This is a genomic window from Caballeronia arvi, assembly GCF_001544695.2.
GTDB classification, from domain to species: Bacteria; Pseudomonadota; Gammaproteobacteria; order Burkholderiales; family Burkholderiaceae; genus Caballeronia; species Caballeronia arvi.
Genome location: NZ_FCOM02000056.1, coordinates 1 through 51,067, shown reverse-complemented (window position 1 = coordinate 51,067; position 51,067 = coordinate 1). Strand labels below are relative to the sequence as shown.

Genomic DNA, 51,067 nt, shown 5'->3' with positions numbered 1-51,067 from the left:
AGAGCCGTCGGGCAGTGCCAGGGAAAGCGATTCTGAGTCGTCCATCGTATTCAGGTCGTGTCGTTGTGGCCTTTGCGCCGATTCTGCATCAATGAGGCATCGGGGAGCGTTCGTGGCGGCCTCCGGCAAGGCATTGCGCAGGTGGAGTTTGCCGGCCCATCCATGGAGCGTGCGCCCATCGTGAACGGCGCCGCAGTCGCGATGTGTCGGTTGACGACCGCAAGCTCGGCCGCAGCGTGATCCGCGCTTTGAGACATTTGCGTAATAGCACGCCTGCATCATTGTCAGCGAGTTGTCACGACACTGCAATCAGCGTCAAAAGAAGTTCTCGAAGGGGAGTTCATTTATCTGGCTCTCTGGAAGAGGATGCCCGGCTGCAAAAAGTGCTGGGTTCGGCCGATTTCTGACCTTCGGCTATGGCGTGCAGACGTCACTCCAACGGCTGGTGTACTCTGGAACCAACCGATGTTCAATGCTCGGATATCAGCCCGCGGGAACCATTTAAGCGCTAGCGATGACGAAGTCTTAGCACGTTCTTCAAGGCCAAGCGACAGGCGCTCGAAAGGAGCGCGCAGCGTTGATCGACGTTGTTATTTGTTTTGAAGGACAACCGGAGAGAGAAAACGCACCTCCTTGTCGGCGACGAGGTCTCTGGTGGCCTCGTCATAGACGGCTCGATACGGTTTATGCGGCTGCTCATTGAGCCATTCCTGCATAGAGCCGTTCCATACCTCGAATAAGACCATCTCGTCCGCCGCTCCCGGGTCCTCACTCAGCACGGCGTTGACGAAAGTCGGCTCCTTGCCCATCGTTTTGATGAGCTCGGCAAGATGCGGTACGAAGTGAGTCTTGGTTCCGGGATGCAGCTTGAAACGAACATAGAGTGAGAGCACTCGGTCTTTCCTTCACTGTTTCAGGGCACGGTATGTCAAGAGGAGCACTAATACAGCAACCGCGAACGCAGCTAAGCCGGTGACGCGGTGTAGCCGCACTGGCAGAACGGCCGCGCAGACAAAGACGCGGCCGTTCAACTACAGAGTTTCTGCCACAGCAGATTAGTTCTCGAACTGGCTAATCGTCGCGTTGTACGCGCGTGCAGCCATTTCTTCGAGCGGGAGATTGCGCTCGACTTCGGACAGGATTTCAACGCCCCACGGACCTTCCCAACCGGTAGCCTGAATCGCTTTGATGAAGCCCTTGACGTCGAGGACGCCTTCGCCCGGGAGGCGACGCTTGTGACAGGTGTCCATCCAAAGAGGTTCGATGACATAGCGGTCTGCGTCATCGAGCTCAATGCCCTTGATGAACTCGGGCTTGATGGTGGCGATTTCCTTGAAGTCGATGTTGCCGCGGCTCAAGTGCCAAATGTCGAGCAGCAGACCAGCATTGGCCTTGTTCGCACCTTCGACGATGGCCCTGCCCGTTTCAATCGTGCGGACATTGCTGAACGGCATGATTTCGAGCATGACCTGCGTACCGCGCTTTTCGGCGTCATCGGCCAGCTTGCCGAACTCGTCCACCATGAGCGAGACGTTCGCGGTGTCTTCGCCAATACCGGGGCCGACCTTCACGATACGTGCGCGTAGCTCCTCGGCGGCCTTCAGGTAGTAGTAGCGCTGGCTATCGGAGGTGCGGCGACGCTCGCCCGTTTGATACCAGTCGACCAGGAACTCGAACTCGACATGCTTCATTCCATTGGCTTCGAGGATGCGGCGCATTTCCGGGAAGCCAATCTTGTCGGCGGTGGCGTAGATGTCTGAGTGAATCAGGCCGATGCCGTCCCAGCCAGCCTTCGCGGCCGCTTCGACTCGGTCCTTGAAGCTGAAGGGACTGATTTCCGTCGGACCGAACGGATAAACATCGCCCGAGAGAGTGAAATAAGCGGCGACAAGTTCGACTTTGGACTTGGACATGTGAGACCTCTTGAATGTGACGACGGGCTGTGCGACGCCGGTCGTGGGGAGTTGATGTCCTCAACTATCACGTAGAAGCCACAGCAGATAAACAGCCCTCAAATCGTCTTTCCGTAGAGTGAAAGGACACAATCGCGAAATGTGCGGCGTCGTCGTCGCCTTGGCGCAGCCGCGTAAGGCTCATCGCTCGATTCGTCAAGCGTTCGGTGGCAATCACTACGAGCCCGTCTCCATTTTTCCAGTGAGCGGAAATAACTTTTCGTTCTGTCGCATTTTTCTTTTTGATACCAGGCCTTACTGTGCCTCCACGAAAACATCAACACCCGGCTCCGCCACCACATGGGCCTATTGGAGACACAGCATGAACTTCCGTAAATCCATCATCTCTTGTTTCGCCCTCGCAGCCATCGCGAGCGTCGTTGGTAGCAGCGCCCATGCGGCGGACCAGCCCCGTGTCGCGTTGCTCATGCCGACGCAGAGCGTTGAATACTGGGCGCTTTATGCGAAGGGCTTCGAGAAGGAAGCTGCCGCTCAGGGCATCAAGCTCGACGTGAAGGTAAGCAACTACGACGCAAACGAACAAGCCACTGTGGTCGACCAGACGCTTGCTCAGAAGCCCGATGTCATCGTTCTTATCCCTGTGGACTCGAGCGCCATGGTCCCGTCGATTCGCAAGATTGACCAAGCCAAGATTCCGCTGGTCGTCTCGAACTCGATGCCCGACCAGAAGTATTCCAAGTACTGGAAGGTCTTCACGGGCCCCAACGACATCAGCAATGGCGAAGTCGCCGCGAAGACCATGATTCAGGGCTTCAAGGAAAAAGGATATGGCGACAAAGGCAAAGTCATCGTCATCAACGGACCGATGGGTACGCCGCCTCAAGTTCAGCGCTATCAAGGCTTCGTGGACGGCCTCAAGAAGAATGCGCCTGGAATCGAAGTCGTCGGTTCGCAACCGGCCGACTGGGACGCGGTGAAGGCAGAAGCCGCGGCGTCGGCGCTCTTCACTCAATTTAAGGACGTGAAAGGCGTCTACACGGAAAACGACTCGCAACTTCGCGGCGTTGTGACTGCCGCACAGCGCCTTGGGCTCGACCCGTCGAAGCTCGTAATCATCGGCCACGGCTGCGACTCCGGTGCGGTGGAAGCCATCGCCGCCGGAAAGGCATACGCCACGGTCGAGCAGTCCCCGTTTGACGACGGCGCCTACGCTGCGCGGGCTGCCAAAGACCTCGCGGCGGGCAAGGCACCGCAAGCCATCCAGTATCTGCCGAATCCTGCTGCGACCAAGTCGACGCTCAACGTCTGCTACTCGCAGAAGAAGTAACGAGCACTATAGGGATTACCGTCGCACAGGCGGCGGGACGTTTTTCGCGGCCTTTCGGGGTCGCTTTCGTTTTACGAACGGAGACAACGATGAGACGAGAGATTGGCGTAGCTGTGATTGGCACGGGGTTCATGGGAAAGGCGCACGCGCTGGCATACCGAGCCGTGCCCAACGCCTTTCCGAATTCACTGAGGCCGCGAATGGTGGCAGTGGCCGATGTGAACGAGGCAGGTGCTCAGCAAGCTGCTGAGCACTTCGGATTCGAGCGTGCCACGACCGACTGGCGCACGTTGCTGGACGACCCGAGCGTTCAGGTTGTCTCAATCACGACGCCATGCAGCCTACATCGGGAAATGGCTCTCGCGGCCATCGCCGCCGGCAAACACGTACATTGCGAAAAGCCAATTGCTCCGTCTGCCGCCGACGCCTTCGAGATGATGAAGGCTGCGGAGGCTGCGAGAGTCGTTACGCAGGTTGGCTACAACTACATAAAAAACCCTGTGCTCAAGCTGGCGCGGGAGATGATTGCAGCTGGTGAACTGGGTGAAATAACAAGCTTTCGAGGCGTCCACGCTGAAGACTACATGGCCGACCCGGACATTCCATATGGGTGGCGAGTTGACCCTCAGAACGGGGCTGGCGCGCTGGCTGAAATCGGTAACCATATCGTCGGCATGTCCCGATTCCTGCTCGGGACTGTCACCCAGGTCAACGCACAACTCGAGACCGTCAACAAAACTCGTCCGGTGGCGCCAGGATCGTCCGAGCGGCGTGAAGTCAAGGTCGACGACATCGCCCGACTGATGGTGACGTTTGAGCGGGGATGCTCAGGGTCTATCGAGGCGAATTGGGCGGCGACCGGCCGCAAGATGCAGCTCGAGTTCGAGGTCTACGGAACGAAAGGCGCGCTGTGCTTCTCGCAAGAGCGCTCCAATGAGCTTCAGTACTTCAAAGCCGGGGGCGACCCTCGGACATCGGGGTTCGCCCGTATCGAAGCGGGCCCGGCTCATCCTCCCTACGAAAACTTCACTGTGGCCGGCGGGCACCAGCTTGGCTTCAATGACTTGAAGACCATCGAGATGGCGGAGTTCATCGCAGCTATCGAGCACGGCACCCCCGCGTTCCCGGATTTCCGAGAGGCTTGGGAAATCCAACGCATCGTCGACGCGGCGATTCGGTCGTCGGCGCAGGGACAGCGAATCACGCTCTAAGACAGCCACACGGGCTAAGGTTACGCGCGGTTGGTCGGGCATCACGCCCCGACCTCCGTGCGTGTTTGTTTGCAAGCTGTCGACAGCACGGATATTTCCTTGCACCGGAAATATCATTTCGCCGCAGCGCATTTTTCTTTTCCAGGCGAACTAATAATCTGTGACTCAACGATAACGAAGCCGCTGACGCGAGTTTCTGCTGGAGACGACCTGCATTCCTGCGCACGCAGCAATTTCCTGGGAATTCGTCTTCTCAAAGACGACCAACAGCAGCGTCGCTGACGCCGCAGCGCCTCCTGGCTCGTTCCGAGCCTTGGAAAGCAAACTGGCCAGCATCGACGCAGGACATCGTTATTCGAGATGTATGCCGTCACCCACACACGACCAGCTACGCGCAGGAGGTGGGCGACTGTGACAGGCATCAGCCCTTGACAGTGGATGACCAAAGAGTCTCCGCGTTTGGAGGAAGACAATGCTGCAAGACGCGAATCCCGGCGCCGAGCCGGTAGCTGCTCAGAGTCTGCTCTGCGCTCGCAATCTCACAAAACATTATGGTGGCGTCAAAGCGCTGACAGGCGTCAGCCTCGAATTGGCGCCCGGTGAGATTCATGCGCTCTGTGGAGAGAACGGCGCAGGCAAAAGCACGTTCATCAAGATTCTCGGCGGGCTCGTTCAGCCTGACGACGGCGAAATCACCGTCGACGGCCACAATCTGAAACTAGGGAGTCGCACTGACCCGCGACTTATCTCCATCGTTCACCAAGAGCTCGCAATTGTCCCGACGCTCTCGGTGCTCGACAACATTCTTCTCGGCGGCGCGGACCAGAGCGAAATCTACCGACGCGGTCAGTATCGCGACTCTGTCCGCGAGCATCTCGACTCGGTCGGGTTGTCACACGTCAAGCTCGACGCCTCGGCGTCCCGGCTCAGCCTTGCCGAATGCCAGCTCGTAGAAATCGCACGGGGCATGTCGCGACAGGCGAAGGTGCTCCTCCTCGACGAGCCGACTGCCACTTTGTCGGATGCGGAGATTGTTCGAGTCTTTGACGTCGCGCGCAAGCTGCGCGACCAAGGCACGGCAATGATATTCGTGAGCCACCGCCTCGATGAGGTCTTTGCACTGACCGACCGGGTGACAGTTTTCCGCAATGGCCAGCACGTCCTGACGCAACGTACCTCCGACATGACGACCGCTGAAGTGGTCAAGGCGATGATTGGGCGCGAACTTGTGCATAGCAAGGTCAAGCCGCCCGAGAGCCGCGCTGATGTCGCGCCGCGACTGTCGGTGTCTGACCTGACGGTCGCAGATAAGGTCAAAGACCTGTCGGTCGATGTAGCGCCCGGTGAGATTCTCGCGGTCGTCGGTCAGCTCGGCTCTGGGGCTGAAGTCCTCGTCGAGGCGCTCGCCGGGCTTCGCGGCGACATCTCCAACTCAGTCAAGGTCGATGGACAGCCCATCAAGCTCGACAGCATCCGCAGTTCCTTGAAGGCAGGCATCTCATACGTTGCGGAGGACCGTGCAGATAAGGGCGTGTTTCTGGATGCGCCGATTGCTATCAACATCACGGCCTCCGTCATGGCGAAGTTCAGCAAGGCCGGAATCATGCGACGTGCCGGTGAGCAGGAGGAGGCTCGACGCCTCGCGTCGATGTTCGCCATCGACCCGAAGCGCCTTCCTCATGACGTGTCGACGCTCAGCGGTGGCAATCAGCAGAAGGTGTCGCTCGCGAAAGCCGTCGCGCTCGCGCCTCGCCTGTTGCTGTTGAACGAGCCCACCCGAGGCGTTGACATTGGCGCTCGCGCGGAAATCTATTCGACGCTTCGCAAGATGGCGGACGACGGCTTGGCGATTGTCTTCTACTCGACAGACCTCGAAGAAATTCTGGAACTCGCAGACACGGTTCTCACCGTCTTCCGTGGTCGGATGGTTCGCCATAAACCTCGATTTGAAATTGATGGTGACACGCTGCTCCACGACATCGTCGCGGGCGATAGCGACGCATCTCACGGACATGTCTCTTTCCGAAACCAACCTGCGGAGGTGGGTAATGCATAAGACCGCTATGGAGCCCACTGCACAAGTGTCGCCAACTGCGTTGCGACGGTGGGCATCTGCACTTTTTGGAACGACGAGCATTCATGCCGCGTCGATTCGAATCGCGACGCTCGTCCTCATCGTCGTCGCTGCGGCCATCGTGCCGCACTTCACGGAGTTCGGGAACCTGCAGTCGCTGATGTATTCGGTAGCGGCAGTCGGTATCGGCGCTATCGGTATGGCGCTCGTCACACTCAGCGGAAACCTGTTCATGCTGTCGATGGGCGCGACGGCAGCGGTCTCGACCGTCATGTTTGCCGCGCTCATTCATTTGGGTTTGGGTGCGACGCTGCTGCTTGTCGTATTGAGCGGCCTGCTGATGGGTGCCGTTCAGGGCGGAATCATCGCTCTAGGGAAAGCGAACCCCATCATCACGACAATTGCCACCTCGTCAATCATCATCGGTGCAGGGGTCATCTACACCGGCGGCTTGACTGTTATCGGGAAAGGCGACGCCACCTGGCTCGGTCAAGGCAAGCTGTTCGGCTGGCTGCCGACTCAAATCCTCGTGCTGGCTATCTTCGCGGCAATCGCGAGCTTCATTCTCCAGAAGTCGCGTATCGGACGGGAAATCCGGTTGCTTGGAATGCGAGCCGAAGTTGCGCGTATCGCAGGGCTGAGAACGATGGCTGCGACGCTCGTTTGTTACGCGTTCGCTGGCGCAGCTGCGGCACTTGCCGGCTCTCTGATTGCCTCATCTTCGGCACAAGGCAATCTCACGTACGGCATCGACCTCGACTTCAACGCGATTGCGGCCGTGCTGGTTGGTGGCATTTCGATTCGTGGTGGTCGTGGACAGATATCGGATGCGGTCACTGGCGCCATCTTCCTTGCTGTCATCAGCAACATCCTGTTGGTCAGCGGCGTGAGCTACGAGTACCAACTGGTCGCAAAAGGCATCGTGGTTCTCGCAGCGGTGGTGTTCGGCGCGTTGCTCGCCCGGCTCGGTTCGGGACGGAAATAACAGGAGACTCGGAAATGGACCACTCTCAACGGCTTCTCAATCTCGCGATTCGGCTCGTGCTGCTCGTCGGCATGCCGGTGATCTTCGGCCTCAGCGTCAATCACTACTTCTCACAGGCCAACTTGTACGCGATTTTCCAGGCGTTTGCCTTCCTTGGAATCATCGCCCTCGGTCTTTCGGTGACGATGGTTGCTGGCGAATTTGACCTGAGCGTCGCGGCAATCTCGACGGTGGCCGGGCTCATCACTGTGAAGTTTGGCGGCGATAGTTCGATGCTCGGCATCCTGTATGCGGTCATCTTCGGTGTAGTTGTCGGTGTCGCGAATGCGGCGCTTTTGCCATGGCTCGGCGTCTCCTCGTTGGTGACAACTGTTGGCTCGATGATGTTCTTGACCGGCGTGGGGTATTGGCTCGCAGGGGGGCGTGTCTTGAGTTACGGCAATCTCGACGTCAGCGACTTTCTTGACCAAAGCGTGGCAGGCATCTTCTCACCGCGAAGTCTCATCACAATCGCCTGCTTTGTCGTGGTTTCGCTGTTCCTCCGCTTTACCACGCTCGGTCGTGACATTTACGCATCCGGCGGTCATCGTAAGGCGGCGATTCAGAGTGGTGCACGGGTTGGAAAGGCTCTGACGGTCGGCTTTGTCATCTCCGGTGGGCTGTCGGCTCTGGGCGGAGGCCTGCTCTCGCTGAGCCTCGCGACCGCCTCCGCGACGATGGGCAGCAACATCCTGCTCCAGGCGGCCTCGGCGGCCATCGTCGGTGGGGTCGCGCTGGGCGGCGGTATCGGTTCACCACTCGGTGTCGCAATGGGCGTCCTGATTCTCACCATCTTGAACAACGGGCTTGGTTTGTTGAACGCGACGTCAACACAGATTCTCCTCGTCAACGGCCTCTTGCTTTTGATGGTGGTCCTGCTCGACGGCCGCCTGGGCGCAGTCCTGGCCTCCCCAATCGAACGATTCGCGCGAAGAAAGACGGCCACCACCGCGTAACGCTTCCAATGCTCCTGTACGGCCGACGTGCTTTTGGCGCGTCGGCCGCTTTTCATTTCTCCGTTCATAACCAGGCTGTTCGAGAGGCAACGGGGACGGGTGCGAAACACGCACAGGGCAGTTTCCAGTCTGCCGCAGCAACTCAGTCGAAAGCGTTGAGGTGGTTCGCCGTTGCGCAGTGTAAGCGGGAGCAATACTATCGAGTGAATCAGGCACGAGGCGTCTGCGTACCCTTCCGCTAGGCAAATCAGCAGTGAACAACTCGCGATTTCTCGCGGCGTTATCCGCACCGTTCGTAGTGGGCGGTTTACTACACTTCGCCTATCCGCTAGTACAGCCAGCGGATTATCATCATTTTGCCGACACTCGGCTCATTTGTGGCGTGCATAACGGCGCGGATGTTCTTTCCAACCTTGCCATCCTCGCCGCGGGCCTAGTGAATCTGCATTGGTGCTGGCGACATCGCGCCTCTGGCGCTGTTCAAATGCCCGGCATGCTAACGGCCTCGCTAGGGTTCGTGATGGCCGCCGCCGGTTCTGCGGTCTATCACCTCCGTCCGACGGACGCGACGTTGGTATGGGACCGCTTGCCGATGACAGTCATTTTCGCGGGCGTCCTTGCGATGCTTTATACCTCGGTCACGGGACGAAGAGCTCTCTGGTTGCAAATGGCATCGTTGGTCGCGGCAGCCATGCTGACGGCGCTCATCTGGGCTCGGTTCGGAGAACTGTGGCCATACGCGCTTCTTCAGTACGGCGGTCTCGCCGCCGTCGTCGGATTCACTATCTCGCGCAAGGTCGCCAACCCGAGCGGATGGTGGGCCCTCATTTGCTGGTACGGCGTTGCGAAGCTGTTTGAAATGTTCGATGCGTCAATTTGGGTGGCGACGGACCATGTTGTGGCTGGTCACGCGCTTAAGCACATCGCTTGCGCAGCGGCCGGCTTCGCCCTCCTTGGTATCGTCAAACAAAGCAGGTCAAGCGAGTCGAACGTTTCAGCGGGAAGGGTTGCTGCTGAACGACGAGGCCCGGTTCGAGGTCGTTGAGAGGTCGTTGAGAGAAGAGGGTATTGGCCGGCTTCCGCCGGGATACATGCTCGGGGCCGAAATCATATTTCCGCTGGGCGGAAATATCGTCGAACACGATTCGGCGGTAATGCACCGAAGCCCCAAGCGGTGAGCCTCCTTCAAGTTGAAAAGGTCATCCAGCGTTCCTCGAGATTGAGGCTTTTCACGCGCTCAATAAGGAAGTCAGTGAAAACTCTAATTTTTGCCGGCTGGTAGCGCCGGCTCTGATACGCCAAATTGATGGTCAGACGTGGTAACTGCCAGTCCTCGAGCACTGGGACGAGACGACCAGACACGATGTCGTCGTGAATGATGTAGAGAGGCTGAACAACGATGCCCAGTCCCGCACGTCCTGCGGCGACGATGACCTGGCCTTCGTTCGAGTCCAGGGCGCTGGTGATGGCGATATTCCTTTCTTCCTTTCCTCGACGCAGATGGAGCAGGTACGGGTCGACGGCCAAGTTGTAGACGAGCATCTTGTGCTGCTCGAGCTCCTCGGGGTTCTGAGGACGACCGTGCTCGGCGAGATAGGCTGGCGAGGCCGCCATTATCCGTCGCGTCTCAGCGAGCCGCCGAATGGTGATGCCCGAGTCTCCCTCATGCTCCTTCGTGCGAATCGCGATGTCTATTCCGGCTTCGATGAAGTTTTGATACTGGTTCGCCGCGACGATTTGCACGGACAGATTCGGATATCGCTTGAGGAACTCGGGAAGCGCCGGAGCGATGTGCATCATCGCGAACGACACGGAACTGGTGACCCGCAGGACGCCTCTCGGGCTGACGGCCTCTTCGGACGCGATTGAATCGGCTTCAGCAAGCTCAGATATGACTGCCGTGCAGCGACGATGATATTCGCGGCCCGCATCGGTGAGCCACATGCGCCGGGTCGTACGTTCAATCAGCCTGGCGCCGAGCTGCTCCTCCAATGAACTCAAGGTTCTACTGGCTGCGGCATTAGACATGTCGAGCTGCTCAGCAGCTTTCGACAAGCTACCCAGGTCGGCGGTAAGCACAAACAACTGCAATTGCGTCCAGCGGTCCATCGCATCTCTCTCTTCTATTGCTCTTGGAAAAATCGAACGGGATTCTTCCACCCGTTGCGGCCCAATATGCCGCAGAGACTTGAAGAGATAAACCGACTGGAAATCTTCGATTTGTAGAGTCAATTTCTACAATTCGCTGTCTTCGCAGACGGCGAGAGGACGGTCGCGTGACGTTCCACATGCCAACGCCTCTATTCTTCCGGCGAGAGGAAATGTCATTTCACTTGGGGGCATTTTATTTACGCGGACGACCCTTTACCTTTCGTCTTCATACGCCTGAGCGCACAACGGAGACACGCACGATGCGCAACATCAACGAAGACACCATTACCCAAGCCGTCATCGCCTCTTTCGCTGACTGCAAGAATGCGAGACTGAGGACCGTGATGACGAGTCTGGTTCAACATCTCCATGCTTTTGCCCGCGACGTCCAGCTCACCGAGGACGAGTGGTTCAAAGCAATCAAATTTCTCACGGAAGTCGGTCATATCACCGACGACAAGAGACAGGAGTTCATCCTACTGTCCGACACGCTCGGCCTTTCGATGTTGGTCATGTCGCAGAACAACCGGAAGCCATCGAACTGCACGGAAGCCACGGTATTTGGACCGTTCTACGTAGAGGGAGCACCTCTGTACAGCAACGGCGATGACATCTCCAATGGTGCTAAGGGTGCGCCTTGTTATGTGAAGGGCCAGGTGCGCGGTGCGGGCGGCGAAGCAATTGCGAATGCACAAATCGATGTTTGGCAATCGGATGAAGACGGCTTCTATGATGTCCAGAACTTCGACGAGGCGGGCAACGCCATCCATCGCGCTCGGGGCCGACTGAAAGCCGATGCAGAAGGATTCTTCAACTTCCGCTCGATTCTCGCTGAAGCGTATCCGATTCCGCACGATGGACCAGTCGGGCGCATGCTCACGGCCGTCGGTCGTCACCCGTGGCGCCCGGCACATCTGCATTTCATGATTGAAGCGCCGGGCTACGAGACGCTCATCACGCACGTCTTCCGTGACGGTGACCAATACCTCGACTCGGACGTCGTGTTCGGAGTGCGCTCATCGCTTATTTCCGAATGGAAGCGTCATGAACCGGGCGTGGCGCCGGATGGCAGAGAATTCGAAATTCCTTGGTATTCGCTCGAATACGACTTCGTGCTTAACCCGTCGGAGGTACACGCGTGATTCGACATCTCGTTATGTGGCGAGTGGCTGGTGACACACCGGCCGAACGCCTGGCTGCCTCGAACCTAGTCAAGACCAGCTTTGAACGCTTGCGTGGTCGTATTCCCGGGATGCTCCGCCTCGAAGTCGGTCTCGATCACAGCAGAGTTGACTACTCCTGCGACGTTGTTCTTGTCACCGAGTTCGATTCCCAAGAAGCGTTAGAAGCGTATGCATCTCATCCCGAGCACTTGCGCGTGCGCGATGAACTAGGCGGATTGCGCACCGCGCGATTCCAGGTTGATTACCAAGCAGACGCAGGCCTGAGCGCTGAGCGTACAGGGGAGTACCTTCATGCAAAAGCGTGAGTTTATTTATCAAGCGCGGGCCGGACGGGTCGTGTTCGGCCCGGGCAGCTTGCAGCATCTTGAACGCGAGGTGCTGGAACTGAAGTCGGAGCGCGCGCTTATTTTGTGTAGCCCCGAGCAGAAGGAGACTGGCGAGGCCGTTGCTGCACGACTTGGACAGCGTTCGGCTGGGGTGTTCGACCGGGCTGTCATGCATGTGCCACTCGAATTGGCGAAGGAAGCTCGTGCGTTGGCAAAGGAGCTAAAAGCCGATTGCGCGATTGCGGTCGGGGGCGGGTCGACGATTGGGTTGGGTAAGGCAATCGCATTGGAGTCGGACCTGCCGATTCTCGCCGTACCGACGACATACGCAGGCAGCGAAATGACGCCCATCTATGGCATCACCGACGCGGGCCTGAAGAAGACAGGTACCGACCTTCGTGTGTTGCCAAAGACCGTGATTTACGATGCTGACCTGACAATGTCACTTCCTGTTGCGTTGTCGGTCACGAGCGGAATCAACGCCATCGCACATGCTGCAGAAGCGCTCTATTCACGTGACGCGAATCCTGTGACGAGTCTGATGGCGGAAGAAGGCATCGCCGCGCTCGCACGTTCATTGCCCGCTATCGTCGCCGACTCACGCAACGTCGAAGCTCGTGCCGACGCGCAGTACGGGGCATGGCTTTGCGGAACAGTCCTTGGCAGTGTCGGCATGGCGCTTCACCATAAGCTGTGCCATACGCTCGGCGGAAGTTTCAATCTTCCGCACGCGCAAACGCACACCATCGTTCTGCCGCACGCACTGGCCTACAACCGCGAGGCCGCACCCGACGCGATGCATCGCATTGCGCGTGCACTCGGTACAGATGATGCGGCGTTGGGCGTCTATGAACTTGCCAAACTCTGCGGTGCCCCTCTCGGCCTCAAGGATATCGGGATGTCCGCCGAGGATGTTTCGAAGGCTGCTGATATTGCGAGTTCGAATCCGTACTGGAATCCGCGACCGATTGAGCGCGAGCCGTTGCTCGCGCTTTTGCGTGACGCCTTCGACGGCGTCGCGCCGCGCGCGGCGACCGCCTGACGTCGGAAACGCGCGAGCTTTCGATTCATTTGCTCGAACGGAAGAAAAGGAGACAGCAATGCATTTCACCGTCTACTGCCTTGACCATCGCGGGATGGTCGAGCGTCGTCTCGAGAACTATGACGCCCACAAGGCCTATCTGCAGACCGCCCCAGTCAAGACGCTGATTTCTGGTCCGCTGACGAAATCGGACGGCCAAACGATGATTGGCAGCTTCTTCCTCTATGAAGCTGACGATATCGAAGAAATCGAGAAGTTCGTCGAGAGCGACCCATTCAACAAGGCGGGCATCTGGGACGAGGTCGACATCAGGCCATTCATCAAACGCGTCGATAACCGCTAAATCCGCAAGCTCGCGCCATTCTTCGAACGCCTCGCAAAAGCGAGGCGGTGGGGCAGCGCGCGTCTGGAAAGATGCAGAACGCGTCATAGGGAGACAAGCAATCGCTCCGGACGCACTTAAGAATACGCAACATTAGATTGGAGACATCATGGAGACAGGCCTCGACGGAAAGATTGTGCTCATCACGGGTGCCGCGCAAGGCATCGGTCGTGCAACGGCTCTGGGCTTCGCGCGCGAAGGCGCTCGGCTTTGTCTTATCGACATCGACGCGAACGCGCTCAAGGAAGCCGAATCTGAACTGCGCACGCTTGGCACGAATGTGACGATTGCGCAGGCGGACCTGTCCACGGCCGACGGTGTAAAGAGCGGCATCGACGCAGCCTTGAAGTCCTATAACGGCCAGGTCGACATTCTGGTCAACAACGTCGGCTCCGGGAAGGTCCGCACGTTCGAGGAGCTCTCGGACGAGGAATGGGACTTCACGTTGAATCTCAATTTTATGAGCTATGTGCGGACATGCCGCTACTTGTTGCCAGTCTTACGTAATCGCGAGAAGCCGGTAATCATCAACAACGCGTCGGACCTGGCTCGTCAACCTGAACCTGTTCCGATTGACTATTCAGCATCTAAGGCAGCCGTGCTTGCCCTCACGAAAGGCCTCGCGCGAGCGGAAGCTCCGAAGATTCGTGTGAATGCCGTCGCGCCCGGACCGGTCTGGACCCCGTTCTGGACGAAGGAAGGCGGCTTCGCAGACACGATGGGCAAGTTCCACGGAATGTCTCCAAAGGAAGCAGTGGAACACGAGTTGTCTCTGCGTCACTTGCCGCTGAATCGCCTGGGCCAGCCTGACGAAGTGGCTAACGTGATTGTCTTCATGGCATCTGACCTCGCCTCGTTCGTTACTTCGGCGGTTTGGGGTGTCGACGGCGGCAGTATCCGCAGTCTCATCTAAAGCAGCGGAGTAGGGAGTGCTTTCACGACTTCATTGTTCCGAGGACCAAGGTATGTCTACCCATCACGCCGTCGATGCGAACGTATCGCAAAGGGAGCGCGCATTCCTCGTCGAAGCGCTCGAGTTGTTAATGCGAGAGCGCTCGAATGCGCTTCGCATTGCGACCGCAGTCGCAAAGGCGCGAGGTGAGCGTCTCCCTGACGTGCGGGACTTTGGTCTCGACGACATCCTGCGTCTTAGCAGACAACTCGCGGAAGGTGTGCCTGCTGAATCGCAGGAAATCCATATCGCCGGCCCAACGTGCGTCAAAGAAGAACCGGCTGCCCGTCGCCGACGGGCGTCCTGATGTCAAATTAAGAATCGTTAGTCGGACGTTGCTCCGCGAACTGTAGGAGATTGAGATGTTACGTATCGCTGTTCTCGGTGCAGGACGCATCGGAAGGATTCATGCTGCTAATGTGGCCGCCGACCGTCGAGTAAAACTTGTTGCAGTAGCCGACCCATACAAGGAGGCCGTCGAGGCGCTTGCTGCTGACCTTGGGTGCGACGCGTCTCTAGACTGCAAATCAGTCGTTGACCGCGAGGACGTTGACGCCGTCATCGTCGGCACGCCAACTGACACGCATATCGACCTCACGCTGCAGGCGGTTCGACTGGGCAAGCCGGTTCTCTGTGAGAAACCCATCGACCTTGATATCGACCGCGCCCTCGCAGCGGTCGAGGAAATCGAGCGTCTCAATGGACGCGTCATGTTGGCTTTCAACCGGCGTTTTGACCCGGACGCGATGCGGCTCAAGCAGGCTATCGAGGAAGGCGAAGTCGGCGATGTCCGGCAGGTCGTCCTCACGAGCCGTGACCCGGGCCTTGCGCCGCGTGAGTACCTTCGGCACTCAGGCGGAATCTTCCGGGACATGACCATCCACGATTTCGATACCGCTCGCTGGTTGCTGGGAGAGGACCCGGTCGAAGTGATGGCGATGGGTAATCGGCTGGTCGACCCTGGCTTGGAGGAGCTCCCGGACTACGACAGCGTGATGGTGTTGCTTCGTACAGCGTCCGGCAAGCAATGTCATATCAATGGCTCGCGTCAGGCAGTGTATGGCTTTGACCAACGCGTTGAAGTCTTCGGTTCGAAGGGTATGCTGCTGAACGAAAACCATCGCCCATCGAGCCTCCGCCGCTGGACGAGTGAAAGGACCGAGGCGCGCGAGCCCCTGCTCAACTTCTTCCTTGAGCGGCACGCGGACTCGTACAAGGTCGAGCTGGACCGCTTTCTGACGGCGCTCGAAGACAACGCCCCGATGCCGGCAACCCCTCGGGATGGCATTCGCGCCTTGCGAATCGCGAACTGCGCCATCGAGGCAGCGAATAAGGGCTGCGCAGTCAAAATCTAGCCGGCCGGGTCGCGCGGAAAGCGAAGCAGGAAAACTAACTTCGGGTTGACAGTTCGACGACTTTTGCCCTATATGAAGAATAAAACTCTTCAATGGGGCGGGGGCATGGCGCAGGTCGATACGTTTAGCGGAATCGTGATTTTCGTCACGGCCGCGAAATCGCGCAGCTTCACAGATGCCGCCGAACAACTTGGGCTAACGAAGTCCGCAGTCGGAAAGGCAATCGCAAAGCTCGAGGAGCGCCTTGGCGCGCAGCTCTTCCATCGAACCACGCGAAGCATCTCTCTCACGGCGGATGGCGAAGCGTATTTTGCTGCCTGTGCGTCCGCGCTTGATGAGATTTCGACGGCGGAAACCGCGCTCGGCCCGGGACTCCAACGTCCCGTCGGTCGCCTGCGCATCGACATGCCCGCAGCATTTGGGCGACGCATACTCGTTCCAATCTTGCTCGACATCGCGAAAGCCCATCCCGACTTGCAGTTCACGATGACCTTCTCGGACCATTTGATTGACCCGGTAGAAGAAGGTGTCGACCTCGTTATCCGCTTCGGAGAACTCAAAAGCTCGAGTGGTTTGGTCGCCCGTCGGTTGACGCGTCAGCGCATGGTAATCGCAGCGTCACCCGAATATCTTGACCAGCACGGAACGCCAGCGCGACTAGAGGACCTGGCGCAGCAGAAATGTATTGTGGGTTATCGACGCGGGGTGCCGCTGTCGTGGCGCGTCAACCTCGAAGGCGAGTTGCATCGCTTCTCCGCGCCGGGAACCTACCAAATCAGCGACGGCGACTCGATTGTCGAAGCGGCTCTTGCAGGCATGGGGCTGTGTCAGATGCCGATGTCGCTGTTACGACCACACTTGGAATCAAGAACGTTGGTCTCAGTTCTTGATGACGTTTCGACCGAGCTTATCGATGTACATGCAGTCTGGCCGAAGGTAGCTCATTTGAGGCCGAAGGTGCGCCATGTGGTCGACACCTTGGTCGCACTTGCTGAAGACGGTCGACTGGACTGACTTCACGAAAGCGCCGCATTCCCAATTTAATGGATCGACGCACGACGGAGAAACCAAGGTGCTTCTAGTAAAGGCACCGGGCGGATGACCGGTGTCCATCTTGTCGCTCCGGCTTTCGCGGACTCGCATCATCATCATGCTGTGTGTCACAAGGTCCACGTGCATCATCATTGGGAGCGTCATTGCAAGTAAGCGCGTTCAGCTCTTGAACGCCGAAACCCCGTCCGGATTGCGACGGGGTTTTTTGCCCCGTTTCGAGAGGCGCGTCTCTCATCAACCCAACATCAAGCCTTCGGCGCAAGCCATGAATCTTCGGCTTCGATACCGTCCGGTTCGTACGTCCACGTGATCTTCTCGTACGTGAACGCGAGGTCTTCCATGTGGCCCATTTGCTTGTTGTTCGGGTCCAGCGCGTTAGGCGTCCACGACTTCATATTCGTCAGAATCGCGTTCGACAACTTCACGGTGTAGTACTTCTCTTCCGTGCCCTTCGGCGAGATGCGGTAAAACTCCAGCGACACGTCCTTCATCTGCTCGCCCGAGGTCAGCGCCTGAAACAGCTTGGGCGACGACTTGTCGATTTCCTTGGTGATCGTCATCGCGCCATGCACACGCTTGCCGGTAGGCAGACCAGTCTGCGGGCTCTTCGGGATTTCGATGGTGTGATCGACGGCCTGGACGAGAATCTTTCCTTCGTGACCCTGGACTTTGTTCGAGCCTTCGATCTTGCCTTGGTTTTGGCCTTCGAGGGTGAGGTAGCACGGCATCGGCATGATCTGTTCTCCGGTTTGATTGGCGCGTTTCGTTTAGCGCATGGGATGAATTCTGCGAGTGCGCAGTTACGGCCGCGTTTCAGAAAAGCGGATTCAGATTACGAATGAAACATAGGGCGCACGCCGCTTCGACGCCAGCGCGGAGCATCCGCATTTCATCCTCCACACGTGGGGCTTGGGCGATCCTGCTCCGGACCACGCAGAGAAGAAGAGGATCTTCGACCTGAAGCCCGGCATTCTCGCCTGATGCACCGCGGGCGCGGCTGAATCCATGGGACTTAGCTACCTCCCGCGGTTTGCGAATACGCTATCCGTTCTGAGAGTCGCGAAATTGGACGTCAATATGACCGCAGACAGCCCGCCTGCCAAAAATCAAGCAAGGCTATGGCGCGAACCGGCCTTCGCGGGAGCGGAAATGTTACGTACGTTGCCATCGAGATGGGATACCACGACCAAGGACACCTGAGTCGGGAATTCGCCCGCTTCTTTGGTGTGCCTCCAGGAAGGGCGAGACGCTAAATTCGCAATTTTCTACAAAACCTTCCGGACTGAAGACCGCAAACTGTTTGCCGCCGCTCCTTTCCCTGCCTCTCTTGTCACTCTTGTGGTATGGCAGGGTGAGTATCCATGCGGAGACGAACGAGGGCTAGCACGCACCCACAGTGGGCTTTTCTTTGCGTCTTACTGGCCTCCGATTATGCTCGGAGCGCGCCCCTTGGCGAGGCGTGGTTTAGATCATCCCCACTTCGGCCCGCTGATGCCAGCGGGCCTAATTTTTTATCTGCGCTTAGTAGCTCTTGGGCTACTGATGGCGCGGGTGCCGTTCAACGCAGGCGATTAATGCGTTTTCGGACGGTTGTCATTTGCGGTGGCTCACCGGCGTGATCGTGCCGAATAGTCCATTGGCCTCGTTGTTCGGACCTGCCGAGAAGTACACGGTGTCCGAACTCGAATTGCGGCCGCCACCTAGTGTCAGGGTCCACAAGCCATCGATAGCCACAGGATTGCCATACGCATCCTCTAACTGATCGATGAGCGTGCCATCGTCGTCGAAGACATTGATTCGGCCATCGCCGAAATTGCCGATCAAAATCTTTCCGCTGAAGCGGCCGAAATCGAACGACGCGCGCGTGATGCCCCAAGGCGAATTGAGCGTCCCCCGGCTTGCGAAGCGGCGCAGCAGGTGACCGTCCGTGTCGAAAACATCGACGAATCCGTGACCAGTGCCTGCAACATCGTCGTGGTGTTGTTTGTCCTGCTGCGCATACGTGACGAAAAGATCGCCATCGATGTTAGCGATGCCAAAAGGCGCGTATCCGGCCGGAATGTGATGGTCGATGAAGCCGCCATCCGTCGTCGCGGCCATGTACAGGCCGTTGCTCCCGCCGCTCGGCCCAAATACGTCGATTCGTCCCGAGCGAAAGTTGGTCGCAAACAGAAACTGGCCTTTCACGTTCACCCCGAGAGCGAGGCCCTTATAGACGGCGCCGACGCCGGCGGACGGGGTAGATGAGTTATCGACCGCGATCACGGCGTTGTTCGCCGGATTCAACCCGCCCGCCCAGGCCGAAATCGTGCCGTCCTCGGTCGAGAATATGAATGCGGCCGGGATCGTCGTGCCTGGCACAAGAAACGCGGCCGAGGCATTCCATACCATTCCCGTCGGTGCCGCAGGCGCCGGATTCGATGGGTTGTTGTGATTGGCGGAACGACAGGCGCCGGGCGATATGACATTGCCTGGCAGTGGGATCGATACCTGCAGCGTCACCTTCGTACCCTCGCCGTCATATAGCGTGGCACAGCCCGTGGCGTTGTCGTTGATCCAGAAGGGACTGCCTGCAGGACTGAAAGCAATACCCCAGGCGTTCTGCAGCACGCCGTCCATTTTTGGGGCCGCGCCTGCCAGGTTGGACACGAGCGGTGTGACAATGTAAGCATCGTCATGCGCCGCATACCCAATCGTAAGGCCGGCGGCGAGGACAACCGCGGTCGCTGCTTTGAGACATCCAGAGACGTGAGACATAGCACCCTCCTTGGTCGGACTGGTGAGGACCTGCTCTAGAAATCGACGTTGGAGGTAGGTAAACGACGGCTATTCCCTGAAAATTCCCGTTGCACCCAAAAATTCTGTTGTCCAAAAGATCGTCTGCGAAAAGGAGAAGGGCCATCCGAAGTCTTTCGGGACCACATAGGCTCGAGCAGTCGAGTAGGGATGAGGCGGCGCACAGAATTGAGGTATCAAAGCGCGTCCTTGCAGCTCTATCGTTTGTGTTTGGCAAATCGAGTCAGCGCGCCATGCACGCGCAGTTGCGCCAATCCACAAACGTCGTGCGGAATATTTCAAAGTCCGGCCACGTTCTATTCACGAGGTTCTGATACTGGCGAACACGGCGCCCTCATCGCCGATATAGGACGCAGGTCGTGCTTGCGCCTGCCGCCATAAATGGAGCGCTTGACTAACTAGCGCTCGGAGCCGGAAAACGCCTTCATTTTGAGGATGAGAAATGAATATCGACAGAAGCCATGCGGCGTGTTTGCTCGCTGCGATTGCGCTGGTTGCGCCCCTGAGCGGTCACGCGAACGAGATGATTCATGTCAAGCTCACGGACAACTCCATTCAACTCGATACCAATGCGGCGAAGGCGGGGCACGTCACGTTCGAAGTGACGAACGCAGCGGACAGCAATACCGTACATGAATTTGTTGTATTGAGGACAGACACTGACGAAGCACGGCTGCCGGTCCAGAATGATCAGGTCGAGGAAAGCCGGGTCAGGAAGATGGGCGAGGTGGAAGACCTGGGGAAGCATTCGACCAAGCGCCTGTCATTGAAGTTGGCCCCTGGACGCTATGTGCTTATTTGCAACCGTCCGGGACACTATGCGATGGGCATGCATAGGTCCTTCGTCGTTGCGCGCTGAGACAATTTCCATCCTGTGTCTTTTGAGCGGATATCGACGCGTGCAAGGTTACAGTCACGAGCGAAATCGAAAGCTGACAAATTCGCGCAACGGATGATCGCCGGCTTGTCCGGCTTGCAAGAACCCCCGACCGCCGGAAGAGGGCCACAAAGGGCGAGGTCATTAAGGCTGCCTTAAGCATCGGTGACGCAGGCTTCCATGTCCCACGCACGCTATCGTCCGGAGGCATATGGCTCAACCGCATGTTGTCCACTTGTTCTTCGCCCTCGCTGCCGCGTTATCTGCGCTGTGCGCAGGGCTGGGGATTGTGTACACCGTTACGGCCGGTTTCCTAATGCGCCGGTTCTTTTCTCGCCCGATCATCGCGCCTGTTTGCTTCCCCGCAGTCACCATCGCCAAGCCCTTGCACGGTGAGGAATGGCAGTTACTGGAGAACTTGACGAGTTTCGTCGAGCAGGACTATCCGGGACCGGTTCAATATGTCTTTGGCGTCCGCGACCAATGTGATGCGGCGCTCAGCGCGGTCGGCATTCTGCGCGCGCATTACCCCGAGAAAGACATAACCGTCGTGGTGGACGGCAAGATGAACGGGCCCAACCGGAAAATTTCCAACCTTACAAACATACTCGATCGCGCGGAGCACGATGTGCTTTGCTTCGCCGACAGCGACGTCCGCGTCCGGCCAAGCTTCCTTCGCGATATCGTAGGCGCGCTTCAGCAACCCGGCGTCGGGTTGGTCACCAGCGCTTATCGCGGATTGTGCGCGCCCGGGTTCTGGCCTCGGGTCAGTTCCGCCATGACCGACTATCATTTCCTGCCCGGCGTAGTGACCGGACTGTCCATCGGCCGCGCCCGACCCTGCTTCGGCCAGACGATTGCGATGACACGGGCAACGCTGCTGCGCATAGGCGGTCTTGCGCAGTTTGCGCATCATCTCGCAGAGGACTACGCTATTGGCGAAGCCGTGCGCGACAGCGGCTTGGCGGTTGTCGTTCCGCCGTTCATCGTGCATCACGCCTGCGTCGAAACCAGGCTCTTGCAACTGATAGCACACGAGCTGCGGTGGTGCCGCACGATCCGCGCTGCAGATCGGACGGGGCACCTCGGTGCTGTCCTGATGCATCCGTTTCCGCTTGCCTTGCTCTCCGTACTGTTCTCATGGGGCAATCCGCTGGCGTGCGGGCTGGTCGTGTTGACGCTCATTGTCCGCGCGATGTTGATCTGGCAAACGGATCGCGCGACGCGTGAGCGTTGTAGCGGCTTTCCCTGGTTGCCGCTCTGGGATGTCCTTCAATTCGTAATCTACGTCGCGAGCTTTTTCTCGTCCCGCGTGTTATGGCGTGGACAGAGCTTCGATGTCGACGAGGACGGTCTGTTGTCATCGTGTGTTCAACATGACGCAAGCCTGAAATGACCATCGCCTCGACGATGAACCTTCTTCCTGAACGAGCCATGTGCGGATGAAACATCTCGGTTCAGTCGCCGCATTGCTTGGACTGCTGATTGCCGGATGGCTCATCTGGCGCGATGATCCTGTAGCGATCCTGCATCTGCTGGAGTCCGCCGGCGTGGGCCTGGTGCTCGCCGCCCTCGTGCATATCATTTCGATGGTGCCGAACGCATGGGATTGGCGCATGTTGATACGTGATGCGGAGCGCCCCTCCATGGCGACGATGCTTCAACTCGTCTGGATTCGCGAGTCGATCAACGGACTGCTGCCCGTCGCGCGGATCGGCGGCGAGATCGTTTCGTTTCGATTGCTCGGACGTGTCGGCGTGCGCCCGGAGACAGCCGTGGCGAGTCTCGTCGTAGACATGCAGCTCACGGTGATCAGCCAGGTCGTCTTCGCACTGATAGCCCTCGGATACGTGCTTGAGCATACCTCGTCGGATTCCGCGCGTCTGGCGGGAAGGTTGGCGTGGGGTTGTGCGGGACTGCTGCCCGTGCTCTTGCTGTTCGCGCTCGTGCAACATGCCCGGCCCTTCGAACGTGCCGCGCGAACGCTCAACCGGGTCACGAGCGGAAAGGTGTACGCCCTCGTTGGCAAGTCGGCGCGCATCGATCAGTCCATCAAGCTGATCTGGCGGCAGACCGGCGTAGTGGTTCGCTACCTGTTCATCTGGCAAACGCTGCAGTGCCTGGGTTTGGCGCTTGAGATCTGGGTTGCGTTGCGCGTGCTGGGATCGGACGCAAGCTTCGTGACCGCGTTCGTGCTTGAGGCGCTGATTCAGCTCGTGAGCAGTGTGGCCTTCGTCGTGCCGGGCAACATCGGCGTGCAAGAAGGCGGCTTCGTTCTGATCGGTGGCATGCTGGGCATCGATGCCTCCACCTGCCTTGCGCTGGCAGGCGCACGGAGAGTGCGAGACTTACTGTTCTTTGCACCGGGACTCATTTTCTGGCACGTGGCCGAACGCTCGTTTGGTCCACGGCGCTCAACGGCTGTGAAGCCGGGCAGCGCGAATGGAAAGTGAGCGACGTGATAACAGACAGCAGGAAAGGAAGTGAGCCAAAAGTGAACGGAGGCGCGATCAGCAAGCGATTCGTATGGTGCCAAAATCCGCTGTGTCGCATTTAACCGGGTGCCTCCGGAATAAGGACGAATTCGCCGTCGAACGGCTGATTCACGGCTTCCATCCACCTGTGCTGCGACGGCAAAAACGGCCTTTAAGGCCTCCGCGAGACGGACCCATACGACGAGCGGCCCCTGTAATCTCGATGTCAATATCAGGAGGGGCGAAGAGACCAAAGGTTTGCATTTCAACAGTCGGGAGCCGTAGTATTGTTGGGCAACTCACCTTCAATGCGTACTTTCACGCAGGCCAGGGTGACGTCCGTACGGTTATCCCGTGACCAGTACGGCTTCTGAAAGCCTTATTCAATTCGCGGACATCGGCGATGTCTGGCGAGTCCTGCAGACGACTGTTCTCGCGAACAGGTGGTTATCTTTGAGGGCATCTATGAAAACGCTGTTTCTACAAGCACCTTCGTTCGACGGCTTCGATGGTGGAGCGGGCTCACGATTCCAGACGAGGCGCGAGATTCGATCATTCTGGTATCCGACGTGGCTCGCGCAGCCCGCGGCGCTGGTCGATGGCAGCCGTGTCGTGGACGCTCCCGCAGATGGCCTGTCTCTGGATGCGACGCTCGACATAGCTCAGGAATATGACCTGGTCATCATTCATACGAGCTCGCCATCGTTCCCGAGCGACGCGCGATTCGCGGAGCATTTAAAAGGACGCAAGTCCAGCATCCTGATCGGAATGGTCGGCGCAAAGGTAGCGGTAGACCCTCACGGCTCGCTTGCCGCGAGCGATGCGATCGACTTCGTGTGTCGTGAAGAATTCGATTTCACTTGTCGCGACATCGCGCAGGGACTTTCATTCGAATCGATTCTCGGTCTCAGCTATCGTTTGCCCGATGGCGGAATTATGCACAACGAAGCCAGGCCGATCCTGGAAGACATGGACCAGTTGCCGTTCGTTGCGCCCGTCTACAAACGCGACCTTACGAGTGAGAATTACTTCAGCGGCTACCTCAAGCATCCGTACGTTTCTCTCTACACAGGCCGAGGCTGCAAATCGCGATGCACCTTTTGCCTCTGGCCCCACACGGTCGGCGGTCATCGCTATCGCACCCGTTCGGTCGAGAACGTCCTCGAAGAAGTGAAATGGATCAGGGACAACATGCCCGAGGTCAAGGAGATCATGTTCGACGACGATACCTTCACCGATCTGAGGCCGAGGGCCGAGGAAATCGCACGCGGCCTTGGCAAGCTAGGGGTGACGTGGTCGTGCAACGCGAAAGCGAACGTGCCGTATTCAACCCTCAAAGTGATGAAGGAAAACGGATTGCGGCTCCTGCTCGTCGGCTACGAATCCGGCGACGACCAGATTCTTGTGAATGTCAAAAAGGGGCTGCGAACCGATATGGCGCGCCGCTTCAGTGACGATTGCCGCAAGCTCGGTATCAAGATCCACGGCACATTCATTCTTGGGCTTCCCGGCGAAACGCACGAAACAATACAGAAAACGATCCAATATGCACAAGAGATTAATCCCCACACGATCCAGGTATCGCTCGCCGCGCCCTATCCGGGGACAGTCCTGCATAAGCAAGCCGTGGAGAATGGATGGCTCCAGGAAAGCAAGGTCATCACGCTCGTCAATTCCGCCGGCACCCAGCTGTCAACCATCGGTTATCCGCATCTGTCTCGCGAAGAGATTTTTCTTGGCGTTGAGGAGTTCTACAAGCGCTTTTATTTCAGACCGACGAAAATCTGGGAAATCGTCCGAGAGATGCTGGTCAGTTGGGAGATGATGAAACGGCGTCTGCAAGAGGGCGTGGAGTTCTTCAGATTCCTTCGCGACCACAAGGCGTGATACCTAAGGACTGCAACTTGAAATGCACGGTTTCGCGGACCGTCGCGCCGCGCGCGACGATTTGCTGGCCAGACTACGCAGATCGCACGATGCGCCGGAGTTCGATCGCTCTCCGGCGCATTCATCTCCACCTGTTTTTCTTCGAGTCGCTTACTTCGTCGTAAAGACCGAGATGCCGCCGTTCGCAAACTGGGTCGAAGAGCCGGGCTGGAAGGGCACGTAAACCTGGCCGAGCGTGCCGTCCACGGCGACGGAGTGCGCCCCCGCTCCGATCGAGACCTTGTAGAGCAACTGCCGCGTCGTGCCGTCGATCACGCCCATTTGCGGGGTGAATCCCGACGCCGCCGCGGTGCCGCTCGATACATAGTGCCGCGCGGGCAAGAAGTATCGGTTCGAGGCGGAATCGTAAGTCACCTGATCGACGCCGCCGAAAGGCACCGACGCCAGTTGTGCGCCGGTGTTGCGATCGAGAATCAGCGTGATGAGCGGATTGCCGGCCGAAGGATCGCATCCCACGAGAATGTCGCTGTTCGGCCCGAGCGCGAGGCCGGAAGGCGAGCACTTGCCAAGCGGGAACGCCTTGCTGATCTTGAGCGTGCCGGTGCTCACCGAACTCGCCGCGATGACGTCGAGTTCGCCGTCCGGGTTCGCGGTGGTGCCGTCGTTATTGATATAGAAGTTCTTCGTGGTCGAATCATAGGTGCATGCTTCGAGCCCCGAGGATCCGTTGAAGACGAGCTTCGACACGACAGCTTGCGTCGTGGTCGAGAGGATCGTGACGTAGGGCGGCGTCTCACCGGGGCTTGCGAACATCACGAGATGATCGTCCGGGTCGTAGCAGCCTTCATCGACGCGTGAGCCCGAATTGCTGATTGCGATCGTCTTGATCGTCTTAAGCGCATTGGTATCGACGACCTTGACCGAGTCGACATCGCCCACGTAAATCGTATTTGTGCCGGTGATGCCCACGATGCCATCGGGACCGGAAGCGTCTGTCGTCGCGCCGACGCCGGCGAACGGGCCGGAGATCTGAGCGATCAGCGCGTTCGATTTGGTATCGACGACATCGATAGCCTTGTTGTTGCGATCGGCAAGATAGTAACGGCCCGCTTCCGTATAGCCGATATCGAAACTGAACGGAGGGCTCGATGCATTGGGAACGGCGATATTGGTAATCAGATTCGGACTCGATGAAGCAGGACCCGAATCGTCATTACCGCCGCATCCGGAGACGACGACAGTGGCAGTAAGCAGTAACGCGAGCACAGGCATTTTCATGAAGCGACTCCCCTTTGGTGGACCAAACCTCACGGCGTAAGCATGCGCAAGCATCTTTCACAATGCACAACAAATAAATTGATGGTTGCCATATGGAACCGTTGATGAACGTACGAAGACTGAAAGATGCGCGTCGCTGGCGCGGTCCTGTTTCAGTAATCTTGGGAGCCCCTCGAAGGCTTCATGTCGCGAGCCCGCGTGATGCGAAATCGCGAGGGGCCTGAGTCTTCATTCCATTTGCAGGGAGGAGCGCGCGCATTGCGTTGTAAATCAATGGTTGGAGATTCGAAAGTCAATTTCCTCGACCGGAAGTCGCTATCCGGCGTCCGCCAAAGGCAGCCTTGGTAGAAACACCGAGGCCTGACCCGATGGGCGTCTAAAGCTATTCGTCTTCTTAAGCTTGCGCTAAGGTTAGATAGCTTAAAGTTCGGCTAGCCGATAGCTATGATCCAGAAAGTAAATTGGGTCTGCGAAATAAAATGCGGTCACGGGTCCGTTCGACGTGGCTCGGCCACATCGATCTGATTTCTCGGACCCTCTCCCTTGCGGTGCAATCATTCAAGTTAGCGATATTGTCCGCGGCCAGAAGGCGCGCTTTTTCAAAGCGCGTCTGATGCCGTCCGCTCCGGGATCACTGCCATTGAAAGGGATGTCGCGAAGATGCCTTTGACATAGTCGGGAATGTTCACGGTCAGGCGGGTTTGCTTATCGGCGTGGATCAACCCGATTCGGCATCGAATGCGAATAAAGAGGCGTTCGCTCCGACTCAACCGTTACGCGCCTGCGGGAAGGTCCGTCGAGACGTCGTTGAACGTTTGTTCCAGCGGCCCGCCGTTCATCGTCCTATGGCTATCGGACACATTCCATGCAGGGACGAAATGGCAATCAATGACATGAATTGGCAGGCCCCTGGTCTAGCAGGCTGTTGAAATATCCCTTTGCGAACGCGCGCTCGCTTATTCGGAAGAGCTAACGCGATGCAGTGTTCCGAATGAATTGACGCCTACTTTCCGTGATTCGGATGCTGACGATGCCGTTTTCCTTCTCGCTTACTCTTTCAAGCTGCCTGAGCAGCAAGAGTTCGCATGCGGGTCAAGTTGTACGCGGCCTGAGGGCACGGAACTGAGCGTCGCAGCCAGAACGATGAAGGCGCCGCCGCTGACGCTCGCCGCGCCCTTGGACGTGAGCAGCAGGACGAGAAGCAGCGTGAGTTGATGGCCGATACTGAGCGTACTGTCCGTCGCCTGTGCGATGAAGATAGCCAGCACGGTCATGTTGATGCAACTGCCGTCGAGGTTGAACGAATATCCGGCGGGCACGACCAGACCGACGACGGACTTCTCGCAGCCGAGCTTCTCGAGCTTCGCCATGAGACGAGGCAGTGCAGACTCCGACGAAGAAGTGCCGAGCACGAGAAGCAACTCTTCGCGGATATAGCGCAGAAAGGCGATCAGACTGAAACCCGCGAGCCTGCATACTGCGCCGAATATGACGAACACGAAGACGAGCCCGGTCAGGTAGTAGGTCAGGAGAAGCTGCCCGTACGAACTCAGCGAGACCACGCCGTACTTGCCGATCGTGAAGGCAATCGCGCCGAACGCACCGATCGGCGATACATACATCACGATGCGGACCATGTTGAAGAAGGTGTTCGCGCCGGCATCGATCACGGAAAGCAAGGGCTTGCCGCGTTCGCCGAGCATCTGCAGCGCGAACGCGAAGATGATCGAGATGAACAGCACCTGCAGGATGTCGCCTTCCGCGAATGCGCCGAAGACCGTCGTCGGAATGATGTGCGACAGGAAGCCGACAACGCTCTGATCGTGTGCGGCCTTGGTGTAGGCAGCGATCGACGACACGTCGAGCGTGCGCGGGTCGATGTGCATCCCGCCGCCCGGCTTCATGATGTTCACCGCGATCAGGCCGATGGCGAGCGCCAGCGTCGTCATCGCCTCGAAGTAGATCAGCGATTTCATGCCGACGCGTCCCACCGACTTGATGTCGTTCATGCTGGCGATGCCATGTACCACCGTGCAGAAGATCAGCGGCGCGATCATCAGCTTGATGAGCTTCAGGAAGTTGTCTCCCAGCGGCTTCATCGCCTCGCCGACGGCGGGATAGAAGTGCCCCAGCAGGATGCCAAGGATCACCGCGATCAGGACCTGGAGGTACAGATGGTGAAACCATCGCTTGCGCGGGCGCGGGATGGCTTGCGTCTCGAGGGACGCTTCTGTTGCGATGCTCATGGCTTGTCTCCTGCAATGTTCGGATTTGGGGTCGGCTTATATGCCGTTCACCACGTCAGTTAATGTCGAAAGCACGTTGTTCCGGCCGACCTTCGCTGGCGGCGCCCGGCATCGCGTGCAGATCGAGACGACGGCCCGCCTTGAGCAACTGACTCGGCACATCGTGTCCGATCAGGCCCGGCAGCAGCGCCGACGCCGACAACAACGCGGAAAGATCGACGCCCGTGTCGTAGCCGTCGAGTTCGAGCATGTGAACGAGCTCTTCCGTGCACACGTTGCCGGTCGCGCCCGGCGCATACGGACAGCCGCCGAGCCCGCCGAGCGATGCATCGAAACGGTCGATGCCCGCATCGAGCGCGGCCAGCGTGTTCGCGAGAGCCATGCCGCGCGTGTTGTGGAAGTGCAGTGTCAATTCGAGCGCGGGAAAGCGCTTGCGTGCCGCCGCGCACAACGCGCCGACCTGCGACGGAAACGCCATGCCGGTCGTATCGCAGAGCGTGACGCCGTGTACGCCGAGATCGGCGAACCGCTGCATCCAGCCGAGCACGGCCTCCTGCGCGATGTCGCCTTCCATCGGGCAGCCCATCGCGGTGGACAGCGACACGTTGATGGCGACGCTCGTCTGCTTTACGACGCCGATGACATCGCGCAATTGCGCGAATGACTGCTCGCGGCTCATGCGCAGATTCGTGCGGTTGTGGCTTTCGCTCACTGACATCACCAGATTGACTTCATCGACGCCGCACGACAGCGCGCGTTCCGCGCCGCGAATATTCGGCACCAGCACGGTATAGACGATGCCTTTGCGCCGCGCGATGCCGTGCATCACCGCCTCCGCATCGCGCAGGGCGGGAATCGCTTTCGGCGATGTGAACGAGGTCACTTCGATCTTCGCGTAGCCGCACGCGCTCAGGTCGTCGATGAGCGCGATCTTCGCGTCGGTCTCGACGAATTGCGCTTCGTTCTGGAAGCCGTCGCGGGTCGCGACCTCCTGGATATGAACACGTTTGCCAGTCATGGCGCGTTCCTCTCAGATGATGCCGCGCGCACGCCATGCGTCGCGGGTCTCGGAATCGATGCCGATGCGTTCGAGCACCGCATCCGTGTGCTGGCCGAGCGTCGGCGCGGGTGTGTCGATGGTGCCGGGCGTCGCGCTCAGCTTCGGAACGATGCCGGGCACTTGCACGGGCGTGCCGTCGTGCAGATGCGCATCGAGGATCATGTCGCGCGCGCGATAGTGCGGGTCGCTCGCGATATCGGCGACGTCGTAGATCTTGCCGGCGGGAATGCGCGCTTCGTTGAGCGCGGCGAGTACGTCGTCGAGCGGATGGCAATTCGCCCACTCGGCGATGGCTGCATCGATACCCCCGACCTGTTTCACGCGGCCGTCGTTCTGTGCGAGGGCGGGATCGTCTGCGAGATCGCCACGGCCGATCAGATCCATCAGGCGGCGGAAGATGCTGTCGCCGTTGCCCGCGATCAGCGCGTATCTGCCGTCCGCGCAGCGATACGCGTTCGATGGCGCGATGCCCGGCAGGCTGCTGCCCGCAGGCTGACGCACCGCGCCGAATGCGGAGAACTCGGGCAACAGGCTTTCCATCATGTTGAAGACGGACTCGTACAGCGCGACATCGATCATCTGTCCTGCGCCGCCGTGCTGATCGCGATGACGCAGTGCGAGCAGAATGCCGATCACGCCATGCAGCGCCGAAAGCGAATCGCCGATGGACACGCCCACGCGCACCGGCGTGCGGCCGGGTTCGCCGCTCAAATGCCGCAAGCCGCCCATTGCTTCGGCGACGACACCGAAGCCGGGCCGGTCGCGATACGGTCCCGTCTGCCCATAGCCCGAGACGCGCAACATCACGAGACCGGGATTGAGCGTGTGCACTTCGTCCCAGCCGAGGCCCCACGCTTCGAGCGTGCCGGGGCGGAAGTTTTCGATGAGCACATCGCTCTGTGCGATGAGCTTTCGGGCGACGTCCTGTCCTTCGGGCGAGCGCAGATCGAGCGTCAGCGATTCCTTGTTGCGCGACTGCGCCGCCCACCACACCGACGTGCCTTCGTGCAGCAGCCGCCATTTGCGCAGCGGATCGCCCGCGCCCGGCGGTTCGATCTTGATGACCTGCGCGCCGAATTCGGCGAGCATCTTTCCAGCGAAGGGACCGGCGATCAGCTGTCCCATTTCGAGCACGCGTATGCCTGCGAGCGGCTTCGTCACGGTTGTCTCCTGTGAAGCGTCGTTGTGTCGATGCTTCACTGTGAAACAAACCAGGCGCGCTGAAAATCGATGAATTTTCAATGACCCTTTCCGTTTTGGAAAGGTGCCGAAAACCTGATCAGGCTTGCGTTTGTGCCGACATGAAGTCGAACAGACGGGTGGCTTCGGGCGAGAGCGCATCGCGCGAGCGGGTGCCGATCCAGAGCGTACGGTCCGCCCAGTCGTCGACGAGGCGAACGGGACGAAGGCCCGCCGCAAGAATCTCGGTGCGCACCGCCGCTTCCGGCAACACGCCGATGCCGAGCCCTTGCTCGATCATTCTGCAGATGCCGTCGAAACTGCTGACCTGAATGCGAACCTTGAGTGTGCGTTCGGCGCTGAACGCCGCATCGAGCAGGCGCGCGAGCAGCGAGCTTCCTTCATTGAGACCAACATATTCGTGATCGAGCGTGTCGACGAAGGCGACTTCTTCGTGCGACGCCAGCGGATGATCGTTCGGCACCAACAGCACGAGTCTGTCCTGCCGATACACCGCCCGGTCGATGTTCGGCGCGGGCACGTTGTCCGCGAAGATTCCGATATCCGCATCGCCGTTCGTGACGGCCGCGACGATATCGCCGCTCAGGCGCTCTTCGAGTGATATCTTGACGCTCGGGTTATCGGCGAGAAAGACACGCACATCGCGCGGAAGAAATTGCACGATCGCCGATGTGTTCGCCCACATGCGGACATGGCCGCGCACGCCGACGGCGTAGTCGCTCATCTCGTTGGCCATGCGGTTCACGCGCTCGACGACCTGGCGCGCGTGCGCGAGCAGCCCTTTGCCGGCCGCGGTCAGTTCGACGCCGCGCGGCTGACGCAGCAGCAGCGTGCAACCGGTGCTGCGTTCGAGATCGGCGATGCGCTTGCTCACCGCCGACAGCGTCAGGCTGGTGCGATCGGCGGCGCGCGTCAGACTGCCGGTTTCCGCGACGACGATGAAAAGGCGCAGCGAATGCAGGTCGTAATGAAAGTAGCTCGTCATGATGTGATTTCACGGGAAGCGGGCCGTGCCGCCACTCTAACGGAAACGTACTCAGGCGTGCCGCGCTGCCTCTGAATGCCGGCTCGACACCTGCAGCAGGACGCCGACGATCTGCATCGGCTCTGTGCCCCATGCTCTCGCTTCACATCGCCGTTGCTCGATGAGCAGAAAGCAGAGGTCGAGCGCGTGCTTGCGCAAGTGAAAAGTGATCCCGGTCGGAGAGGCTGTCGCTTCATTGTGCGCGTGAAGAGCGAATGTCGATCGGCGCCGTCATGTTGTGCAGTCGCGGTGGGGGTGTCAAAGCGCGCATGTCAAAGCCGGCCTGAAGCAGCGATCCCTTTTTCGACGCAATGCAACTAATCGTCTTCGCTTTGCATCCCATTCCCAATCTCCGCCAACAACCCGCTACCAAAGCGGAAGGACGCGGGGCAAAATGCAATCAGCCTTTAGCGAAGTCGGCCGCAACCTGTGACCTGCGCTGCCTCCCGCGCAGCCCTTGAACCGTACTTTTGGCTCGCGCCGAATGCGGACGACGCTCGGACGTTTGGATGGGCGGCGAAGCATCCATGAAGTCAATGAGGCATTTGTGAGGGTTACCAGTCTATCCGATGCTTTTCATCGGTCTCTCGATGGCGTCGGTCATCCTGCATTGGCGTGCTTCACGCTGGTCCCCTTGCCGACGACTCTTCGAGCACGACTCCCGGGCAATTCCATTTCGGGTGCGAAACAAATTCTCGGATGGCGGCATCGAGACAGTTCAGTGCGGCGAGAGGTTGTTGCTGCCTGGCCCGATAGCGAGCGATAGAAAGAGTGCTGTGCAACATCATGCCGAATCCGAGCTCATATTCCGTGATGTCAGCAAGTCGGCCGATGTCTGCTTCCAAACGGCGCCACAAGAACTCGCGTTCGGCCGATGCACGTCGCCTCAAAACGTCACTGCGGCCGCGCAGGTGATACGGATTCATAGCCGCCTCCCATCGTGCTCCGACACTGCCAGGTCAACGAGGTGCTCGCCTCCGCTACTTGGCCAAGCGAAGCCCAGCAAATAGGACTGTCTATCACTTTCGCAGACACCGGTGCCCGAGATTGTGCGGAAGGACACTCAGAAAACCCTCGACATGAAGACAAAAAGTCGACGAGCCACTGAAAAAGCTCGCGTCGCTCATGCCATCGCGTGCAATGCTGAAGCGCACCATTCAGTGCGGTCTCCATCCGCCTGCGGACTACTGGTCGGTCGGGCCGGCTGCCGATCTCCGCTCTGCTGGCCCCGTCCGCCTTCTTTTCCTGACGATCTTGATGGATCAAGCGCTGCTGGACGTGTTGCTGACCGATTATTTGGGCGGCTTCAGGCTTGCTGTAGGAACTGCTTCGGGTGCGGCTACGGACCGCCAGACTATCACTCGCTTACAATGTATCTGTCGTTCTGTTCAGCGGATTCGCTCCTTGCTGATTGCGTTCATCGTCCGAACGATCCGGACGAAGTAGCGCCAGCGTTTTATCGGGCAGCTGCCGTACCTGCCTCTATAGGCCGCAACCCACTAAGCGGCTCGTGATAGCGCGCCACCCTTTTGGACGCCGACCACGGACAGGGAAGGACCTCTGCTCAGTTAGCGAATGTCGGCAAGTAGCTACTTGCCGGGGAGGGGACGCAAGGGCGTGGCCGAACCGCGACAGAGGCGTTGCCGAAATCACGCACATCGCAGCCTGAACGACAACAAAGGTTGCGCCGCTTGTCCAGAAAAATTGGCAAGGCCTTAAAGGTGGCGTGCCGCCCTACGCTAAAAGACTCCGCGCCACGTCGAAATCCCTGCAAGGGGTGCCCTGAGCCAGCCCGAGCAGACGACACGACATCAATAAAGCGTTGGAGCACGGAGGAGCATCTGTCGCTGCGCCAGACCAGTTCCCAGTCTTGATGGATGGTCAGGTCCGACGGGTGAGTGGCAATGGAGATAATCGGCGACGTGTTGTGCGCCGGCTATTTCTGCGCTAAGAGCAAAGACTGGGACGAGGAAAAACAAGTGTCGTTCGCGCTCGTACATGCTTGCGACGCCATCAGCAAGCATTGCGGCATTGACGCGGAATCTCGAACACGCGTTGCGGCGCGAGAACCTCGCGGAGTTAGCCGCTGCAGGTCCCGCAGGCGTTGCGAGAAAAGCATGCGTCAGGCGGGGTTTGCCGACGAACTTGCGAAGGACATCGCTGCTGGCAAAATTACGGCACGCTGATCGGTCCCGACGCAAAGGATGCCTCGCGCTCGTTGCGCGCGACGTCCGCGTGACTGTTCGCTAAGCACCCGCCAATGCGGAGGCCGGTCCGTCATGCCGCGCCTGTCTGCCACCGACGCATGATGTAGCGCGCCGCCCGCTCCGGCGTGGCGTCGTCGGTCAGGATGCGCGCCGGGCAGCCGGCCACGGTGACGTTCGGCGGAATATCCTTCGTTACGACGCTGCCCGCGCCGATCGTCACGTTGTCGCCGATGGTCACGTCTTCGATGATGCAGACGTTCGGCCCGATATACACGTTGTCGCCGATCGTCGCCGCCTTGCCGTGATTCGATCCGATGGTCACGCCCTGCGATATGTTGCAGTTCGCGCCGATGACCGCCGTCGGATTGACCACGATCGTGCCGATATGACTGATATAGAATCCCGGCCCGATGCGCGTGCGCGGACTGATGACGAATCCGAAGCGGCGCTGCTTGAGGCGCACGATGTTATTGAGCACGAGTTGCACCGGCCGCGACGACGCGGCGCTCGCGAGCCGCAGCCAGAACATGTAGTTGAACCCTTCGTTCAGCATTAATTGCTCGAGAAGGAGCATGACGCTGTACTCGCCCGTATAGCGATAGAGATCGCTTTTGATCAGATCAAAGGTTTTCATCGCGGTGGGTCCGCTGGTCTGTAAATTCTTGTAATACCACCGGCCGAAATCGGCCGTTCCCTCAACCGCTCTGCGCACCAAGATCCGAGACTAGTGCTTTGGTCCGAAGCGTTCGGTGCGAAATGGAACATATGACCGAAGCAAGATCGAAACATTATGGATGATCCGCGCCGGGCCGGACATGACGTGTTGCAGCAACGCGCTGCCACATTGCACATGTTCCTCATCTGGCATCCCATTGCTGGAACTCGTGGCGCAGCTCGAGCAGTTCGTTCGTAAGCGGTCGAGGAGCAACGTCCTTCCAATGAGTGGCTGAAGGTCGTCGCGCGTTGGCGAATGGCTGAAGTTCGCAACGGAAGAGACATTTCAGTAGAACCCGGTTGAACGGCTCAGATGGGTCGGGGAGAGCCGTTCGTGGACCGCGGCCCGTCCTCGCTGTTGAAAACGAAAGATCGTGAGTGTCTGGAAGACTTGAAGTACCGTTCGAAAGGTGTAAGCACGACAACGATCGGTCGGGGTAGGGTGGTCGAGTGTTGACATAACTCTGTCGTGGCATCTCCACAACAATGGACGTGACGGGGCAATGTCTCGCAACGGTAAACATCCGCTGCCGAAATTGCTGCATGGGCAAGAGCAACGCGTCTATGGAGATAGCGCCTATGCGAGCCAGAAAGCGCTGATCCGAGACAAGGCCCCCAAGGCACGCGACTTCACCAATCAGCGTACGCGCCGCGCGGGCAAAGTTGACGAGGTGGCGCGCGGCAAGAATCGCAACAAGTCGAAGATCAGGGCTCGGGTCGAGCACGTGTTTGCTGTCGTCAAGCGCCTGTGGGGCTTTACGAAGGTACGCTATCGCGGTCTCGCGAAGAACGCCAATCGCGCCTTCGTCGCGCTGGCGTTGACCAACGTCTATCTCTCGCGCCGGCGATTGATGGCACAGGTACGCCCGTAATGAGCGAAAAGCGGGCAGCAGGCCGGTGTGCAACGCCCAGGTGGGGAAGAAATGCAGCCGCAAAGCTTCACTCACGATAAACCCAACTGTGTTCGCGCCCAAATTGATAAATACAAGGGCTTGTTCAGCGTTGCCCTAATGGCGGCCCGAGCGAAGAGTCGTGTCGGGCGCTCGAGCGCACGTGACCAATGCCAGGAGCATCAACACAGTAATTCCAGCGAAGGTCGCGTTGAACGTTCCCGCTGGCAACCCGCTTATCGCAAATGTGCCGTGCGCTTCGAGACCGGCTCGTGCGCTGGGCAGAGGCGCACCGTTGCGCATCTGGAACTCGAGGAAAGCCCCGACGATTGCACCGCCAAGCATGCTGCCAATCGACCTGAGGAGAAGGTACATCCCCGTGGCCGCTCCGATGTCGCGCTGTTGCGCCGAGTTCTGCACGATCATCAAAGTGCTCACATTTGCGCATCCCAGACCGGCGCCAGCGCACACGGTAAAGACGATGCTTGTCGAGAACGAAATATGTCCGACGAAGCATGCAAGCAAGAAGAAGCTGCATGCTGCGATTGCTGCTCCGCCCAGCAAGACAGGCTTCATCTTTCCGTAGGATCTCGCCATGTGCCCGGTTATGTAGTTGCCGAGTACGTTCGCCATCAGAAACGGGACCATCAGGAAACCCGATGACGTGGCGTCGGCACGAAAGACACTCTGATAGAAAATCGGCATGACGAAGAGCGAAGCGAACATGCCGGCGGCCGTAAGCATGCCGCCGACATTTGCAACGACCAGTGCGCGATCGGCGAAAAGTCTCGGAGGAAACAGGCCGTTCGCATAACGCACCTGCTGGTGCTTGAGCAGGCCGCCGAAGATGACGACACAGGCCGCCAGAACGCCTGTCTGCGAAGATATCCACGGGAAGCTATTGCCACCCAACGTCAGCAACAGAAGAAGTGAACTGACGGTCACGGTCATGAACGCGCTGCCGTAGGCATCGAACTGCAGTTTGGCGGCGCGATCGTCTGTTTTCGCAGGCAGACCCCGGCGGCAAAGATACAGCGCTCCCGCGCCAATCGGAAGGTTAATCCAGAAGAGCCATCGCCATGAGGCATGGTCCGCGAGATAACCACCGACCAGCGGACCGGCGATCGACGCTATTGCCCACACGCCGGCCAGATACCCTTGATACCGGCCTCGCTCCCGCGGAGACACGGCGTCCGCAATCGCGGCTTGCGCGAGAGACATCAGGCCTCCGCCACCGAGACCCTGCAGGGCACGGAACACAACCAGCTGAGTGATGCTGCCGGCACAACCGCAGACGATGGAAGCGACGATGAAGACTGCCAGCGAGATCTCCAAAAGCTTGCGTCGGCCATAGTGGTCAGACAATCGGCCGTAGATGGGTGCCGCGATGGTTGAAGCCAGGAGATAGGCGGTGAGAATCCACGATAAATTCTTGTGATCGCTCAGGCTCGACGCGATCGTGGGAATGGCCGGTATCACCACGGTCTGATCGAGTGCTGCGAGAAAGATGCAAATGACGATGCCGCTAAGCACCTTCAGAACGGCCCGATGTCGAGCTTCCTGATCATCTGGTGCAGTGTTGCTCATTCGCGTTTCTTTCCGGCAGGTTAGGTTAGCTGATTGAGATCGATGAATCGATTTCGGCGTAGTCGACGATCCGCTCGATGACTCGCATAGCCGTATTATCGCTCGCCGGCGCTGAGGTTCGCGTGAGATATGGTCTCCGCGAACTATGCAGCCGTCGTGACCGGTTCCAGGTTCGGCCCGTCATCCGGGGGGCAACGGTCTCTCGGCATGCATCCAGAAGGAGAACACGATGCCAAGGACGGGCATGAAAGATCAGGTCCCGACGCCGCGGGCCGTACCGCGCGCACGGCCCGCGGAAACGTGTCTATGCTTCCCCGAAGCCGCCTCCACCCGGTGTTTCCACCACGAACACATCGCCCGCGCTCATCTCGACGCTCGCGATATGGCCCAATGCGACGACCTCACCGCCCGCGCGCTCGACGCGATTGCTGCCGCGCCTTCCCGCGTGTCCGCCTGCCGCACCGAAAGGCGCGTGAATGCGGTTGTTCGAGAGTATCGACGCAGTCATCGGCGCGAGAAAGCGGATGCGCCGGATCGCACCGTTACCGCCGCGCCAGCGTCCTGCGCCGCCCGACTCCGCGCGGATGCGGTGCGACTCGAGCCGCACGGGATAGCGCCATTCGAGCACTTCGGGGTCGGTCAGCCGCGAATTGGTCATATGCGTCTGTACCGCGTCGACGCCGCAGAAACCTTCGCCCGCGCCGCTGCCGCCCGCGATCGTCTCGTAGTACTGGTAATGCGCGTCGCCGAACGTGAAGTTGTTCATCGTGCCCTGGCTGGATGCAACGATGCCCAGCGCACCATAGAGTGCATTTGTAATCGCGGACGACGTCTCCACGTTGCCCGAGACCACCGCTGCCGGATAGACCGGATTGAGCATCGAGCGGTCCGGGACGATCACCGAGAGCGGCTTCAGGCAACCCGCGTTGAGCGGAATGTCGTCGCCGACGAGCGTGCGGAACACATACAGCACGGCTGCCATGCAGACCGCCTTCGGTGCGTTGAAGTTGTTCGGCAGTTGCGCGGAGGTTCCGCTGAAGTCGACGGTCGCGCTGCGCGTCGCTGCATCGACGCGAATGGCGACGTCGATGACCGCGCCGTTATCGAGTTCGTAACGGTACGCGCCGTCCTTGAGCGCGCCGATCACGCGGCGCACGGCTTCTTCGGCGTTGTCCTGCACGTGCTGCATGAAGGCGAGCACCACGTCGCGGCCGAATTGCGCGACCATGCGGCGCAGTTCGTCCACGCCCTTCTGGTTCGCTGCGATCTGCGCGCGCAGATCGGCCATGTTCTGCGGGACATTGCGTGCCGGATAGCGGCCGGAGGCGAGCAGCGCGCGTGTTTCGGCGTCGCGCAGCGTACCTGCGGACACGAGCTGCCAGTTATCGATCAGCACACCTTCTTCCTCGATATGCGACGAGGCAGCCGGCATCGATCCGGGCGTGATGCCGCCGATATCCGCATGATGGCCGCGCGAGCCGACGTAGAAGAGCGGCTCGGCCGAACCGTCGACGAACACGGGCGTGATGACGGTCACGTCGGGCAAGTGCGTGCCGCCGTGATACGGATCGTTGAGCATGAACACATCGCCGTCGCGCATCGCGCCGCGATTGCGCTCGATGACGGTCTTGATGCTCTCGCCCATCGATCCCAGATGCACGGGCATGTGCGGCGCGTTCGCGATCAGATTGCCGGCGGCATCGAAGATCGCGCACGAGAAGTCGAGACGCTCCTTGATGTTCACCGAATACGCCGTGTTTTGCAGGCGCAATCCCATCTGCTCGGCGATCGACATGAACAGGTTGTTGAAGATTTCGAGGCGCACGGGGTCGGCCTCCGTGCCGATCGAGCGGCGCGTCGGCAGCGGCTCGACGCGCGTCATCACCACGTTGCCCTGCGCGGTCAGCGCGGCCTGCCATCCCGGCTCGACCACGGTCGTGCCGTTCTTCTCCGCGATGATCGCCGGGCCGTCGAGCGTGTCGCCCGCGCAAAGCGTGTCACGCCAATAGAGCGCCGCGTCGTGCCAGCGTCCGCCGGAATACATGCGCACGATGCTCTGCGCGTGCGGCGTGTCGTGCGCCGCACGCCGCGGCAGGTGAGCTGCATCGACGGGCGCGTCGGAATGGCCGATCGCTTCGACGGAGGCAAGCTCCGCGATGAGCGGCGTCTCCGCCATCAGAAACGCATAGCGTTGACGGTACGCCGCTTCGAACGCGGCGCGCATCGCATCGAAGGTGCCCGCCGGCACGGCAATTGAGGAATCGGTGCCCTGATAGCGCAGATGGACATGTCGCTCGGTCGTGATGCGCGCGGCGTCCACGCCCTGTTCGAGCAGTGCGGCGGTCGCATCGGCGGCGAGCGCGTCGAGGGCGGCTTCCAGTGCGGCGAGCGACGACGGTTCGAGCGCAATCTCCAACGCCCGCTCGCGCATCGCGGTCTGGTCCGCGAGGCCCATGCCGTAGGCGGAGAGCACGCCCGCGAGCGGATGCGCGAACACGCGAGTCATGCCGAGCGCGTCGGCTACGCCGCACGCATGCTGGCCGCCCGCGCCGCCGAACGTCGTCAGCACATACTGCGAGACGTCATGGCCGCGTTGCACGGAAATTTTCTTGATCGCGTTGGCCATGCTGCCAATGGCGATCTCCAGATAGCCTTCCGCGAGTTCCTCCGGCGTGCGGCGCCGGCCTGTCGCCGCGAAGATTTCATCGGCGAGTGACTGAAAGCGTTCGGCGACGGCTTCGCGATCGAGCGGCTCGTTCGCGTTCGGACCGAAGACGCGCGGGAAATAGTCGGGCTGAATCTTGCCGAGCATCACGTTGCAGTCGGTGACCGCCAGCGGGCCGCCACGCCGATACGCCGCCGGACCCGGATTGGCGCCGGCCGAATCGGGGCCGACACGCAGGCGGGCGCCGTCGAAGCCGAGCACCGATCCGCCGCCCGCCGCCACGGTGTGGATGCTCATCATCGGCGCGCGCATGCGCACGCCTGCCACTTGCGTTTCGAACACGCGCTCGAATTCGCCGTTGAAGTGGGAGACATCCGTCGACGTGCCGCCCATGTCGAAGCCGATCACGCGCTCGAAGCCCGCTGCCTGGGCCGTGCGCACCATGCCGACGATACCGCCCGCCGGTCCGGAGAGAATCGCGTCCTTGCCCTGGAAGACATCCGCGCGCGTCAGTCCGCCGCTGCTTTGCATGAACTGCAGGTTCACGCCTGGCATCTCGCTCGCGACCTGTTCGACGTATCGGTGCAGGATCGGCGACAGATAGGCATCGACCACGGTCGTATCGCCGCGCGAGACCATCTTCATCAGCGGCGACACTTCGTGCGAGACGGAGACCTGTGTGAATCCGATGCGGCGCGCGATCCCGGCGAGCTCGCGTTCATGCGCGGTGTGGCGATACCCGTGGATCAGCACGATCGCGAGTGCGCGCATGCCCGTGTCGTGCACCTCGCGCAGAGCGCACTCGGCTTTCGCAAGATCGAGCGCCACGACGACCTCGCCTTGCGCGCTCATGCGTTCGTCGATTTCTACGACGCGCTCAAAGAGCGCTTCAGGCAACGCGATGTCGAGATCGAACAGGCGCGGACGGTTCTGATAAGCGATGCGCAGCACGTCGCGAAAGCCCCGCGTGGTGACGAGCGCCACGGGTTCGCCCTTGCGTTCGAGCAGCGCGTTGGTGGCGACCGTCGTGCCCATCTTGACCATTTCGACGTCGCGCGGGGTGATCGGCTCGCCGGATTGCAGGCCGAGCAGATGGCGAATGCCGGCGACCGCCGCATCGCGATACTGTTCCGGGTTCTCGGAGAGCAGCTTGTGCGTGGTGAGCGTGCCGTCCGGGCGGCGCGCGACGATATCGGTGAACGTGCCGCCTCGGTCAATCCAGAACTGCCAGCGGGACGGCATGCAAACATCGGAGGCGTGATGGTGCTTCATGGTGTCGTCTGATTTGGAAGAAAAGTGAAATGCGCGAGGCTCGATTTCAGGCCGCGTCGAGTTCGCGGCCGCGCGTCTCGGGCAAGGTGAGGGCGGCGATGATCAGCACGCCATACGCAGCGACGGCGAAGATGCCGATGCTCGTCCCCAGGCCGAAGCGACTGGACAGCGTGCCGATCAGCACCGGGAACAGCGCGCCGATCGCGCGGCCGACGTTGTAGCAAAAGCCTTGGCCCGAGCCGCGCACGCGGGTCGGAAACAGTTCGGTGAGAAACGCACCCATGCCCGAGAAAATGCCCGATGCGAAGAAGCCGAGCGGAAAGCCGAGCCACAGCATCGAGCCGTTCGTGAGCGGCAGCGAGGTGTAGGCGAAGGCGATCGCCATGGATCCCATCGCGAACAGGATGAAGTTCGGCTTGCGGCCGATGCGGTCCGTGAGCCACGCGCTGCACAGATAGCCCGCGTAGGAGCCGGCGATGATCATCGCCAGATAGCCGCCCGTGCCCATCACCGTGAGATGACGCTCGGTCTTGAGGTACGTCGGCAGCCAGGTCGTGATCGCGTAATAGCCGCCCTGTGCGCCCGTGGTGAGAAGGGCGGCGCGCAGCGTCGTCGAAAGAAGCGTGGGCGAGAAGATCTCCGTGAAGCGCGGCTTGTCCTGCGTGTTCTCCTGCCTGACCCTGGCGTGTTCGAATACTTCGGGTTCCTTGACGTATCGGCGGATGACGAGCACGAGCAGTGCGGGGACGAGACCGATGAGAAACAACGTGCGCCAGGCGATTTCAGGCTCCATCACGGAGAACATCACCGCATAGAGCAGGGCGGCCATGCCCCAGCCGAGCGCCCAGCCCGACTGAACGAGACCCACTGCCTTGCCGCGATCGCGGGCGCGGATCACTTCGCCGATCAGCACCGCGCCGGCGGTCCATTCGCCGCCGAAGCCGAAACCCATCAGGGTGCGGGCTGCGAGCAACTGGCCGTAGTTTTGCGCGAGACCGCACAGGCCCGTGAACAGCGCGAACCACAGCACGGTGAGCTGCAGGGTGCGCACGCGGCCGATGCGATCGGAAAGAATCCCGGCGATCCAGCCGCCGAGCGCGGAGGACAGCAGCGTCATGGTGCCGATGAAGCCCGCGTCGGCGAGCGTGATGCCCCAGGTGGCGACGAGCGTCGGGATCACGAAGGACAGCATCTGCGTGTCCATGCCGTCGAGCATGTAGCCGACCTTGCAGCTCCAGAATGCGCGCCTTGCGCGCGGACCGGCTTCGGCGTACCAGGAAAGCTGTGGGGTTTCCGTCGTGGTCTGCGTGTCGGCGGCATCGTCGATGCTCGCCGTCAGTGTCTTGCTGTCCATCGGTGGCTCCTGTGGATAGACGCATGGGTAAGGATCGAAGCCACGCACGGGTGTAGGGATGCGTCATTCCCTCCGGGCCGAATGGCCGGATGGCTTCAGGTGTCGCGAATCGCGGGGATGCTTGGCGGCTGAGGCCGCCACGACGGTCAGAACACGGCCAGCGAGGCGTTGGTGATGTCCGTCATCAGCATGTGGCCCGGCGCGTGGGCGATCGCGATCGGCAGCTTCGCTGCCATGAGCGCGGTTTGCGGCGTCACGCCGCAGGCCCAGTAGACGGGCAGTTCGCCCGCGTGGATCGTCACTGCATCACCGAACTCAGGGCGCGCGAGATCGGCAATGCCGAGTTCCGCCGGATCGCCGATATGCACAGGCGCGCCGTGCACGCCCGGGAAGCGGCTCGTGATCTGCACGGCACGGATCGCGTCGGCGCCGCGCAGCGGCCGCATCGACACGACGAGTTCGCCGCCGAACACGCCTGCGCGCCGGTTCGTGATGCTGGTGCGGTACATCGGCACGTTGCGGCCTTCTTCGACGTGACGCAGCCCGATGCCTTCCTTCGCGAGCATGTGCTCGAACGAGAACGAGCAGCCGATTGCGAACAAAACGAAATCGTCCTGCCAGAGCGCTTCGATCGATTCGACGCGCTCGCTCAGATCGCCGTCGCGATACACGTTGTACGCGGGCACATCGGTGCGGATATCGATGTCGCGCCCGAGCACCGGCACGCGGAAGTCGCCGGGCTCGCCTACGCCGAGCAGCGGACACGGCTTTGGATTCGCGTGGCAAAAGCGCAGGAAATCGTGCGCGTGAGCCGCGGGCAGGATCGCGAGATTCGCCTGCGCATAGTCGCCGCAATGGCCGGCCGTCGGGCCACGGAAGTCGCGATGGCGTACGGCGTGGCGGAATTCGAGTGGAGTCATGGTGTCAGCGTGCTCTGGCGGTTGCATCTGGTCGTCTGCGGCGGGCGCTGCGTTTGCCTACCGTTAGCGAAAGCATAGAAAAGAAGAAAATTTGACGCCAACTAGTTTTCTTTGGGTCTCGTGGATAGAATTTCTTAACGGAATCGCGGGTTTTCCCGGGTCACGTTGAGATTTTGAAGCGGGTTCGTCCCGCTGCATCGGCCACACTGGACTATGAATACGCGCTTTCTCGAAACCTTCGTCACGCTGGCCAAGCTGCGCAGCTTCCGGACCACGGCGACCGCGCTGCACGCCACGCCCGCCGCGATTTCGCAACGGCTCAAGGCACTGGAGGAAGAACTGCAGACGGTGCTCGTCGATCGTGAGAACCGGGATTTTCGGCTCACGCCGAGCGGCGAATATTTGCTCGGTTACGCGAAGGCCGTGGTCGAGGCGACGCGCCAGTTGCAGGCCGCCGCGTCGCGTGAAGACACGATGCGCGGCAAGCTGCGACTCGGCGTGATCGAGACGGTCGTGCATAGCTGGCTCGCCGACTACATGCGGCGGCTCTCGAAGGACTACCCGCAGCTCGAAGTGGAGCTTGCGGTGGACGTGAGCGTGGTGCTGCAGCGGCGACTGATGGCGGGGGAACTCGATCTCATCATCCGCGTGGAGGGCAGCGACGAGGAATCGATTGTCTGTGACGCGCTCGCGAACTATCCGGTGCACTGGATAGCGCGCGCGGGGTTGCTGCCGCTTTCGCGCAGCGGCCTCGCGAAGCGCGTACTGGGCCATCCGATCCTGACATTCGGGCGCGGGACGGCGCCGCATCGTGCACTGGAGGACATCGTCGGCAAGCTCGCGCTCGCGAACGGCGTACCGCTCGCGGATACGCGCATCACCGGCTCACCATCGATTTCCGTTATCGTGCGACTCGTACGCGATGGCTTCGGCGTGGCGGCGATTCCGCGTCTGTTCGTCGATGATCTGATCGCGCGCGGTGAGGTGGTGGAGTTGCCGCTGCAGCCATCGCCGCCGTCCATCGTGGTGTCGATGTCCCGACGCGCGGATGCGCCGCTTTTCGTGCATGGCGCGGCGAACGCGGCACGTGCGGCGTGCCATGAATACTGCGAGCAGGGGGATGGACGCTTGATCGAGCGGCTGTAGCGGCTGGCTTCCTTCATTCGCCCGTCGCCTCGCTCGGAACGCACTTCGGCCAAACCCGCGATGGCACGTAGGCTTCGCACCCAATACCGACACTCACAGCCGGAGGACAGAACGATGACGAAGTACCTTATCTCCTTTCCCAAATCGGCGATGGACATCTCCGACGAAGACATGGCTGCGGTCGGCGAAGCGGCACACGCGGTCATAAGAGAGGCGAAGGATGCGGGCGCCTATGTGTTCGGCGGTGGTATCAACGAGGACGTCGCGCCGCTGATGGTCGCCGCTGACGCCACCATCACCAACGAGACCTACCCGCAGACCAAGGAGTTCGACGGCGGCTTCTGTGTGCTGGAAGGAGGCTCACAACGGCCCCGGCGCCAGCAAGCCCGAGAAGCCTCCGACGGGTTGCACTGACCGTCTCAAAGGGGGGGAGGGACTTGACCTCGGTACGGTTGAATCGAGACACGGCTGTTCTCCTCGTTATTATTGCGGCCCTGACGACAGTGACGTCACACCGACTAACTCACCGCCATTCACGCCGCCTGGTAGCTGCCGGTCCCGCAGCTGTGAGATACGGACTGTCGCGCGTGAATCAATTAAATACCTTAGGGAACCAGTGTAAAGGCGAGGGGCGTTGAAGCGGGCGGCGCGTCAGTTCGGCCGACAATGATCCCCACGACCAGGCACGAATGGCTGCACGGCAGACTGGCAGACGGGAGCAGAGGACGAGCGCAATCGAGTGTTTTTTGAAGAACGAGCAGCCATCCAGTTTTCTCACGAATTGTCGTGTCAGAGTTGGGGATTTAGAGTCAGTGAGTATTCGAGAAACAAGCGCAGTGCCGCGAGAGCTTGCGGCCTCTACCGGCGCGCTTGCGATCGAAGGGCGTCACCAAGTTGCGAGTAAGATGGATACGCTGCCCGGTCCACAGTGACGGCCGATTGAGATTCTGAGACGCAGACATGCGACTTGCAGACTTTATATTGCGAGACATGGAGCCGATAGCGGCGCATTGGGAGGCGTTTGCGTCCACCCTTCTGCCGGCGGCGGAACACATGGAATCATTGGCGTTGCGCGAGCAGGTTGAGCAGATTCTGCGCGGCGTGGCGTCGGATTTGTGCACCTCGCAAACCCGCGAAGCGCAACGCGAAAAATCAATGGGGCGGGGCTCTGGACTGATCGATCCGACAGAAGAGACAGCCGCTCAGAAGCATGGCGTTCTTCGGGCGCGCTCCGGCTTCAGCGTGAGCCAACTCGCCGCGGAATATCGCGCCCTGCGCGCGAGCGTGCTTCGTCTCTGGATGGACGACTGCTACCCCGAAGGCCCCGACCTGGACGACCTCATTCGCTTTAATGAGGCGATCGATCAGGCACTTGCCGAATCAGTCACTTCTTTCAGCGCGCAGGTCGAGCAGAACCGCAACCTGTTGCTTGGCATGCTGGGACACGACATGCGCAGCCCTCTGCAAGCAATCCAGGTCACTGCGTCGTGCCTGGCGCTGCTCAACGCAGGGGAGCAAGTGTCAAAGGCCGCCAGCCGCCTGATACGCAGTGGGGCAAGGATGCAGGGGTTGCTTGACGACCTCACACAGTTTAATCGGACCAAACTTGGTTTAGGCATCAACGTAACGCCGACGGACGTGAACCTGGCCGATGTGCTTGCGGACGAGGTAGATGAGTTACGTGCAATTCATCCTGACAGGCAGATCGAACTCAACGTGAGTGGAGATTTGCAGGGGGACTGGGATGGTCCGCGTCTGCAGCAATTGCTTGGTAATCTCGTTCTCAACGCGATTAAGTATGGGGCCCAGGACACGCCCGTGCGCGTGACCGTGACTTGCGACGTAACGCATGTCCATATCGACGTCAGCAATCGCGGGGCTGTGATCGAAAGCGCAACGCTAGGTCGTATCTTCAATCCACTTATGCGAGGGCCGGGGCGTCGCAGTGAAGACGAGCGGGCCGGTAGCCTCGGATTGGGCCTTTACATTGCCAGCGAAATCGCCAAGGCCCATTCTGGCTCGATCGAAACGCGATCAAGCGATACGGAGACCACTTTTTCAGTGTCACTGCCGCGGATGCACGACCGAAGCTGCTGACAGCTCCTGGCCGCGAGAAATGCTGTGGGAGACTTGGGTAGTCTCATGTCTAGTTAGTACAACGAGACATGAGGTATGTCCATTCATAACTCACCAGTGAGAAACTGTGCGACCCCATGGCCGAAACTCCAGTCCGCATCGGAATTTGTCACCAAAGCGACCACCACGTCACTAGGAGAAATTTGGCAACGCTCCTGCAACTCGCGGGTGAGCTCCCTGTAGAAGAGTTGCTTTGCCGCCTGTTCGCGCGGTCGAGTGATCACCGTAATCACGATCATATACTTGGTGCGCTCGATTCCGAGCCCTGTGTCTTCAACAATAAGATGCACCGGGTCATGTTCAGTCACGACTTGATAGCGGTCGCGTTCCGGAACTTGAAAAGCATTGACGACGGCACGATGGGTGCCATCGAGCATTGCACGGGTTTGCGCTTCTGTACGGCCCTTGAGGATATCGAACTTGACGAGCGGCATGATTTCTCCTGTTGGAAGTAAGAACCGTAACTGTGATTTGCTCATGACCTCAGTGTAGAAGCCGGTAACGTTAATTCAAACGGATTCAAGGAAAATCATTGTTCACGATACTGAACAATTTCGATCGCCGACCTCCGCGGGTGGTTACGTGCAGGAGCTCCGAGATTCAAGTCCACGAGTCCCGGCGCGTGCGCGAACGGTGCACCACACCTTGATGTGGGCGTCTCCGTCGTCGTCGTTCGCAATTGAGCCGTGCGAGCTGGGGACGCCCAGTGCGGGCTTTTGGTGAATCAGGAGGAAGATTTAGCGGTTGACAACTGAGTGATGTGATGTCATGTTGGCGCTGTATTGGATGTATATGCATCTTTATCCACCGGATGCTCCCAAGGACTTCCGGCATAGACACACAGGAAAGGGGATCCCATGTTCACCGATTGCTACTGCACACAGTTTCGGCGCTCGGCAAACCAGTTGACAAGTATCTACGACGAAGCGCTTCGGCCGGTTGGTTTGAAGATTACGCAATTTTCGCTGCTGCGAGCATTAGAACGTCTTGGAGTCGCGACGTATAACGAGATCGCTGCGGAAGCGGCGCTAGACAAGACAACGATCTCACGAAATTTGAAGGTGCTCATCAACGCTGGATGGGTGAGCGTCAGTGTGTCTCCGGAAGAGGACGCACGATACCGATCAGCGCGCCTGAGTAAGGAAGGTGTGAAGCAGCTTAGAAGTGCGGAGCCATATTGGCAGATTGCTCAACGTCGCGTCGAGGACGATGTTCAGCGTTTCCTCAAAGGGCCGGCGAATAAGCAATTGCTGGAAGCGTTGGAATCATTGCAACAGGTGCCGCTGAGGTAGGAAGCGCAGGGTTTATTCTAGTCCGCGGCGCGCCGAGAACGAGCGAAATCCGTATTGACATGCACGGCTCGCCGTATAAGATGTACCTACAACTATCTGACGCGTCAGACCTCGCCCTAATTGCGTGCGACTGTCCAGACAAATAGTTGTAGCTACATCTACTGACGATCGATTCCAGGTGGGAGCAGTCTCACAGGAATCACTTGCCGTCGAGTTCGATTCTTATTGGAGACTGACAGATGCCTACTTACATCGTATCCGCAACCCAGAATTTGCTGTCCGCCGAACACCAAAAGAAAGTCGCTAAAGAGATAACGCGGGCGCACAGCGAAGCGACGGGCGCCCAAGGATTCTTTGCGCAAGTGATCTTTAACGAGATTCCGGCAGGATCGCATTTTATGGGTGGTGTGCAGATCCAGACCAAACAGGTGTACGTGCACGGACATATCCGGGCAGGCCGTACCGAGGAACAGAGAGGTGCGTTACTCGCCGACATTATTGAGTCGATTCACACAATCACGGCGCTGGAGAAACGTTTTCTGTGGGCGTACATCTCGGAACTGGCGCCGACCAACATGGTTGAATATGGGCAGGTTTTGCCCCAGCCCGGCGAGGAAGCTGAATGGCTCGAATCGTTGTCGGCAGCTGATCGCGAGTACATGCTGAGCTTGAATAAAACCCAGTAACCCACGCCAACGAGATGGAATCGTAGAGAACCCTGGTAGGAGACGCCCTTGAACACCTCAGCCATTCCCCTTAACGAATCGCGGCGAATGACCTCCGACGAACGCAAAATCATATTTGCATCGTCGCTCGGCACTGTCTTTGAGTGGTATGACTTTTATCTCTACGGGTCGCTCGCGGCCGTGGTGGGAAAACAGTTCTTTTCCGGCGTGAATGAAACTGCAGCGTTCATCTTCGCGCTGCTTGCATTCGCAGCTGGCTTTGCAGTGCGTCCTTTCGGCGCGCTGGTGTTTGGGCGTCTGGGTGACCTGGTCGGTCGCAAGTACACGTTTCTAGTGACCATCCTATTGATGGGTGCGTCGACGTTTCTCGTTGGTGTCTTGCCAACCTACGCGAGCATTGGCATCGCCGCCCCGGCGCTGCTGATTGTGCTGCGACTGATGCAAGGGCTTGCCTTGGGCGGGGAGTATGGCGGCGCAGCTACCTACGTCGCGGAACATGCACCTGGACATAGACGTGGCGGCTACACCGCATGGATCCAAACGACCGCGACACTCGGATTCTTTCTCTCGCTTCTCGTTATCCTCAGCACGCGTCTTATCGCGGGTGAATCTGCGTTTTTCCGACTGGGCGTGGCGCATCCCGTTCGTCTTCTCCATAGTATTGGTGTCGATCTCTGTGTGGATTCGACTCACCCTGTCCGAGTCACCGGTGTTTCTGAAGATGAAGGCCGAGAACGCGACGTCGAAGGCGCCGATCAAGGAAGCATTCGGTGAATGGAAGAATGTTCGGCTCGTGTTGATTGCCCTGTTCGGTGTGGTTGCCGGCCAGGCTGTCATCTGGTACGCGGGGCAGTTTTATGCGCTCTTCTTTCTCACGCAGACGCTCAAGGTCAACCCTGTCACAGCTAATTTGCTGATCGCAGCAGCTCTGCTGATCGGCACGCCAATGATTGTCTTTTTCGGTTCCCTTTCGGATCGGCTTGGTCGTAAGCCGGTGATATTGTTGGGATTCTTGCTTGCCATCGTTCTTTACTTTCCAATCTTCCATGGACTCACCAAGTTCGCGAACCCGGCGCTCTATGCGGCGCAGGAAAGCGCGCCCGTGACGGTCGTGGCTGACCCGTCTAGCTGTTCGTTCCAGTTCAATCCTGTAGGTACGTCGAGTTTTACCAAGTCGTGCGATATCGCAAAGTCATTCCTTGCGCGCTCGGCAGTGAATTATTCGAATGAAGGCGCACCCGCTGGCACTGTGGCATACGTTCGGGTAGGAGATACGCGGATCGATAGCGTCGAAATCGCCGGCACTGCCGAAAAAGAAGGCACGAAGCTAGTCAAGGACTTTGAAGGCAGGCTGGGAGCAGTTATTAAATCCGTGGGCTACCCCACGACAGCAGATCCGAAACTCATTAACTATCCGATGGTCCTGCTGATGCTCGTCGGACTGGTGTTGACGGTTGCGATGGTCTACGGGCCGATTGCGGCGACACTTGTCGAACTCTTCCCCACGCGTATCCGGTACACCGCGATGTCACTGCCATATCACATAGGCAACGGTTGGTTCGGCGGCTTTCTCCCGACAACCGCCTTCGCATTGGTGGCAGCAACCGGAAACATCTATGCAGGTGTATGGTACCCGGTCGTGATCGCCGGCGTGTCTTTGGTCATCGGATTCTTGTTCCTGCCGGAGACGCGTCAAAGGAGTATTGCGGACTGACATCGTGTGACGACTGCGACAAACGGCTCGCGAGATCGCTGCGAGCGAGCTGATGCAATCCACGGCTTGGAGAAAGTCCGTAGCCTCCAACTTTCTCCAAATCTCTTTTCGAAATTCTGTTAATGGTTCCGATGTCATTGCGTAGTCTTTAAATATGCGGATCTGACTCCCGGAGCTTTCCCGCTTTCGCCGTAGTTTGGCTGTAGAGTAAGGAATGGATAGGCGCTTTCTTGTACTGTTATGTGTTTCCATCCCGTCGGCACTAGCGGTCGAGAAGGGGGGCGGTTTCGGGCGACCGCGTCGGGCAGCGAGCGGCCAATGCGCGTTGTTCGACGCTCCGCCATCCGGTGCCGGCCGCATCCCTAAGCGTTCGCTCACGGATCGGCGCCGTCCAAATCAAGGCAGATCGCCCTCCGCGATTTCTGGGGGCGAGATCACCGCAAGCGGATCTGACAAATTCACTCACTCGGCGCTGGGAAAACGTCGCCGATGCGACAGGCGTCGCTTATCGTGGCTATGCGACAGACCATCTGCGGATAGCGAAGTGATTGAGCGGGCGAGTGCAGCACGGCGAGTTCGCCGGCTCCCCGTCCCGACGCTGCTACAAGCATTCCTGCGCTTGCTCAGGTAACGCGCACGAACTCTCCTTCGGCGAAGAACCACGCCGACATCGTCCGTGCTAGTTCGAGCAC

General features: G+C 59.5%; 40 protein-coding genes and 3 pseudogenes. 26 read left to right on the top strand and 17 right to left on the bottom strand.

What is annotated here, in order from left to right; all coding sequences use genetic code 11:
- Positions 1 to 590: 590 nt before the first annotated feature.
- Together AWB74_RS35695 and AWB74_RS35690 are read right to left on the bottom strand one after the other, a co-directional pair.
- Entirely contained in the window at positions 591 to 893 is a 303-nt protein-coding gene (locus AWB74_RS35695; RefSeq protein WP_061151331.1) for an antibiotic biosynthesis monooxygenase family protein, read from the bottom strand.
- Between the two features lie 162 nt (positions 894 to 1,055).
- A complete protein-coding gene (locus tag AWB74_RS35690) occupies positions 1,056 to 1,913 on the bottom strand; it encodes a sugar phosphate isomerase/epimerase family protein (protein WP_061151330.1) in 858 nt (285 codons plus the stop codon).
- A 139-nt stretch (positions 1,914 to 2,052) separates the two neighbouring features.
- On the opposite strand from AWB74_RS35690, the gene AWB74_RS35685 reads away from it, so the two are divergent.
- The 6 genes from AWB74_RS35685 to AWB74_RS35660 all read left to right on the top strand — a co-directional run bounded on the left by AWB74_RS35685 (position 2,053) and on the right by AWB74_RS35660 (position 9,550).
- The gene (locus tag AWB74_RS35685) at positions 2,053 to 3,240 is read left to right on the top strand and encodes a sugar ABC transporter substrate-binding protein (protein ID WP_235024804.1); all 1,188 of its coding nucleotides are present in this window, start codon (positions 2,053 to 2,055) and stop codon (positions 3,238 to 3,240) included.
- Between the two features lie 89 nt (positions 3,241 to 3,329).
- Positions 3,330 to 4,451 (top strand): Gfo/Idh/MocA family protein, encoded by a 1,122-nt coding sequence (locus AWB74_RS35680; protein ID WP_061151328.1) that lies wholly within the window; start codon positions 3,330 to 3,332, stop codon positions 4,449 to 4,451.
- Between the two features lie 472 nt (positions 4,452 to 4,923).
- A complete protein-coding gene (locus AWB74_RS35675) occupies positions 4,924 to 6,507 on the top strand; it encodes a sugar ABC transporter ATP-binding protein (protein ID WP_061151327.1) in 1,584 nt (527 codons plus the stop codon).
- Entirely contained in the window at positions 6,500 to 7,510 is a 1,011-nt protein-coding gene (locus tag AWB74_RS35670) for an ABC transporter permease (protein ID WP_061151326.1), read from the top strand. Before AWB74_RS35675 ends, AWB74_RS35670 begins: the two co-directional genes overlap by 8 nt.
- A 14-nt stretch (positions 7,511 to 7,524) precedes the next feature.
- The gene (locus AWB74_RS35665; protein WP_061151325.1) at positions 7,525 to 8,505 is read left to right on the top strand and encodes an ABC transporter permease; all 981 of its coding nucleotides are present in this window, start codon (positions 7,525 to 7,527) and stop codon (positions 8,503 to 8,505) included.
- A 253-nt stretch (positions 8,506 to 8,758) separates the two neighbouring features.
- Positions 8,759 to 9,550, top strand: a complete 792-nt coding sequence (locus tag AWB74_RS35660; RefSeq protein WP_143749378.1) for a hypothetical protein — start codon at positions 8,759 to 8,761, stop codon at positions 9,548 to 9,550.
- Positions 9,551 to 9,690: 140 nt separating this feature from the next.
- Here AWB74_RS35660 and AWB74_RS35655 read toward each other — a convergent pair whose 3' ends face one another.
- Positions 9,691 to 10,614, bottom strand: coding sequence for a LysR family transcriptional regulator (locus AWB74_RS35655; protein WP_061151323.1), 924 nt, complete (start codon positions 10,612 to 10,614; stop codon positions 9,691 to 9,693).
- 302 nt (positions 10,615 to 10,916) lie between these two features.
- On the opposite strand from AWB74_RS35655, the gene AWB74_RS35650 reads away from it, so the two are divergent.
- From AWB74_RS35650 to AWB74_RS35615, 7 genes are all read left to right on the top strand, one after another.
- Positions 10,917 to 11,798: an intradiol ring-cleavage dioxygenase gene (locus AWB74_RS35650; protein ID WP_061151322.1), complete on the top strand. Its 882-nt coding sequence runs from the start codon at positions 10,917 to 10,919 to the stop codon at positions 11,796 to 11,798.
- The gene (locus AWB74_RS35645; RefSeq protein ID WP_061151321.1) at positions 11,795 to 12,145 is read left to right on the top strand and encodes a Dabb family protein; all 351 of its coding nucleotides are present in this window, start codon (positions 11,795 to 11,797) and stop codon (positions 12,143 to 12,145) included. The genes AWB74_RS35650 and AWB74_RS35645 overlap by 4 nt, the downstream gene beginning before the upstream one ends.
- Positions 12,132 to 13,208 (top strand): maleylacetate reductase, encoded by a 1,077-nt coding sequence (locus tag AWB74_RS35640; RefSeq protein ID WP_061151320.1) that lies wholly within the window; start codon positions 12,132 to 12,134, stop codon positions 13,206 to 13,208. Before AWB74_RS35645 ends, AWB74_RS35640 begins: the two co-directional genes overlap by 14 nt.
- 58 nt (positions 13,209 to 13,266) lie before the next feature.
- Complete coding sequence (locus AWB74_RS35635) at positions 13,267 to 13,551, top strand: YciI family protein (RefSeq protein ID WP_061151319.1); 285 nt, start codon at positions 13,267 to 13,269, stop codon at positions 13,549 to 13,551.
- A 148-nt stretch (positions 13,552 to 13,699) separates the two neighbouring features.
- Positions 13,700 to 14,503, top strand: a complete 804-nt coding sequence (locus AWB74_RS35630) for an SDR family NAD(P)-dependent oxidoreductase (RefSeq protein WP_061151318.1) — start codon at positions 13,700 to 13,702, stop codon at positions 14,501 to 14,503.
- Positions 14,504 to 14,904: 401 nt separating this feature from the next.
- The gene (gene iolG, locus AWB74_RS35620; protein WP_061151316.1) at positions 14,905 to 15,897 is read left to right on the top strand and encodes an inositol 2-dehydrogenase; all 993 of its coding nucleotides are present in this window, start codon (positions 14,905 to 14,907) and stop codon (positions 15,895 to 15,897) included.
- Between the two features lie 105 nt (positions 15,898 to 16,002).
- The gene (locus AWB74_RS35615) at positions 16,003 to 16,911 is read left to right on the top strand and encodes a LysR family transcriptional regulator (RefSeq protein WP_061151333.1); all 909 of its coding nucleotides are present in this window, start codon (positions 16,003 to 16,005) and stop codon (positions 16,909 to 16,911) included.
- Positions 16,912 to 17,195: 284 nt separating this feature from the next.
- On the opposite strand, the gene AWB74_RS35610 is transcribed toward AWB74_RS35615, so the two are convergent.
- The gene (locus tag AWB74_RS35610) at positions 17,196 to 17,684 is read right to left on the bottom strand and encodes an Hcp family type VI secretion system effector (RefSeq protein WP_035498061.1); all 489 of its coding nucleotides are present in this window, start codon (positions 17,682 to 17,684) and stop codon (positions 17,196 to 17,198) included.
- Positions 17,685 to 18,068: 384 nt separating this feature from the next.
- Between AWB74_RS35610 and AWB74_RS48720 the strand changes: the two genes are divergently transcribed.
- Positions 18,069 to 18,203, top strand: a complete 135-nt coding sequence (locus AWB74_RS48720; protein WP_143749377.1) for a helix-turn-helix domain-containing protein — start codon at positions 18,069 to 18,071, stop codon at positions 18,201 to 18,203.
- 340 nt (positions 18,204 to 18,543) lie between these two features.
- Here the strand turns inward: AWB74_RS48720 and AWB74_RS35605 are convergent, their stop codons facing one another.
- Entirely contained in the window at positions 18,544 to 19,707 is a 1,164-nt protein-coding gene (locus tag AWB74_RS35605) for a TIGR03118 family protein (protein ID WP_061151315.1), read from the bottom strand.
- 481 nt (positions 19,708 to 20,188) lie between these two features.
- Between AWB74_RS35605 and AWB74_RS35600 the strand changes: the two genes are divergently transcribed.
- The 4 genes from AWB74_RS35600 (at position 20,189) to hpnJ (ending at position 24,984) form a co-directional block, all read left to right on the top strand.
- Positions 20,189 to 20,605 carry a cupredoxin domain-containing protein gene (locus AWB74_RS35600; protein ID WP_061151314.1) on the top strand — a complete coding sequence of 139 codons (417 nt, stop codon included), beginning with the start codon at positions 20,189 to 20,191 and terminating at the stop codon, positions 20,603 to 20,605.
- Positions 20,606 to 20,834: 229 nt separating this feature from the next.
- A complete protein-coding gene (hpnI, locus tag AWB74_RS35595) occupies positions 20,835 to 22,019 on the top strand; it encodes a bacteriohopanetetrol glucosamine biosynthesis glycosyltransferase HpnI (RefSeq protein ID WP_061151313.1) in 1,185 nt (394 codons plus the stop codon).
- A 46-nt stretch (positions 22,020 to 22,065) separates the two neighbouring features.
- Complete coding sequence (locus tag AWB74_RS35590) at positions 22,066 to 23,076, top strand: lysylphosphatidylglycerol synthase domain-containing protein (protein WP_061151312.1); 1,011 nt, start codon at positions 22,066 to 22,068, stop codon at positions 23,074 to 23,076.
- A 486-nt stretch (positions 23,077 to 23,562) separates the two neighbouring features.
- The gene (hpnJ, locus tag AWB74_RS35585) at positions 23,563 to 24,984 is read left to right on the top strand and encodes a hopanoid biosynthesis associated radical SAM protein HpnJ (protein WP_061151311.1); all 1,422 of its coding nucleotides are present in this window, start codon (positions 23,563 to 23,565) and stop codon (positions 24,982 to 24,984) included.
- Positions 24,985 to 25,134: 150 nt separating this feature from the next.
- On the opposite strand, the gene AWB74_RS35580 is transcribed toward hpnJ, so the two are convergent.
- The 7 genes from AWB74_RS35580 to AWB74_RS35545 all read right to left on the bottom strand — a co-directional run bounded on the left by AWB74_RS35580 (position 25,135) and on the right by AWB74_RS35545 (position 34,633).
- Complete coding sequence (locus tag AWB74_RS35580) at positions 25,135 to 26,262, bottom strand: YncE family protein (RefSeq protein ID WP_061151310.1); 1,128 nt, start codon at positions 26,260 to 26,262, stop codon at positions 25,135 to 25,137.
- Between the two features lie 1,049 nt (positions 26,263 to 27,311).
- The gene (dctA, locus tag AWB74_RS35575; RefSeq protein WP_327362899.1) at positions 27,312 to 28,508 is read right to left on the bottom strand and encodes a C4-dicarboxylate transporter DctA; all 1,197 of its coding nucleotides are present in this window, start codon (positions 28,506 to 28,508) and stop codon (positions 27,312 to 27,314) included.
- Positions 28,509 to 28,563: 55 nt separating this feature from the next.
- Positions 28,564 to 29,526, bottom strand: coding sequence for a hydroxymethylglutaryl-CoA lyase (locus tag AWB74_RS35570; protein WP_061151309.1), 963 nt, complete (start codon positions 29,524 to 29,526; stop codon positions 28,564 to 28,566).
- 12 nt (positions 29,527 to 29,538) lie between these two features.
- Entirely contained in the window at positions 29,539 to 30,729 is a 1,191-nt protein-coding gene (locus AWB74_RS35565; protein WP_061151308.1) for a CaiB/BaiF CoA transferase family protein, read from the bottom strand.
- A gap of 118 nt (positions 30,730 to 30,847) precedes the next feature.
- Positions 30,848 to 31,753 (bottom strand): LysR family transcriptional regulator, encoded by a 906-nt coding sequence (locus AWB74_RS35560; protein WP_061151307.1) that lies wholly within the window; start codon positions 31,751 to 31,753, stop codon positions 30,848 to 30,850.
- A gap of 659 nt (positions 31,754 to 32,412) precedes the next feature.
- The gene (locus AWB74_RS45890) at positions 32,413 to 32,718 is read right to left on the bottom strand and encodes a hypothetical protein (RefSeq protein ID WP_143749376.1); all 306 of its coding nucleotides are present in this window, start codon (positions 32,716 to 32,718) and stop codon (positions 32,413 to 32,415) included.
- 1,351 nt (positions 32,719 to 34,069) lie between these two features.
- Complete coding sequence (locus AWB74_RS35545; protein WP_061151304.1) at positions 34,070 to 34,633, bottom strand: serine O-acetyltransferase; 564 nt, start codon at positions 34,631 to 34,633, stop codon at positions 34,070 to 34,072.
- A 598-nt stretch (positions 34,634 to 35,231) separates the two neighbouring features.
- Here AWB74_RS35545 and AWB74_RS35540 point away from each other — a divergent pair.
- Positions 35,232 to 35,585, top strand: a pseudogene (locus AWB74_RS35540) (transposase); the annotation flags it as partial.
- A 135-nt stretch (positions 35,586 to 35,720) separates the two neighbouring features.
- Here AWB74_RS35540 and AWB74_RS35535 read toward each other — a convergent pair.
- The 4 genes from AWB74_RS35535 to AWB74_RS35520 form a co-directional block, all read right to left on the bottom strand.
- On the bottom strand, positions 35,721 to 37,190 hold the full coding sequence (locus AWB74_RS35535) for an MDR family MFS transporter (protein WP_061151303.1): 1,470 nt from the start codon (positions 37,188 to 37,190) through the stop codon (positions 35,721 to 35,723).
- A gap of 304 nt (positions 37,191 to 37,494) precedes the next feature.
- The gene (locus AWB74_RS35530) at positions 37,495 to 41,127 is read right to left on the bottom strand and encodes a hydantoinase B/oxoprolinase family protein (RefSeq protein WP_061151302.1); all 3,633 of its coding nucleotides are present in this window, start codon (positions 41,125 to 41,127) and stop codon (positions 37,495 to 37,497) included.
- Positions 41,128 to 41,173: 46 nt separating this feature from the next.
- Positions 41,174 to 42,481: an MFS transporter gene (locus AWB74_RS35525; RefSeq protein WP_061151301.1), complete on the bottom strand. Its 1,308-nt coding sequence runs from the start codon at positions 42,479 to 42,481 to the stop codon at positions 41,174 to 41,176.
- Positions 42,482 to 42,627: 146 nt separating this feature from the next.
- On the bottom strand, positions 42,628 to 43,428 hold the full coding sequence (locus AWB74_RS35520) for a putative hydro-lyase (protein ID WP_268811231.1): 801 nt from the start codon (positions 43,426 to 43,428) through the stop codon (positions 42,628 to 42,630).
- Positions 43,429 to 43,614: 186 nt separating this feature from the next.
- Between AWB74_RS35520 and AWB74_RS35515 the strand changes: the two genes are divergently transcribed.
- The 3 genes from AWB74_RS35515 (at position 43,615) to AWB74_RS35505 (ending at position 46,644) form a co-directional block, all read left to right on the top strand.
- Positions 43,615 to 44,547: a LysR family transcriptional regulator gene (locus AWB74_RS35515; RefSeq protein WP_061151299.1), complete on the top strand. Its 933-nt coding sequence runs from the start codon at positions 43,615 to 43,617 to the stop codon at positions 44,545 to 44,547.
- A gap of 114 nt (positions 44,548 to 44,661) precedes the next feature.
- Complete coding sequence (locus tag AWB74_RS35510; RefSeq protein WP_235024803.1) at positions 44,662 to 44,961, top strand: YciI family protein; 300 nt, start codon at positions 44,662 to 44,664, stop codon at positions 44,959 to 44,961.
- 546 nt (positions 44,962 to 45,507) lie between these two features.
- A complete protein-coding gene (locus AWB74_RS35505; RefSeq protein ID WP_061151298.1) occupies positions 45,508 to 46,644 on the top strand; it encodes a sensor histidine kinase in 1,137 nt (378 codons plus the stop codon).
- An 83-nt stretch (positions 46,645 to 46,727) separates the two neighbouring features.
- Here the strand turns inward: AWB74_RS35505 and AWB74_RS35500 are convergent, their stop codons facing one another.
- Positions 46,728 to 47,117: a tautomerase family protein gene (locus AWB74_RS35500; RefSeq protein WP_061151297.1), complete on the bottom strand. Its 390-nt coding sequence runs from the start codon at positions 47,115 to 47,117 to the stop codon at positions 46,728 to 46,730.
- Positions 47,118 to 47,540: 423 nt separating this feature from the next.
- On the opposite strand from AWB74_RS35500, the gene AWB74_RS35495 reads away from it, so the two are divergent.
- The 4 genes and pseudogenes from AWB74_RS35495 to AWB74_RS48715 all read left to right on the top strand — a co-directional run.
- Positions 47,541 to 47,975: a MarR family winged helix-turn-helix transcriptional regulator gene (locus tag AWB74_RS35495; RefSeq protein WP_061151296.1), complete on the top strand. Its 435-nt coding sequence runs from the start codon at positions 47,541 to 47,543 to the stop codon at positions 47,973 to 47,975.
- Positions 47,976 to 48,214: 239 nt separating this feature from the next.
- Positions 48,215 to 48,661 carry a tautomerase family protein gene (locus AWB74_RS35490; RefSeq protein ID WP_061151295.1) on the top strand — a complete coding sequence of 149 codons (447 nt, stop codon included), beginning with the start codon at positions 48,215 to 48,217 and terminating at the stop codon, positions 48,659 to 48,661.
- An 87-nt stretch (positions 48,662 to 48,748) separates the two neighbouring features.
- Positions 48,749 to 49,944: pseudogene (locus AWB74_RS35485) on the top strand (MFS transporter); the annotation flags it as partial.
- Between the two features lie 83 nt (positions 49,945 to 50,027).
- Positions 50,028 to 50,375, top strand: a pseudogene (locus AWB74_RS48715) (MFS transporter); the annotation flags it as partial.
- Positions 50,376 to 51,067: the final 692 nt, after the last annotated feature.

Bases quoted from the DNA above. Each gene is read 5' to 3' on its own strand.
- AWB74_RS35505 (WP_061151298.1), top strand. From the start codon at position 45,508: ATGCGACTTGCAGACTTTATATTGCGAGACATGGAGCCGATAGCGGCG.
- AWB74_RS35610 (WP_035498061.1), bottom strand. From the start codon at position 17,684: ATGCCGATGCCGTGCTACCTCACCCTCGAAGGCCAAAACCAAGGCAAG.
- AWB74_RS35650 (WP_061151322.1), top strand. From the start codon at position 10,917: ATGCGCAACATCAACGAAGACACCATTACCCAAGCCGTCATCGCCTCT.
- AWB74_RS35545 (WP_061151304.1), bottom strand. From the start codon at position 34,633: ATGAAAACCTTTGATCTGATCAAAAGCGATCTCTATCGCTATACGGGC.
- AWB74_RS35690 (WP_061151330.1), bottom strand. From the start codon at position 1,913: ATGTCCAAGTCCAAAGTCGAACTTGTCGCCGCTTATTTCACTCTCTCG.
- AWB74_RS35490 (WP_061151295.1), top strand. From the start codon at position 48,215: ATGCCTACTTACATCGTATCCGCAACCCAGAATTTGCTGTCCGCCGAA.
- AWB74_RS35590 (WP_061151312.1), top strand. From the start codon at position 22,066: ATGAAACATCTCGGTTCAGTCGCCGCATTGCTTGGACTGCTGATTGCC.
- AWB74_RS35510 (WP_235024803.1), top strand. From the start codon at position 44,662: ATGACGAAGTACCTTATCTCCTTTCCCAAATCGGCGATGGACATCTCC.
- AWB74_RS35615 (WP_061151333.1), top strand. From the start codon at position 16,003: ATGGCGCAGGTCGATACGTTTAGCGGAATCGTGATTTTCGTCACGGCC.
- AWB74_RS35675 (WP_061151327.1), top strand. From the start codon at position 4,924: ATGCTGCAAGACGCGAATCCCGGCGCCGAGCCGGTAGCTGCTCAGAGT.
- AWB74_RS45890 (WP_143749376.1), bottom strand. From the start codon at position 32,718: ATGAATCCGTATCACCTGCGCGGCCGCAGTGACGTTTTGAGGCGACGT.
- AWB74_RS35665 (WP_061151325.1), top strand. From the start codon at position 7,525: ATGGACCACTCTCAACGGCTTCTCAATCTCGCGATTCGGCTCGTGCTG.
- AWB74_RS35525 (WP_061151301.1), bottom strand. From the start codon at position 42,481: ATGGACAGCAAGACACTGACGGCGAGCATCGACGATGCCGCCGACACG.
- hpnI (WP_061151313.1), top strand. From the start codon at position 20,835: ATGGCTCAACCGCATGTTGTCCACTTGTTCTTCGCCCTCGCTGCCGCG.
- AWB74_RS35530 (WP_061151302.1), bottom strand. From the start codon at position 41,127: ATGAAGCACCATCACGCCTCCGATGTTTGCATGCCGTCCCGCTGGCAG.
- AWB74_RS35655 (WP_061151323.1), bottom strand. From the start codon at position 10,614: ATGGACCGCTGGACGCAATTGCAGTTGTTTGTGCTTACCGCCGACCTG.
- AWB74_RS35600 (WP_061151314.1), top strand. From the start codon at position 20,189: ATGAATATCGACAGAAGCCATGCGGCGTGTTTGCTCGCTGCGATTGCG.
- hpnJ (WP_061151311.1), top strand. From the start codon at position 23,563: ATGAAAACGCTGTTTCTACAAGCACCTTCGTTCGACGGCTTCGATGGT.
- AWB74_RS35515 (WP_061151299.1), top strand. From the start codon at position 43,615: ATGAATACGCGCTTTCTCGAAACCTTCGTCACGCTGGCCAAGCTGCGC.
- AWB74_RS35580 (WP_061151310.1), bottom strand. From the start codon at position 26,262: ATGAAAATGCCTGTGCTCGCGTTACTGCTTACTGCCACTGTCGTCGTC.
- AWB74_RS48720 (WP_143749377.1), top strand. From the start codon at position 18,069: ATGGCGCGAACCGGCCTTCGCGGGAGCGGAAATGTTACGTACGTTGCC.
- AWB74_RS35685 (WP_235024804.1), top strand. From the start codon at position 2,053: ATGTGCGGCGTCGTCGTCGCCTTGGCGCAGCCGCGTAAGGCTCATCGC.
- iolG (WP_061151316.1), top strand. From the start codon at position 14,905: ATGTTACGTATCGCTGTTCTCGGTGCAGGACGCATCGGAAGGATTCAT.
- AWB74_RS35520 (WP_268811231.1), bottom strand. From the start codon at position 43,428: ATGCAACCGCCAGAGCACGCTGACACCATGACTCCACTCGAATTCCGC.
- AWB74_RS35680 (WP_061151328.1), top strand. From the start codon at position 3,330: ATGAGACGAGAGATTGGCGTAGCTGTGATTGGCACGGGGTTCATGGGA.
- AWB74_RS35630 (WP_061151318.1), top strand. From the start codon at position 13,700: ATGGAGACAGGCCTCGACGGAAAGATTGTGCTCATCACGGGTGCCGCG.
- AWB74_RS35495 (WP_061151296.1), top strand. From the start codon at position 47,541: ATGTTCACCGATTGCTACTGCACACAGTTTCGGCGCTCGGCAAACCAG.
- AWB74_RS35570 (WP_061151309.1), bottom strand. From the start codon at position 29,526: ATGACTGGCAAACGTGTTCATATCCAGGAGGTCGCGACCCGCGACGGC.
- dctA (WP_327362899.1), bottom strand. From the start codon at position 28,508: ATGAGCATCGCAACAGAAGCGTCCCTCGAGACGCAAGCCATCCCGCGC.
- AWB74_RS35560 (WP_061151307.1), bottom strand. From the start codon at position 31,753: ATGACGAGCTACTTTCATTACGACCTGCATTCGCTGCGCCTTTTCATC.
- AWB74_RS35635 (WP_061151319.1), top strand. From the start codon at position 13,267: ATGCATTTCACCGTCTACTGCCTTGACCATCGCGGGATGGTCGAGCGT.
- AWB74_RS35640 (WP_061151320.1), top strand. From the start codon at position 12,132: ATGCAAAAGCGTGAGTTTATTTATCAAGCGCGGGCCGGACGGGTCGTG.
- AWB74_RS35500 (WP_061151297.1), bottom strand. From the start codon at position 47,117: ATGCCGCTCGTCAAGTTCGATATCCTCAAGGGCCGTACAGAAGCGCAA.
- AWB74_RS35605 (WP_061151315.1), bottom strand. From the start codon at position 19,707: ATGTCTCACGTCTCTGGATGTCTCAAAGCAGCGACCGCGGTTGTCCTC.
- AWB74_RS35670 (WP_061151326.1), top strand. From the start codon at position 6,500: ATGCATAAGACCGCTATGGAGCCCACTGCACAAGTGTCGCCAACTGCG.
- AWB74_RS35535 (WP_061151303.1), bottom strand. From the start codon at position 37,190: ATGAGCAACACTGCACCAGATGATCAGGAAGCTCGACATCGGGCCGTT.